The organism is Robertmurraya sp., from assembly GCF_036676585.1.
Taxonomy (GTDB): Bacteria; Bacillota; Bacilli; order Bacillales; family Cytobacillaceae; genus Robertmurraya_A.
Map to the genome: position 1 here is coordinate 1 of NZ_JAKFCQ010000071.1, position 56,221 is coordinate 56,221.

Below are 56,221 nucleotides of genomic sequence, written 5' to 3' on the forward strand. Positions count from 1 at the left end.
GAGATTTCCCATAGCGCAAGCTAGTAAGATCCCTGAAAGATGATCAGGTTGATAGGTCAGAGGTGGAAGCGCGGCGACGTGTGGAGCTGACTGATACTAATCGATCGAGGACTTAACCAAATTGAGATGAAACGTATTTCTTCTTCTTCATTCATTATCTAGTTTTGAAGGAATGATTTTCTTCAATCATATAATCTAGTGGCGATAGCGAAAAGGTCACACCCGTTCCCATACCGAACACGGAAGTTAAGCTTTTCAGCGCCGATGGTAGTTGAGGGTTTCCCTCTGTGAGAGTAGGACGTCGCTAGGTTTAAAAATGGCCCCTTGGTCAAGCGGTTAAGACACCGCCCTTTCACGGCGGTAACACGGGTTCGAATCCCGTAGGGGTCACCAAAGTTTTTTCAAAAAGTGAGAATAACTTTCCATTTTGGAGGATTAGCTCAGCTGGGAGAGCACCTGCCTTACAAGCAGGGGGTCGGCGGTTCGATCCCGTCATCCTCCATCAAGACTATTTTTCACTTACGTGAAAAATAGTCTTACTTAATAAATTCAAGTAAGAGAAAATAAGATTTTAATAAGCCGGCGTAGCTCAATTGGTAGAGCAACTGACTTGTAATCAGTAGGTTGGGGGTTCAAGTCCTCTCACCGGCACCATTTGTACGAGCCATTAGCTCAGTCGGTAGAGCATCTGACTTTTAATCAGAGGGTCGAAGGTTCGAGTCCTTCATGGCTCACCAAAGTTTTTTGCTTCAGCAAAATACTTTCCATTATGCGGGTGTGGCGGAATTGGCAGACGCACTAGACTTAGGATCTAGCGCCGCAAGGCGTGGGGGTTCGACTCCCTTCACCCGCACCAATGCTTCTTTTTGTATCCTAATAACTTTCCATATGCGGAAGTAGTTCAGTGGTAGAATACAACCTTGCCAAGGTTGGGGTCGCGGGTTCGAATCCCGTCTTCCGCTCCAGAACTTACTTTTGCCGGGGTGGCGGAACTGGCAGACGCACAGGACTTAAAATCCTGCGGTAGGTGACTACCGTACCGGTTCGATTCCGGTCCTCGGCACCAAGGATTTTTACGAATGTAAAATATCCATCCATTAGTGCAAAGCAAAATAGCTGTCCTTAACACACTAATATAAGTGACATTACAAAAATATGCGCCCGTAGCTCAATTGGATAGAGCGTCTGACTACGGATCAGAAGGTTATGGGTTCGACTCCTTTCGGGCGCGCCATTTCTATTAATATTTGTTTGGGGCCTTAGCTCAGCTGGGAGAGCGCCTGCCTTGCACGCAGGAGGTCAGCGGTTCGATCCCGCTAGGCTCCACCAAGATTTTTTCACGGAACGTAGTGTAGTGAAAATAGTCTTCAATAATTCATAAAACGTAGTGTAGTAAAACATCTACTTTAAATTAACTTTGGCGGTGTAGCTCAGCTGGCTAGAGCGTACGGTTCATACCCGTGAGGTCGGGGGTTCGATCCCCTCCGCCGCTACCATAATAGTTTTATTTCTTTGGAGGTATACCCAAGTCTGGCTGAAGGGATCGGTCTTGAAAACCGACAGGCGGGTCAAACCGCGCGGGGGTTCGAATCCCTCTACCTCCTCCATCTTAAGTAAACACTTTAAAAAAACTCTGGTCCCGTGGTGTAGCGGTTAACATGCCTGCCTGTCACGCAGGAGATCGCCGGTTCGATCCCGGTCGGGACCGCCATCTATACATAATTGAATAGCAATACAATGGCTCAGTAGCTCAGTCGGTAGAGCAAAGGACTGAAAATCCTTGTGTCGGCGGTTCGATTCCGTCCTGAGCCATCTTTCTTTTTTGAAGGGGTATAGTTTAAAGGTAGAACAAAGGTCTCCAAAACCTTCGGTGTGGGTTCGATTCCTACTACCCCTGTCAAATAACATGGCGGTTGTGGCGAAGTGGTTAACGCATCGGATTGTGGTTCCGACATTCGTGGGTTCGATTCCCATCAGTCGCCCCATTATATGCAATTTCTTCATTGGGCTATAGCCAAGCGGTAAGGCAACGGACTTTGACTCCGTCATGCGTTGGTTCGAATCCAGCTAGCCCAGTATGAAAAACGAAGTAAGCTTGATGAACTTTCAGAGCTAGACAATAATACATTGTGCGGGTGTAGTTTAATGGTAAAACCTCAGCCTTCCAAGCTGATGTCGTGAGTTCGATTCTCATCACCCGCTCCATAAATACATATAACCTTGTTTCCAACACTAGAGTTGTTTCAAAAAATGAAGCAGCCCTAGTGTTTTTTATTTTTTAAGAAATTGTTTTCATAAAGAAAGGACAGGTGCATAGCACCTATCCTTTTACCAATCTTGTGTATTTTCAAGTAAATGATCGATTTCAATTGTTGTGATGAATGAAAATCCTTCATCTTCAGTAAGGTCGCGAGTGGATTCTAACAATTCATCGATATCAGCTTTTATTAATCGCATAGTTATATACTCCTCTCGTTTATGTACGTTATTAACCATACCCTATTTCCTGGTCTACTAAACTTTTCGATGCGAAGTTCTTCTTTATGGGGGTAAGAAGAAATAAATTATTAATTTCTTTCCCTTATCATGTTATGAATAAAATATGACCAAACTATTACTTAGCTATTAATAAAATAGGAAGAATCTCATTTTTAGTTGAAAAATAGTTATAAATACATTTAAATTAAGGTCGAGAGATGTAGGGGGAGATGAAATAAATGAAAGTATTAGTGATAGAAGATAATGAGAGTGTATGCTCAATGATTGATATGTTTTTTTCTAAAGAGGGAATTAAAGGGACGTATATCCACGATGGTTTAGAAGGCCTTAACACGTTTAAATCAGGTGAATGGGACTTGGTTATTATTGACTGGATGCTTCCGAGTATGGATGGTGTTATGATATGTCGAAAAATCCGAGAAGAAGGCTATTCGGTTCCCATTATTATGTTAACTGCAAAGGATACAGAGTCAGACCAAGTGCTAGGACTTGAAATGGGAGCAGATGATTATGTGACAAAACCGTTCAGTCCACTTGCTTTAATGGCAAGAATCAAGGCGATTAGTCGTCGTATGCAAAGTAATGATCTAGTAAAAGTTGATAAAGGGATGCTACAAACAAAACATTTTAAAATCAGTAAAGATACAAGAGAAGTATTTTTAGATGATCAGCCGGTGTTAAATTTAACACCGAAGGAATTTGAACTTCTTTACTACTTCGCGCAGCATCCAAAGCAGGTCTTTACAAGGGAACAGCTACTTGAGCGAGTATGGGGCTACCAATTTTATGGCGATGAGCGAACAGTAGATGTTCATATTAAAAGATTAAGAAAGAAGATAGGAACCGATTCTCAGCCATTCTTCCATACAGTCTGGGGTGTAGGCTACAAGTTTGATGAAGTGGTGCAAGGAAATGAAAATTAAATATTTGTATCAGCAGCTTATAAGTCACATAAGTGTGCTAGTAGTTGCTTTTTTAATATTAAGCTTAGTGTTCTCTCATTATGTAGAAGGGCTTGTGTATAAAAATAAGGTGGATGAACTTGAATCATACGGTGAAAATATCTTGCGTGACATTACAGAGGGGAATCTTTCCTCCGACCGAATTGTAAATGAGTATATGACCGTATTAGGTGGACGGAATATTAGCTTTTCTATCTTTGATGAGAAAGGAGCAGTTATATTTCCTGCCGATAAGCACGGGGGAGATTTAAGGTTAGTGGATGAAGTACTTGAACAAATTTCGAGCGGAGAGACTCTAATTGTTAAAAATAGGACGAAACGCTCGGATCAGGAAGTAACACTTGTTGCTATTCCTTATATAGTAAATGGACAATTAGCAGGAGGAATCTTTCTTACTGCCCCAATTAGCGGTTCAAGAGAAATGATCAGTCAAATTAATCAATATTTATTTTATACAGTTCTCATCGCTTTAGTGGTTGCTGTTTTACTAAGCTTGATTTTATCAAGAATACATGTTCATCGAATTAAACGAATTCAAGCGGCAACATCATCCGTTGCTGCTGGGAATTACACAGTAAAGCTACCTTCTTCAACATTTGATGAAATAGGGGAACTTGCCGAGGACTTTAATTCAATGGTGATGCGATTAAATGCCTCCAAGGAAGAAATCGAAAGCTTGGAAAATCGCCGTCGTAATTTTATGTCAGATGTATCGCATGAACTTCGAACACCGCTTACAACGATCAGCGGAGTAATTGAAGGACTTAAAAATAATATGATTGCAGAAGAAGAAAAAGAGAAAGGAATTCAACTAGTAAGTAAAGAGACAAAGCGTCTGATTCGCCTGGTAAATGAAAATCTAGATTATGATAAAATCCGCTCAAATCAGATCAAGCTTACTAAAGAAGAGATTCCATTGGATGAGTTATTTGAAATCATCCAAGAGCAATTATCTCTTCAAGCAGAGGAAAAAGGGAACTCTATTCACATAGAGGTAGAGGAAGGTATGTCCATTTATGCGGATTATGACCGTCTTGTGCAAATTCTCATTAATATAACCAAAAATAGCATTCAGTTTACTTCAAATGGAAGTATCTATTTGCGAGGGAAGAATGGAATAAGGGAAACCATTATTGAAATTGAAGATACGGGTATAGGAATCGATCCGATGGAGATTGAGAAAATATGGCATCGTTTTTATAAAGCTGAAATCTCGCGTACATCAAATCCATTTGGAGAGTTTGGGTTAGGCTTGTCGATTGTCAAACAGCTCGTACAGCTTCATAGTGGAAAGATCGAAGTAACGAGTGATAAAGGAAAAGGAACCATATTTACGATTCGTTTTCCCTCAGAATGATTGTAGCAAAATTATAAGCCGCATTTGCGGCTTATTTTTTTTTGCAGAATAAACATAATCTTTCCCTATTATTTCTAACTCTATTAAAGGTTTGTTAATTATTTGTTCATAAATGGGGTCTATGATGTAACTATGAAGCAAGACATAAAGGAGGAGCTTAGGATGAGCGATTTTAATCAATTCCCATCACAATTAGAAACTTCACAAGAATATCATACAGAACCTGTTAAGAAGAAAAAGAAAGGAAGGAAGGTGCAAAGCTTTTTATCAATGGTGACTGCTGGGGTTGTAGGATCTATGCTTACCATCGTAGCTATTCCTAATATAGACACACTTCAAAACCTCTCTGAGAAGATAAGTGGAGTTACTGGAGAGCAAAACTCTGCTGTGTCTAGTTCAAATGAAAATAATGAGGCAGCAGCTGTAGTGACAACTGCTACATCTACAACTCAAAATTCTGATGATATTGCAGTTGCAGATATGGTTGAAGCATCCTCAAAAGCGATTGTAGGGATTGTCAACTTACAAGAACAAACTAGTCGTTATTCTACTGACACATCAGCTGTTGAGGCCGGGTCAGGGTCAGGTGTCATTTTTAAAGTAACAGGTAATGAGGCTTATATTGTTACAAACAATCACGTGATCGAAGGGGCAAGTGAAATTGAGGTTTCGCTTTATAACGGAGAGAAAGCAAGTGCACAACTAATTGGGGCAGATGCTCTAACTGATTTAGCTGTATTAAAAATTGATTCCAAAGATGTTGAAGGCACACTTGAATTCGGAGATTCTTCCACATTACGTGCTGGAGAAGAGGTACTTGCCATAGGAAATCCACTTGGCCTTGAATTTTCACGTACGGTAACTCAAGGGATTGTAAGTGCAACGGATCGGACGATAGCGGTTACGACTTCTGCAGGAGAATGGGAGCTGAATGTAATCCAGACGGATGCAGCCATTAATCCTGGAAATAGTGGTGGAGCTTTACTCAATTCAAGTGGGCAGGTAATAGGAATTAACTCACTTAAGATCTCAGAGGATGGAGTTGAGGGATTAGGATTCGCGATTCCAAGTAATGACGTAGTACCAATCGTAAACCAACTTATTGAATCTGGCCAAATTACACGTCCTTATATGGGAGTAAGCTTAGCAGGTCTAGAGGAACTTCCCCAAATGTATCTGCAGGAAGTACCAGAAACAGTAACAGAAGGTGCAATGGTGATGCAAATCGATTCTAGCTCAGCTGCCGCGAAAGCAGGTTTAGCAGTAGGTGATGTAATCGTTAGTATCGATGACGTGAAGGTAACCAATTCAAATGATTTACGTAAGTATTTATACAATGATCTATCTGTGGGTGATGAAATAACCTTAAAGGTCTATAGCAAAGGACAAGAAAAAACGGTCACGATGACTTTAACAGATCAGCAAGCGACAAGTTAATCAAATCTTCGGAGGGATTAGAAATGGACGTTAATAACAAGATTTTAAATAAACAGGGCATCCAGTTTTATTTGAAGGGAGGTGAATTCATTTGAACAAGGCGGTAAAGTGGACGATAATCGTAGCACCGATCGTCGTTCTAGCGATTGTCATTGTTAGTATGTTTAGTATACCAACCATGACCGTTCAAGCTCAGGGGTTTCATGGAATGAAAGGTGGAGGCGTTCATGGTTTTCATGAAAGAGGTATGATGGTGAACCACTCCTTCTTCTTATTACCATTCTTACTAGGTGTATTAGCAAAGGTTGGCCTAGTGATAGCTGGTTGGATGCTTTGGGTTAGAGGAAAGAGCAATGGAATGAAACTTACTGGTGGAATCTTACTAGCACTAGGAATACTTGCTCTATTACCTACTATTCTAGCCATTCCACTTCTTATTTTATTAGGTTACTTACTTTATAAGGGTGCAGTAAAGAAAGACACAAATGTTCAAGAATTAATGACGGGAGAAGATTTAGTTGTACCGTCCTATACAAATAGAGATTTCCTTGATGAGTGGGAAAACAAAGTACGTAGGGAGGAAAAGTAAAAATGGGGATTTTCAAACGAATAAAAGATATCGCAACAGCAGATTTTAATGACGCTTTGGATCGATTAGAGGATCCAATTAGTATGCTCAAACAATATTTAAGAGAACTTGAGGGAGAGATTGGAAAAGCACAAAAGGCTCTCGCTCAGCAGCTGTATATTGAAAAGAAGTTTGAAGCAGTCATTGAATCAACGATTGACAGAGTCCAAAAAAGAGCAAGGCAAGCTGAGTTAGCAGTCGAAAGAGGAGAAGATCAGATTGCTAGACTAGCGATAGAGGACAAGCTTCAACAAGAGAAAAAATTAAGATTGTATGAAGGACAGTACCACACAATTAAAAATCAAACGAATTTATTGTACGACGAACTCGATAAACTTAAAGAAAAATACGACGAATTACAGGATCGTAAACTGTTGCTCGTTTCTAGAATGACAGCGGCAAAGGTATCAAACGATATCTCACAAGTTCTTTCTTCGATTAATCCGGACCGAGCGGTAAAGGGGTTCATAAGAGTAGAGGAAGAGATACTTAAACTTGAAGCAAAGTCACAAGCAAATCAATATTTCATAAAAGCGAATGCGGGAAGAATTGAGAATGTTCTTGGAACATATTCACATGAAGATGTAGAAAAGGAATTGGAGAAGCTAAAATCTTCAAGACTAGAAACTGTATAATTTGGGAGAGGGAGACGAGCTAATCGTCTCTTTTCTTTTTCATAACTCTTTCATTGCTTGTTAATAGTTTTGTCACATTTACAGGTTAGTATTAGGAAGAGAAAACAAAAGAGAGGACAATTACAAAATGAAGGAAAAATTACTTAGGAAGAAGTTAGTAATAACAATAGTAACAGCATTAGTCGGACTAGCTATTATCGCTGGTATTCTCTTATCAACAAAAGATAGTGTAGTAGCAACGGTAGGAGATGCGTCCATCTCAGAAGATGAACTCCAACAGACTTTGTTAGATCAGTATGGAGCAGATGCACTTGATGTGTTAATTACAAACAAATTAATTGAGCTTGAAGCGGATAAACAAAAGATTACGGTATCAGATGAAGAAGTTGAAGAGGAACTTGCCACATTGGCTGAATCATATGGCGGTGAAACTGCTCTTGAAGAGGCAGTTGTAGCGACTGGAATGACAATGGACGATGTTCGAGACGATATTATTAATTATATTAAAACCGAGAAATTGATTGAGCCAAGAATTGAAATTACAGATGAAGAGTTACAAACATATTTTGATGAAAATAAGGATACTTTTGCTACAGCTGAACAAGTACAAGCAAGCCATATTTTAGTTGCTGATGAAGCAACTGCTAACGAAGTCAAAAGTAAACTAGATGCAGGGGAAGACTTTAGCGAATTAGCTAAAGAATATTCAACAGATACAACAACAGCAGAATCTGGTGGGGACTTAGGATACTTTAGCAGTGGTGATATGGTAGCAGAGTTTGAAGAGGTTGCATTTGCACTCGGTGTGGATGAGATTAGTGCTCCTGTAAAAACGGAGTATGGTTACCATATAATTAAAGTTGTCGATCATCAGGAAGCGAAGGAAGCTAATTTCGAAGATAGTAAGGAAGAGATTACAGATACCTTAATGAATGATAAGATGTCTACAGAATATACAGTATGGTTAGAAGAGCTTAAAGAAGAGTATGAAATTACTAACAATCTAGAAGCATAAAAAGAACCCTCGATTGATTGTTCAATCGAGGGTTCCTCATATTAGAAACTAACTGACTGTTTAGAAATCATTTCTTCGGATGAGTTTGGGACAGCTGGAAGTGGGGTATCAATTAAAGAATGCTTTGTTACATTTTTTGAAACTTCTACATATTTCATATGATGTTCTTCCATCTCAATAATTTTGAAGGTGTAGTTTTCAAGTGTAATTTCGTCGCCTTCTCTTGCCTCATAATTCTCAGTTAAGATCCAACCACCAATCGTATCCACATCTTCATCATCAATATTTAATCCTAATAGATCATTTACTTCGCTAACAAGCATTTTTGCATCAATAATATAGTGATCTTCCTGAAGCTTTCGTATCATTGGAATTTCATCCATATCAAACTCATCACGAATTTCACCAACTATTTCTTCTATGATGTCTTCCACTGTAACTAGACCAGAAGTACCGCCATATTCATCCATAAGAATGGCCATATGGATTCGTTCCTTTTGCATTTTAACTAATAAGTCATGGATAGGAACCGTATCTATAACGCGGATAATAGGTCTTGTATAAATTTCAAGTGTCTTCGTTAAGAGTGTTCGGTTTTGTATGAGCTCAGTCATGATTTCTTTTATATTTACCATTCCTATAATATGGTCCTTGTCACCGTCTATAATAGGGTAACGAGTAAACTTTTCTTCGTTAACAACTTGAAGAAATTCCTCTAACGTATTGTCCTTTGATAGGGTAACGATTTCGCGTCTAGGAACCATAATTTCCTTGGCAATTCGGTTATCGAATTCAAATATTTTGTTTACATATTTAAACTCTGATTGGTTTATCTCACCACTTTTATAGCTCTCAGAAAGTATTAATCGCAGCTCTTCTTCAGAATGTGCTAAGTCATTTATGGAAGCCGGTTTTAGCCCAAATATTTTTGTTAATATTTTCGTTGTTCCATTTAGTACAAAAATGAAAGGGAACATTAGTCGGTAAAACCAGATGAGTGGACGCGCAGTAAAGAGCGTCATTTTCTCTGCTTTTTGCAGTGCCATCGTTTTTGGAGCTATTTTTCCAAATAACACATGAAGGAATGTAATAGCCAAGAAACCTATTCCGAAAGAAAGGAAGGATACTATTGTCTCTGTTCCGTTCATTTGCTGGAAAATAGGACGCAATACGATTTCAATGGGTTCAATTGCTAACCACCCTAGTCCTAGAGTTGTCATAGTAATACCAAGTTGGCAAGCAGACAAGTAATTGTCTAGGTTAGCATTAACCCTTTTTGCAGAAATAGCACTTTTTTTGCCTTCCTCAATGAGCTGGTCGAGCCGTGCGACTCGCACCTTTACAATAGCATATTCCGAAACCACAAAAAATGCCGTCAAAGCAATTAAAATGGCTATTAAAACCAAGTTTAATATGTCCAATAAGTTTCCTTATCTCGCTTAATAAACGAGTAAGGAGTCACCTCCCAGTTAATTCGAAAATTTTACTAACCTATGAAACTCGGGTAAAAACTTCATCAGCCATTCGCTCTCCATTGTTAACTCTTCAGAGAGAACTTTCGTTTGCTGACCATCTAGATTTTCAATTAATGGGATGAGTACAGAAATATCGTGCTGTAGCTGCTTCATTTGTTGACCAATGGAGTGAATATGCTTTTCCATTTCTCCCTGTTTCACGTCTTTTTGCTTTTTCATTTCTAGTTTTCTCTTAATCTCTTCTAAAGGGATATGCATTTCTTTACATTCCTCAATGAAATGTAGAGCTTCTAAGGCTTCATCATTGTAAAGTCTGTAATTTCCCTTTGAACGATCGGCATGCAGTAACCCTAAATTTGTGTAGTAGTCAATCGTTCTTCTTGAAACTTTTGCGATTGAAGCTAGCTCCCCAATTCGGTAAAATACCCCATTGTACCACCTCTGCTTATGAATTGTTTAATATAAATAATTATAATTATACGAAAGGAAAAACTGTACAGTCAAACGTTACGGTTAGATAAAAAATGGTATTATCCATATTTTATGATGAATTTAATATATTATGAAGGTTCTTGGGGGAATTGTTAGAAAAATGAAAAAAGCCTCTTTACTCAGAGGCTTCTGTAAGAGAAGGAATGGGCATCGTCATTCTAAAAATGGTTTTTTCCGTACTTGATTCACATATAAGACGACCTTTATGTTTTTCAATGATTTCTCTACATACGAAAAGTCCAAGGCCAGTTCCGAGTGTTTTAGTAGTGACAAATGGCTCGAAAATTGATTTTAACATCTGGTCTGGAATCATTGGTCCGTTATTTGATATTTCGATAACAACATGCTTATTGTGTGAAAGAGAACAAATGATCTCTATTATTGGGTCTTCACGGTATTGTGTTAATACATCAATTGCATTAAATATAATGTTGATTAGCACCTGTCTAATTTCATCCACGTATCCGAATAAATTAACATGGTCAAAAGTTTCTCTTATAACCTTTACTTTTGAGTCGAGTATGCTTGGATATAAGAATATGAGTACTTCATCAATAAGTTCATTTAATGAAAATGAACTTTTTTCTTTACCAATTAGCTCTTTCTTCGAGAGAAGTAAGAATTGAGAAATACGGAAGTTTAGCTGCTCTAATTCACTTGAAATAATATCTAAGTATTTAATTGATGGATCTTCGGCTTTTAATAATTGAATAAAACCTTGAACCGAAGTTAAGGGGTTTCGAAATTCATGAATAAAACTTGAGGTCATCTGTCCAAGTAGTGTTAGCCTATCTTTGTGTGTAGAATCGATAAATTGCGTCTTTTCTTCAATAATTTTATTTTTCTCCTCTGTAAAGTAAGAAACGGAGTAAAGTAGAAACTTATCGAAGAATGAATCGATGCTCTTTATGGATTCTTGGATTTCTTCTTTTGTAAATTCAGTTTCAAGTAAATGGTGATAGATAATCGAACGGCCGATATTGACATTATAAACAAATGTCCCAATGTTGATAGAATCATTTACTCGTTGTTCAGCAATTACTAACGAAAATTCTTCAATGAACTTTTCAAAGTCTAGACCTTCTATATCAAGACCATCTAGAATCATTTGAAATAATGAAAAATCATTCGTATTAATTTCAAATTTATATGGATCTTCTGTTGATATCAGGATTTCTTTTTCCCATAAAGAGACTAATAAATTCTTTGATTTTGAGAGATAATCAATTAATTTCTCCCTGGTTGCTTGTAGCATGGATTGTCACTCACCCTTATATTCTTTCTCTCTCTTTATTAGTTAATAAGGATATATTCGAGGATTTTAGGTGGAATCCTCTTTCGAAAAATGAGAAAGATAGAAATCATACGTAAGTCTTATTAATTGTAAAAAAAATCCATTTTTAAAACACCTATGAGCATGAGTAAGTTATTGTGACATTTCACACAGCGACCCAAAAGGAAACGTGCTATAAATAAAGATAATCATTCTCAATTAGATTCATTGTAAGAAAAACAATAAGTATACGGGTGATAACTATGTTAGTAGCATTAAAAGCGGGGGAAAAAGCCGTTATTAAGGATATATCTGGCGCCAATGCTTTAGTCAGGCGCAGATTATTAGATTTAGGTATAACTGAGGGCTCGATTGTCTGTATAAAATGCATTATGCCGTTTGGTGGACCTGTCATGCTCGAATCATGCGGACAGTGCGTAGGAATTAGGAGAAACGAGGCAAGTTGCATTGAGGTGGAAAAAGGATAATGGAAATTGCTCTATTTGGAAATCCGAATACTGGAAAGACGTCACTTTTCAACAGCTTAACAGGTTCGTATGAGTATATAGGGAACTGGAGTGGAGTGACAGTTGAGAAAAAGATTGGTGCCTTTAAGCAAAAAGCAGCAAGGTTAATTGATTTACCAGGAATCTACTCCTTAAACCCTCTATCTAAGGATGAAGGTGTTGTTACCCAATTTGTTCTTCATGAATCATACGATAAAATCCTAAATATTATTGATGCTTCACAAATTGAAAGGAACTTACATCTTACTCTCCAATTATTAGAGCTAGGTAAGCCTATTGTTATTGGGGTGAATATGGTTGATGTAGCTAGCAAACGAGGAATTGAAGTACATACCGAGAAGCTTGAAAAGATATTAGGTATCCCCGTAACTTCTGTAATCGCACGAAGTGGCAAAGGTTGTGATGTGCTTGCAGAGATGGTAACGGATTCCTCCAATGTAGGTTCGAATAAAAGCCTCATAAACTATGGGAAGGAAATTGAAGAAACGATACTACATATCTCACAATTAATTGAAGAGAAAACAAAGATATCCGCACGTTGGCTTACACTTCAGCTGTTAGAAGGAAATGAGTATGTAAAGAAGTATATGAATGATCTTGTTGGAGAAGAAAAAATTAATCTGATCATTGAAAAAGTTGAACAAAATATTTTTCAAGTATCTGCTAAAACGGTAGAGACATTTATATACCAAACTAGAAGAGAAGTCATCACATCTATAGCCGAAAAGGTTACCGTGAAAAGAAAAGACATACACCCACCATTTTCAGAGAAAATGGATGCTTTGGTTACTAATAAGTGGTTAGGAATTCCTATTTTCCTTAGCCTGATGTATGTGATGTTTATGCTTACGTTTGACTGGCTTGGCTTTCCACTATCTGATTTACTTGATGGGTTTATTACTGGTCCTCTAACAAATTTAATTGAAGGCTTACTTGGATTAGTTGGGGCATCTGAATTTATACATGCTATTGTTCTTGACGGTATTGTTGCAGGAGTGGGTGGGGTTCTTGTTTTTGTACCACAAATTTTCATCCTGTTTTTCTTTATTTCCTTACTGGAGGATTCAGGCTATATGGCTAGAGTAGCATTAGTCATGGATCGGATGATGGAGTTGGTTGGTTTAAATGGAAAGGCATTTATTCCAATGATGATTGGATTTGGTTGTAATGTTCCAGGAGTCATGGCAGCCCGTACGATTGAAACTCTGAAAGAAAGATTGCTTACCATATTGTTAACTCCTCTTATGTCATGTTCGGCTCGACTTCCTGTATATGCCTTGTTTGTAGGAGCTTTCTTTGTAGAGCATAAAGCTTTTATTGTCCTTTCTCTATATGTTATCGGGATTATTGTTGCTCTGGTTGTCGCAAAGGTTTTTTCTAAAACACTATTAAATGGAGAGACCTCACTATTCGTCATTGAGCTTCCTCCTTATCGACTCCCTCAATTCCAGACACTATGGAGAAGTACATGGGATAAAGGCAAAGGTTTTATCCGTAAGGCTGGTACTTTTATATTTGCAGGTTCTGTCCTTATTTGGCTTTTATCATATGCTGGTCCAGCAGGAGTAAATGTAAATATGGATGATAGTTTTTTAGCAATGATCGGAGGGGTATTTGCACCCCTATTTACTCCAATTGGCTTTGGTTCTTGGCAAGCGGGAGCCTCCTTGTTAACGGGCTTTTTAGCAAAGGAAGCAATTATATCAACGATGAATATCATTTACTTCGTTCCTGATGAATCTAGTCTACAAGGTTTACTAGCAACATCTTATTCTCCTTTAGCTGCCTATAGTTTTATGTTGTTTATTTTATTGTATATCCCTTGCTTGGCAACTGTAGCAACAATAAGAAAAGAAACTGCTTCAAGAAAATGGACAATTATTTCAATTGTTTATGCCTTTGTCGTAGCCTATGTTTTATGTTTACTTGTCTACCAAGTTGGGAAACTATTAGGATTTTCATGAAAATGAGGTGGGATCATGTTGGCGAATATTCTATTAGGTAGCATTATTTTTGGTTATGCAGGCTTTTCTTTTTATAAGCATATTCAAAAATCAAGACAAGGGAAATGTGCCGCGTGTGCGGTCAAGAATGCTTGTAAAAGTGAAGCCGTATGTATTAGTCAAGTTACTGATAATAAATAAATGTATAAACTGCTGTTCATCAGGACAGCAGTTTTTTATTGGAATATTTTCCATTGTTGCTTTATAATAAGTGGAGGATGTGTAAAATTACACCAATTCATTTTAAAGGACTGAATGGATTTGACTAGAGACGAGATAATATCGAAGGTATCGGAGAAAATGAGGTTAATCCGGACGGAAGCAGGATACACACAGGATAAAATGGGTGAAGTCATCGGTCTTTCGAAAAAGACGCTCGTACAAATTGAAAAAGGTAGGATGGATGCAAACTGGCAGACGGTTGTTACCATTTGTGCTCTATTTCGTGAAACAGAAACCATTCAATATTTATTTGGTAGTGACCCATTAGAAGTGCTTGAGACTGTGGCGAGAGATGGGATTGATTACCGAAAAGAAAAAACATTGGGTGGAAAGCTATGGTGGCGTGAAATTGACAGAAAAAAGGGGATTATTCTACAGCAGAATGTCTTAAGTCAACACTATCGTATTCTTGATGATGAGTACTTCCGCATTTTCAGCAGCTTCGAAGAACATGCGTCCAGAGAGCGTTTTGAAGAGCTTGTGAATGAAATAAAGGAGTAAGAACAAAAAGCTACCGGGTTTCCAATAAGGGATACTTAGTAGCTTTTTTTCATGAGATATTTGGAATAAAGTTAGTTGTCACTTTCATCATTTGAGTTGTAGCGGGTGTTGAAAAGAAATTGATTTGGAGACATGATTGAGCGTCTGGTCGTTCTCAAAAATAGATTTGATCTTATTTAGAAATAAATGATTCCTTTGTCCATCAACAACTACTAGCAACTTACTCCCCCTTTTTATTGTTAAAAAGAATGTCACTAGCTTTGTTATGTGTAAGCCTGAAACTGAATGATGATTATGATAAAAAGTGACCATGCCATTGAATTTCTTTGCTAATGTATAAAGTTCCATTATCTCTTTCATCATTATTCGGTGGGTATAACAAATCGTTATAGACGATGTTTCATTCATGGATAGCACTCCTTTACCCGAGTTATTTTTATCAATTATTACCCCTTCTTCCCCATAATGAAACATGTTTGTTAGGAAATATACTGAGAATTCAATCTCTTCCGTCTAGAGGCGGAGGAAAATCCCATCAAAGGTCTGTTTTGAGTAAAAGCAATGCAAAGTAAACTAAAGGTATCAAAGGGAGTTAGGGGTAGAATAAATGAAAAAATTTATTGTTGTTTTTCAAAACAAAAATTTCACCAAGCTTTTTTTAGCGAACTTCACCTCACAAATGGGTAGTACGATTGGACTTACTGCTTTTATGTTTTTTTTATTGGATCGTTTTTCCGACCAGCCTATGTACGCATCTATAACAGAGTTAATGTATTCACTCCCAACACTAGCTGTTTTTTTTCTAGTCGGCGTATTTGCAGATCGAATGGATAGACAAAAGATTGCTTTCAGCTGTGACTGGATAAGTGCTGTACTTTCCATAATATTTTTAGGGACATTAATAATTGGTTCGATGCCACTGATCTTCTTTGTTCTCTTTTTAAGAAGTGCCGTTCAAAAATTCTTTTTTCCCGCCGAGCATTCGATGGTTCAAGGAATTCTTAAGCAGGATGATTACACAACTGCTGCTGGTTTAAATCAATTGGTCATGAGTTTGTTTATGCTATTTGGTAATGGGTTAGGGGTATTAGCCTATTGGACGGTAGGGATTTACGGGGCAATCCTTATCGATACCATTACGTTCATGATAAGTGCTCTTCTTATCCGTTCTTGCCAGATTCAAGAGAGTGTAAGAATGCCAAATGGAAAGCATCGATTAAAAGATTTAAATATTTCTACTGTATTTGTTGATTTCAAGGATTCAATGAAATATATACTACAGCACGGCCTCCTAAGAACACTGTTGATTGGATTTATTGTGTTTGGTGTTGTAAACGGTGGTTTTAGTGTAATGCCTGTTTTTATCTTAAAATATAAGCTTGCACCGGAAAACTACGAACAATTTTCAATTATTATCGGAATCATGTTTGGAACAGGAGCTTTACTAGGAAGTGTCGTTGCATCGGTTATAAGTGAAAAACTAAAACTTCATCAGCTTATTATTATGGGGCTTATTATTACGGGTAGTTTTGTCATCCTTTCATCACTAGTTACGTCCCTTGTCTTATTCTTTGTTTTAGTGTTTATTGCGGCTCTAGGCTTGCCACTTGTTAATATTGGAATCGGAGGATGGATGCCAAGTATTGTAGACCCTAAAATGATGGGGAGAGTTCAAGGGTGGATTTCACCATTAATGATGCTTTCTCAATCGCTAACTTTGGGATTTATCGCTTATAGTTTTCCAGCATTATTAAAAGTGGAGATGCTTTATTGGATCGTCGGAGGATGCTTGATGTTAGTGGGAGTATTTTATGCCATTGCTCTTCCAAAATACAGTCGGAATCTCCAACCAAAATCCAAGCCATTGACGGTTTCTTAGTAATGGTGAAAGCATACCAATATTGAGAAAATTCAATTGACTTTATTGTATTTTGATGATAATGTAACAAATATGGAAAATAATGAAAGGATAGGAGGTTACGATCATGAGAGTAAGAGATTTACACATTCACTTAACTGAATATGAGAGCGTAACCATTTATAATCCTTGTCCTTAAATGAGCACAGTTAACTATTTTATCAATGGCACAGGTTACGTATGAGTAGCTTGTGCTTTTTTGTCGCCTTTTGACATATCGCATAGGATGCGGTATGTCTTTTTTGTCTTGTACAAGAGGTAGCATTGGGAATATCCCATTACTATAAAAAATTCTAGGAGGAAGTAACAATGCAAACATTACGTGTAGAAAGATTATTGGTATCACCCGTGGAGCTTGAGAGTGGTTAGTTATACATGACGGAAAGAAAAGAGAGGAGACTCCAAGATGTTCTCTATTTTAGGAAAATTGAGTTGGTTCTTTAAAGAAAATTGGAAACGCTATACTGTTGCGATAACACTTCTTATTTTTATTGGATTTGTTGATGTTATTCCACCAAAGCTTGTCGGAATGGTTATTGATGATATTCATATGGGAGTAATAAGTAAGGAAAAAATTGTTCAGTACTTATTAGCTTTTTTTGTTCTGACAGTTGTATCCTATGGAGTCACATATATTTGGATGTACCAGCTGTTTGGTGGGGCTTTTCTTATTGAAAGAAAACTGCGCTCACAATTTATGAGGCATCTTTTTAAAATGACACCAACGTTCTTTGAAAAAAATCGAACGGGAGATTTAATGGCCCGTGCAACAAATGATCTAAAGGCTATTTCTACAACTGCTGGATTTGGTATTTTAACACTGGTAGATTCCACAGCCTTTATGCTTACAATTGTTGCGATGATGACGGTCTTTATTAGTTGGGAACTTACTCTTGCAGCAGTCCTACCGTTGCCAATCATGGCTGTTCTCATCAATTATTACGGCAATACCATTCATAAAAAGTTTATGTCAGCACAGGATGCATTTGGTGAACTTAATGATCGTGTTCTCGAGTCGGTTTCAGGAGTAAGAGTGATTCGCGCCTATGTTCAAGAACGTGAAGATCAAGAACGATTTCACAATATGACTGAGGATGTTTATAAAAAGAATGTGGCTGTTGCAAAAATAGATTCTTTGTTTAATCCAACGATCAAGGTTTTGGTTGGACTAAGTTATGTTATTGGATTAGGTTTTGGTTCATACTTAGTGTTCCATAATCGACTCACGTTAGGGGAACTTGTTTCGTTTAATGTATATTTAGGTATGCTTGTTTGGCCAATGTTTGCGATTGGAGAGCTTATCAATATTATGCAAAGAGGAAATGCTTCACTAGACCGCGTACAAGAAACATTATCCTACCAGCCTGATGTATCGGATCCATTGAATCCAAAATCGGATAATAATCCGGAGCAGATTACGTTCAAGGAATTTTCATTTCGATACCCATCCTCTAACGTAGATAACCTAAGTAAAATCAACGTAGATTTGAAGCGAGGGGAGACATTGGGGATTGTTGGAAAAACAGGAAGTGGAAAAACAACCTTTATTAAACAGCTATTAAGAGAATATCCGTTAGGGGTAGGAGCATTAACTATTTCTAATGTAGAGTTAAATGAGCATACGTTAGAGACAACTAGAGGATGGATTGGGTACGTTCCACAAGATCACGTCCTGTTTTCAAAGACGGTAAAAGAAAATATTCTTTTTGGACGACTGGACGCTACTGATGCTGATTTGGTTAAAGCTATCGAGTTAGCGGATTTCCAGAAGGATATTGAGATGCTTCCCGAAGGTCTAGAAACACTTGTTGGGGAAAAAGGTGTAGCTTTATCTGGGGGACAAAAACAAAGAATTTCGATAGCGAGAGCATTAATTAAGAATCCTGAAATTCTTATTTTAGACGATTCTCTTTCAGCCGTTGATGCAAAAACAGAAAAGAAAATCATCGAAAATATACGAAGTGAACGAAGTGGAAAGACAACAATTATAACGACCCATCGAATGTCTGCAGTCCAGCACGCGGACCGTATTCTCGTGTTAGATGAAGGGATCATTGTTGAGGAAGGAACCCATGAAGAACTTATGGAACGGAACGGCTGGTATCGAGAGCAATATGATAGACAGCAGGTTCAAACCTCATCTGAAGTGGAGGTGAGTGTATGACGACTGGTAAACGCCTCGTACAATACGCTTTGCATTATAAAAAAATCATAATCGCAGCACTTATGATGCTTTCTGTTGCGGTTACCGCTGACCTTGCGGGACCATTCATAGCCAAGCGAATGATTGATCAACACATATTAGGGATTGAGTCGACTTGGTATCAAACGAATGGAACGAAGGACTCAGTCGAATACAAAGGGAATTATTATAAACGTGAGACATATATTGAGGATGATGAGGTGAAGGTAGAAGAAGCGACTATCCTACAAGTCAATCGTTCCTTTGTCTTTGTTGAGGAGGCTACTCCCTTTGACGGGGAAAGAAGCTTTAATAATGGCGTCCTAACTATTACAAAGGGAGAAGAGATTGAAACCTTCGAAGGAACAAAGCTTTCAACCGAGGAGCTGGTAGCATTTTATCAGCCGGAAACCTCAAGAATTATTGGTTTATTATCACTGTATTTCGGACTGATCGTTATTGCAGCTATTTTTGAATACGGACAGCGTTTTTATTTGCAGATGTCTGCAAACCGGGTCATCCAAAAAATGCGTGAGGATGTATTTGGACAGATTCAAAAGCTTCCTATTCGATACTTTGATAATTTGCCAGCCGGTAAGGTTGTTGCGAGAATAACAAATGATACTGAAGCAATTCGAGAATTATATGTTACTGTACTATCAACCTTTTTTACCAGTGCGATTTACATTACGGGAATCTATATTGCTTTATTCATTCTCAATGTAAAGCTAGCGTTCATTTGTTTATTACTATTGCCAATTCTCTTTGTGTGGACACTTGTATATCGAAAATACGCATCAAAGTATAATCATAAAATACGTTCGAGAAATAGTGATATTAACGCAATTGTTAATGAATCCATTCAAGGGATGAATGTAATTCAAGCATTTAATCGAGAAAAGCAAACTCAGAAAGAATTTGAAAAACTAAATGAAGATCACTTTAAATTCCAAAACAAACTTTTAAGTCTCAATTCATTAACTTCACATAATTTAGTAAACGTACTAAGGAATGTGATATTTGTAGCTTTTATTTGGTATTTTGGGGGAGAGGCACTAAAGCCAAGTGCAGTAGTCTCGCTAGGAATGCTGTATGCGTTTGTTGATTATATTAATCGCCTTTTTAACCCTATTCAAGGGATTGTGAATCAGCTAGCCAATCTAGAACAAGCGCTCGTTGCGGCAGACCGTGTGTTTGAGTTATTAACGGAAGAGGGAATCAATGTTAATGATCATCGGATGGAACGCTATAAGGGGAATGTAACTTTTGAGCATGTTTCCTTTGGATATAAAGAAAATGAATTTGTTTTAAAGGATATTCATTTTACTGCGGAGCACGGGGAAACTGTGGCGCTTGTAGGACATACCGGTTCAGGGAAAAGCTCAATTATCAATTTGCTTTTTAGATTTTACGATTGTCAAAAAGGAAGTATTTTAGTTGATGGAACCGATATAAAAAATATTCCCCATCAAACACTACGACAGCATATGGGAATCGTGTTACAGGATCCTTTTCTATTCACTGGTACGATTGCTTCAAACGTTAGTCTCGATAATCCAGCTATTACTCGAGAAAAGGTTGAACAGGCACTTCGTGATGTAGGAGCTGATAGAGTATTTAAACATTTGGAAAAAGGCTTTGATGAACCGGTTATTGAAAAGGGCAGCACGTTATCAAGTGGACAGAGACAGCTTATATCTTTTGCAAGAGCATTGGCATTCGATCCGGCCATTCTTATCTTGGATGAAGCAACATCTAGTATTGATACAGAGACAGAAATGATCATTCAAGAGGCAATGGATGTATTGAAAAAGGGAAGAACCACATTCATTATAGCTCACAGATTATCCACTATTCGAAATGCTGATCAAATACTTGTATTAGATAAAGGGTGTATCGTCGAAAAAGGGACGCATGATGAATTAATGGAACAAGAAGGAAAGTATTATCAAATGTATCAGCTTCAACAAGGAAGCAGCTTAGCGGGTTGATGTTCAAAGAACTTTCGAAATTTAGACATACAATTTTCTAATATTACGTCCAGTTGGTCCCCGAATTCGTGATAATGTTAAAGCAAACATAGGCATGAAGGGGGACTAGAATATGGAAGAGCTTTCAGTGACATTAGTTATTGCAAGTATTATGGTTTTAGGTTACTTTATTGGATTTACAATCATAAAAGAATCATAAAAACGGCCTTTTATTACGAAAGGCTGTTTTTTATTTGGGCATAATATGAAAGCCCTCTTCCGGAATGGAAGAGGGCTAAGCCATACCTTATTCAATTGTTGTACTATCTTAAGTTAAATTAGCGTTGGAAAGAACCGCTCATAGATTGTTGAGCCATAGATACTAAACGCTTAGTGATTTCTCCACCTACAGATCCGTTAGCACGTGAAGTAGTTTCGCCACCAAGGTTTACACCAAATTCGCTAGCGATCTCGTACTTCATTTGCTCTAATGCTTGCTCTGCTCCTGGTACTAATAGTTGGTTTGAAGAATTGTTGTTTGCCATGTTGAACACTCTCCTTCAGTTTTTTTGGTGGACTATTTTGGATTGAACCAAATTGATTTTAGTAAATCAAGCTTTCAGCATAGCCCGTTATAAAAGTTTTTGTTGTTGGCGACTTGTTGTCGCTGTGTTTACTCAATATTATGGATGATTTTTTTGATCCTATTCGAAATAAACTACAGGTAATGTTTTCCTGTTCATAATTTCTTTTTGCCTTACATGAACAGGTGATATGCTTCTCAAACTAATAAAAAAACAAAGTAGGGAAGAGAAATGGGAATATGTCCAGTTTGTAACGGGCTTGAAGAAAAATACTTTACTTGCAGTACATGCGGAAGTGAATTAGAGGAAGCAGGAAGGTTAATGGATTTTTTTGATGACTATAGTGCCTATATGCCAATTGACTTAATGAAGCTTGAAGATGGATATCCCGAGGATTATGCTAAGGGACTCTGTCCGCATCTATATAAGTGTCCCTCTTGTTATAACGATGTGGTCCAATTCATACAAGAATAGAAAAAAGGATGCAGCGCGCTCGTGCTGCATCCTAGGTGATTAACGTATTCTTGATTCTGTAGTTACATCGAAGAAATGAGCTTTGTTCAAATCAAATGCTAAATCGATTGATTGACCAGGTTTAATATCTGAACGAGAGTCTACTCTCGCTACAAAATCCTGACCCTCAATGCTTGAATAAAGCATTGTTTCAGCACCAGTTAATTCTGATACATCAATTTTCACATGAATTTTTGTACCTTGAGAAGCTTCGATGAAAACAGGCTCATCATGAATATCTTCCGGACGGATACCGAGAATAATTTCTTTACCAACATACCCTTGTTCACGAAGTACTTTCATTTTTCCTTCTGGGATAGCGATAGAAGTTTTGCCTGCTACAAATTTACCTTCTTCGATTTTTCCTCTTAGGAAGTTCATTGCTGGTGATCCAATAAATCCACCAACGAATACATTTTCAGGCTTTTCGTATACTTCTTTTGGTGCTCCAACTTGCTGAATAACTCCGTCCTTCATAACAACAAGACGAGTAGCCATTGTCATAGCTTCTGTTTGGTCATGCGTTACGTAGATAGTTGTTGTTTGTAAGCGTTGATGAAGCTTCGCAATTTCAGCACGCATTTGAACACGAAGTTTAGCATCAAGATTCGATAATGGCTCATCCATTAAGAATACTTTTGCATCACGGACAATTGCACGACCTAATGCTACACGCTGACGTTGACCACCAGAAAGTGCTTTTGGCTTACGATCAAGGTAAGGTTCTAGACCAAGGATTTTTGCAGCTTCTTGAACACGACGATCAATTTCATCCTTAGGAAACTTACGAAGCTTTAATCCGAAAGCCATATTGTCATATACACTCATATGTGGGTAAAGAGCATAGTTTTGGAATACCATGGCGATATCACGATCTTTTGGTGCAACATCATTTACACGTTTACCATCAATAGAAAAATCACCTTTAGAGATTTCTTCAAGACCAGCAATCATACGTAAAGTTGTTGATTTTCCGCAACCAGATGGTCCAACGAATACGATAAACTCTTTATCTTGAATATGAAGGTTAAAGTCTTCAACAGCAGTTACTTTATTGTCGTAAATTTTGAAAATATGATCTAAAACTAACTCAGCCATAATTAATTCCTCCCAATGATCTGTAATCGTTTTCTTATGTATAGATTACATGATTGGGAGTTCTTGTACTATGTGAATAGTGCACAAAAATAAGGAGAAGGAAATTGGGCAATGTGCTATCTTTGCTTTTGTAATTGGAGTAAGCAAGCGATATAAAGGGTAATGGCACTAGGATAATCTTTTAGATTGACGCCAGCTTTTTCTGTAAACTTGTCTACCCGGTATTGTAAGGTGTTTCGGTGAATGTATAACTTTTTTGCAGTGACACTCGCGTTTAAATTATTTTCTAAATATACTTGAATGGTTGCGAGCGTTTCTGGATCGTCCATTAAAGGCTGAAGAAGTTGTAATTCTATAGCTTTTAAAAGCTCCGCTGGGAGACTGTGCGAAAGCAAAGTTGGGAAAATGTTCTCAAATGTAAAAACTCTTTCCTTCCGCTTCCATTCTAAAGATTGTTTGAAAAATAGACGGTCTTGATGGAATAATTCCTTTAATTCCTCAGTGGCAGAGTGAAACTTTCCAATGAAGAAACTGACACGTAAGTAAAGATCATTTTCAAATGTCTCAGAGATTTCCAAGAAATTTTCTGCCATTAAAAAGCTGTGAGATTCGTGTTCAATAAGTACAGCATGATTTGGACTTTCCCAAAAAATAATAATTTCTTCAGATAAAAAGCCTTTTAATGCAAGTTCTAAATCTTTTTGCTCCCAGTCCTCACCTGAACAATGAAGGTGAATGATTCGAACCCGTCGCTCTTGTTTTTGTAAAGGGACCCCTCCATCTGAAAATAAAAAATTGTACCATCCCTGAGATTGAAACTCTATGACTGGTGGTTCAAAAGAATGGAAAAGGGCATCCAGTAGCTGTTTTTCTTTTGGGTCTAACATGTTTTTTCTAATTCCAACCCAACCGTCTTCGTATTCTTCATAAAACCAGTCATACTCTTTTGTATCTTCAAGTGTAGGCTTTTGATTTAAATATTTACTGTCTTTGAATAAGTGTTGAATTTTTTTTAGCATATGATTGCTCCCAAATCTTTGTATATCTTATTATAACAGGTAAAGCCTGGTATCAATAATTTGGCTTATAATTTCTATTTAAGAAAAGAATACGATATAATCTATTCAATAGGGGATACCGTATCGATAGTTGAGAGGTGAATATATTGGAATACTCACAAGAAATGAAAAACCGGTTAAAACGTCTTGAGGGGCAGGTTCGTGGTGTAATACGTATGATGGAAGAGGAAAAACATTGCAAAGATGTGGTAACTCAGCTATCAGCTGTGCGCTCGGCTGTTGACCGTGCGATGGGATATATTGTAGCAAAAAACTTAGAGGCATGTATTCGTGAAGCAAATGACGAAGGGAAAAACGCCGAGGATGCAATCCAAGAGGCTGTAAATATGATAGTAAAAAGTCGATAGACAAGTAAAAAGACACGCTATGTGATAAATAGTGTGTCTTTTTACTTCTTTTCTATTGTGGAACGGAAAAGCTCGCAAAGCATCTTTACCCGTTTTTCCTCGATCGTTTTTTCATCGAAGCTCATTGGCTTTGAATTAATTTCATAAATAACAAATCTTCCATCTGAAGTTAACCCCAGATCGATGGAGAACTCAGCAAAGAACCCGTATTTCCTATTTAATTCTTTCCCGCAAAGCTCTACTATTTTTTTGATCAAGAGGTCTTGGTCCTGGGTTTGAAATTGTGAATAAGGAAGTAGCTTTCCTCCATTAGGAATATGTGTAGTTACTTGTTGATGGCCTGATTGTCTAACACCTACACCTACAGGGACATGCTTCTCACCTTGGAAAACAGCTAATATTCTAAAATCATACCGTTTCCCTTGATAAAGTTGAGGACTTGCTGCTTGCTGCGCAATATATAATATATTGAGAAATTTATTAGACCATTTTCCCCAGTAATTATGAAAATCAGGGTAAATAGTTTGCTGCCTATTGTTTATGAGCAAAACTTTACCATCTCTTTGTAACTTAATAATATGAATGCCTCTTCCCATTGAAGAATTTGCTTGTTTTATATAAAGAGAGCGATGAGCTAATAGAAATTCCTCTAGTTCTGTTTTGTCTTCGATTTTTATTGTCGGTAAGAAATACTGTTTTAGATCTATATGCTCCTTGAACTGTAAGTAACAATCGTATTTGTTTAAAAAACCTGGATTAAAAAAGGGTATTGATTGTTTTTTAAAGAGAGTTACAGCTTCTTTAAAGGTGGCGGTGTCTTCGTGTTTTCGAAACGGAACCCGGTTGTATACTAGGTTTGGGAAGGGCGCCACTACAGTCTCCCATGTATTATTACTAGGATCATATTTTGCTGCTTTTATTCCATTTCTTAAGATATCATCAGGAGAGAATACAATAGATGTTCCTCCTGTCTTCAATAACTCCTGTTGAATGGATCGGAACAACGGAATATTTCCAACTAGATTCTTATCACCTTTTTTACTGGTTAGAATACCGATAAAAGGATTCATATTCCTAAGAATAAGAGAAGTCATTTAAAGACCTCTCCTGGCTGCTTAATCGCTTGTTCTGATAAAAAGACACCAAATGCTAGTGAAAGTTTACGAGTTAATAGGTCAAACTCCTTCATATCGGGGTGATTAAAGATCGAACGACCTGGTTTTGAATTTGCCTCAAAAAGCCAAACTTTTCCTTCTCGGTCGACTCCTAAATCAAACCCAATTTCTCCAACAATGCCTTCCATATGATTTTCTAATACATGGCTTAGTAGAAGACTAGCTTCGGATAATTTTTGCAGTAGCTTCTTTTGCTCTTCTTTATCCTCAATCACTTCTTCAATTGTTTTTATACAACCACCACTTTTTACATGTGTAGTCACACTTCCAGGTCCAGCTACTTTTGCTGCAACGGCGGTAACCTTCCAACGGCCATTTTCATCTTTATTGGTGTGAACTCGGAAATCGACTGGACAGCGCTCATGGCGTAGTAAGTGTATCCCCTGTTGAACAATAAGATGATTTAGCTTGTTATTCGGAAACGTATGCTTCATTAAAGATTCTAATGTTTCAAACTTTCTAAGACGATTGATTCCATCGGTATCTCGGAACCGACAATAATAATGATTTTGTTCTCGATCATAAAGGACTTGATAAATTCCAAGGCCCAAGCTTCCGTTCATCGGTTTTACATATACATGACCATATAAAGAAAGCATTCTTTCAATCATTGAAAAGGAAGTAAAAGGATGTGTTTCTGGTAATAGAGAAGACACGGCGTCAACCGATTCTAGCCTCTCAAATACTTCTAATTTATTAAAAAAGCCTGGATTATACCAAGGAATTAAATACTCGGATTGCAATCGATCTTTTACTTTCCGTAATGCCGCCTTTTTCTCGCTCCGTCGGTTTGGAAGTCGATCATAGATGACATTTGGGAACGGCAAAATAATGGATTCCCAACCATTCTTGTGATAGATAAGTCCCTCAATCGTTCCTTCCTCCCAATTGATATGCTGTTCACCAAAAACAAAGGGGAGGGCTCCAACAAACTTTTTAACAGATAATAACTTGGAAAAGAACATGGACCTTTCTCCAATCGGCCGCATGGCAAATGGAGTAAAACCAGAGGTGAAAATTCCAATAAGAGGACCAACATGAATGGTCTTTTCTGCAATAAATAGATGGAAGGGAATGTCTAAAGATGGGAATTTAATAGCTTCTGCAATGTCAGGACTAAGAACAAGAGTATTTTTCCCATCTGGGTGTGGATAGCATGTTGCTTGAATCGCAAATGTTCCGAAAGAGATACGAGTTGGAGCATGATGATTAGAAAGCTCAGCCGGAAAGTATACCGTACCTCTTTCAAGATGGTCGCTAATGTCAATTCGATATTGTTTTTTCATGATTCATCAAACTCCTTTTTTGCTCCATCAGGTGTTTTGCATAAAGGATGGGAGCTAACTCTAACACAGCTTTTACTTCTGGTGTGGTGGAAACAACTACTTTTCTTCCCGGCTTTGAATTTACGTCAAGTATCCATAGTGATCCATCCTTCGCGATTCCGATGTCTACACCGATTTCAAATAAAGGACGGAAGGTACCTTCTAAAACATTTGGAAGGAGGGACAAGATATATTGAACTTCTTTTAGAAGAAAAGAAGATGGAGAATTTTCTTTTGACCAGTCCTCGAAGGTATGAATTTTTCCCCCAGCACTAACATTTGAGACGATAGATCCAACAGAACCTTCACGAATACCTTTGCCACGAACAATCCACTTTCCATGTTGATTCTTTTGCAGCAATATCCGAAGGTCAAAAGGATGCCCATCCTTATTGGTTAAATGTTTATAAGGTTGAATGAGAAATGTTTTCTTCTTTAAAAGAGATTGAAGCCAAGTTGAAAATAGTTCTTTTGATTCAAAAGCTCGGCTCACATGTTTCCCTTTTTTATCAGTTTCAACAATATATTGATCTTTTTCTTTTTTTATAAAGTAAATGCCCTTCCCTTGAGAACCATTGATGGGCTTAATAATGGCTGGATTGATATGTGAAAGCGAGTGTATCACTTGATCAGCATGAGCAACTAATGCTGAGTGAAGGAGATAAGGATGGAGCTTTGAATGATTCAAGACATCATAAAGTTCCATTTTGTTTGGAAGACCATAACCTAAAAAGGTTACATCTGTTCGTGTTTTTAACCAGCGTACAATGGAAAGGCAACTTTTGGAATGTGTATCATCACCATAAAAACATCGGTCGTACAGAATATCAGGAAGAGGAAATTCCGCTTCTATCCAACGGGATTCGCTCGGATTGTATTTCTCGCCAACGATAAGTTCTGAGGTTGGCATAATATTCGATGGGACAAATCTAAAGCAGCTGATTCCATAGTTGCTGGCAGCCTGTGCAATTCCACTGAAATAAGAATTTTCATTCCTCAGGTTTAATGTCATGAATCCAAAGGTCAGCATGAGTGTTCTCCTCCAATTCCTTGCTTTTGTACTCGAAAGCGAGTGTTGTACATAATTCCATAATTGCTCTAGTGGAAGGACGGATTTTAACTTCCTGCTCTTCGAAGTTTTTCGAGGGCTTTGAGTTGACCTCAATCAGCCAAAGCTTTCCATCCTGATCAATGCCTATATCTAAACCCAGTTCACCGGTTATGCCATCTGTATTATTACTAATAACAGCTGCAATTTCTCTGGATAACTCTTTCATATGCTCGAGTTGCTGGATCGCCACATTTCTTTCAAAGAGCTCAGTTAACGCTTTAATGGGTTTATATGTTTCGCCACCTCTAGCGATATTGGCTACAAATTGTTTTTCACCTGATATCCTGGCTACTACAGAGGTGACTTTCCATGCATTATAACGATTTTTGTGACATAATACTCTAAAATCAATGTGGCGATTTTTATATAAAAGCAAGGGGATGCCCTGCTGAATAATATAAGTTGAATTTTTTCGGAAGCGTGAAAACCATTTAAAAAATTGCTCAACTTTAGAAAAGGACATGAAATCATCACTTTGTGTTCCAGTTGATACCTTTACGATAAATGAATGACTTTCTTTATATAAATGTAAGATTTTTCGCCCTTGACTGCCGTGAATGGGTTTAATAAACAGGCTCGAATGTTTATTTAATAATTCAAGAAAATTGATTTCCGTATATAGTAATGTTTCTGGGAGATGTGGTTGCAAATGCTCTTCTTGAATTAACAGTTCATGAACATCCCATTTAGATAAGAATCGGTCATTAAAGAATGGAATATTCAATCTTGTCATTTCATTTTTAATGTTATTAAAATAGTCACTTCTTTCCTTTTTTCTTGAATGAATACGGTTATAAACTACATCAGGTGGTGGGAATGTATGTTTTTTCCATCCATCATTATAGTAATAGCCACTGATTTCATCTATTGAAAAATCATCACTTTTAAATACGTAAAAAAGTCCACCTGTTTGCTGTGTATGGTAATGAAGTTCCTCGCAAAATGTATGAACAGACCGAAAATTCGGCTCATGATTCGTTTCCGTACTGTCTGTCATAAGGGCTACAATAGGACCCACTATTAAGGTGTTAGACTCTTCAATAAATATGGTTAAATACTTTGTTGCCTTATTAGGTATTTTAAATTGTGAGACTAGGAATGAAGGTAGGTGTACTTCGTTCTTAGGTAAATCCCTTATTTCGACATAAACTTCGATACACACCTTACCAATCTTTAGAAATATGGTAGGACGTGCTAAAATGTGAAAATAACTTGCTAATGCTCGGCTTATCTGAATACAATTTTCTTTTGTTTGAAACGTTTCGGTAGGAATCACCGTAATAGGTAAGTAAGAAGTAGCCATCACGATACCTCTTTCTATTGACCATGTATATGGGCAAAAGCTGATACGGTATCGTATGAAAAAGCGAAAACATTTGTGAAAATTTTTATGGAAGGTAGATGTTGTATGAATGTAGCAATAACCATAATCTTTATGGTTGTCATTGGAGCAGTGATTGGAGGATTTACTAACTCACTTGCCATTAAAATGCTGTTCCGCCCGTATCGAGCACTTTATATAGGAAAATGGAGAGTGCCGTTTACTCCTGGATTAATTCCTAAGCGAAGAGATGAATTAGCAAAACAAATGGGAAAAATGGTGGTTGACCACCTGCTAACTCCTGAAAGTATCCAAAAGAAATTTTTAAATGAGCAATTCCAAAAGGATATGATTACCGTTGCTCAAACGGAGCTTACTCAACTGTTAAGAAGCGAGCTTACTTTGGCACAAGTCTTTGAGCGGCTAGGCTTTAAGCATATAGAAACAAGTGCATCTGAAAAAATGACCTTATTTATTCATAACAAATACGAAGAAGTGATGCCTCGCTTTAGGGAGAAACCAATAAAGGATGTGCTTCCGAAGGAGCTTCAAGAAAAATTAAGTGAAAAGATCCCTGTTATTAGCGAATATATTCTATTAAAGGGTAAGGATTACTTTAATAGTGCCGAAGGTCAGCTTAGAGTGGAAAAAATGATTAATGATTTTGTCCGTGAACGAAGTGGAATGTTAGGGAATATGCTACAGATGTTCCTTGGGAATGTAAACCTCACAGAAAAAATTCGTCCAGAAATTTTAAAGTTCCTTGAAAATGAGGGAACAAAGGATCTGATAACGACACTCCTTTCAAAAGAATGGGAAAAGCTATTAAATAAGAAAACGGAAGAATTTGAGGAGCAATTAGGAAAAGAGCAATTATTGCAACTGATCAATCAAACCGTAAAAAAACTTGTGAAGATGGATCAACTTATACAAAAACCTATTTCAGAACTGCTTGAAAATAATCGTGAGGACATCATTAATGATTTTGTTCCAGCTGGCTTACGCTTAGTCTTCGACTGGACTACTGGCCGCATGGAGATAATCCTTGAACGATTACATTTAGCAGAAATTGTGAAAGAGCAAGTCGAAACGTTTTCAGTAGAACGGCTGGAGGAAATGGTATTGTCCATTTCTAGAAGTGAATTAACAATGATTACGTACTTAGGAGCATTGTTAGGAGGAGTTATCGGCCTTTTCCAGGGGATTGTTGTTCTATTCATTGGATAGGGATTATTCGCTTTTTATTGAATTGTTTGGTATAGTTGGAAGGATTTCTTGAAAAGGAGTGTATAAATATGGCGGTTAATTTACATGATGCAGCTTATGAATTAGAAAAGGCGATTCGCTCAAGTAATGAATATGCGAGCTTAAAAAGAATCTATGATGAAGTAAACGCTGATCCATCTGCAAAACAAATGTTTGAGAATTTTCGTAACTTACAGCTTGAATTACAGCAAAAGCAAATGATGGGCCAAGAAATTACTCAAGAGGAAGTTGAGCAAGCACAAAAAACAGTAGCACTTGTTCAACAACATGAAAAAATTGCTCAGCTAATGGAAGCTGAACAAAGAATGAGCATGATTATTGGTGAATTAAATCAAATTATTATGAAGCCACTAGAAGAACTCTATGGAGCTATGGGACAATAGCAACTAAAACACTTTATCTATTTGGATAAAGTGTTTTTTCTTTTCGAACAACAAACTCTGCCTTCTGATTGTTCTAATTGCCTCGCTGTTTTCATACATGTGATATAAAGGGAAATGATGAAGGTGGGGGGCACTAACTATGATTTATCGTCTGCTTGCTATAAATATAGACGGAACGCTTCTTCAATCAAACGGTCGAATTCAAAGGTCAACCAAGGAAGCCGTAGAATATGTCCAGGGAAAGGGAATTTATGTTACGTTAGTGACATCTAGAAGCTTTGCATCAGCAAAGAAAGTGGCAAAGGCATTAAAGCTCGATTCCTATTTAGTCACACACAGAGGGGCTTATATCGCAAGCTCGATGGATCAACCGGTATTAGTAAGAAGAATTTCGGAGGATGTCACCTTTGAGCTGGTTCGATTATTAGAAGCCTTTCATTGTCAAATTCGTTTAGTAGATGATCGGTATTCATTGGCCAATCGCTCAAAAGTTAGCAATAATTTACTAGCAAAAACAGTGTTTTCTTCAGGGGATCCTGTCTTTTACTCACAACAATATGTTGATTCATTAAGCGATGCAATTTCAGACGAACCATGTAGTCCACCAAAAATTGAAATTTATTTTGAGAGAAAGGAAGACCTTCAGGACGCAAAGAAAGCTATCTACACGATGTATGATGAAGTGGATACATTGAAGCTTGATGATCTTCGATTAGAAATTGTACCAAAGGGTGTATCAAAGTTAACGGGTCTTTTATACTTAGGAGAAAGACTAGGTGTGAAGCGTTCAGAAATGGTTGTTATTGCCGATGCGATAGATGATATAGATATGATTGAAAAGGTGGGATTAGGTGTTGCCATGGGGAATGCACCCGTTGAAGTAAAAAAGGCAGCAGATTGGGTCACTCGATCAAATAATGAAAATGGAGTCGGATATGTAGTAAAGGAACACTTTCGTAAGCAACAGCCAATTGAGTTCTTAAAGAAAATGAATATTATCAAGTAATTGGAAGGTATGGATCAACGATTGAAAGTTGACCCATACCTTTCATTTTTGTACACTTTTAAGGCAATGAAATAAATTTAACTAAAAGGTGATTGTTTTGCAGATTAATATACATGGATTAATGGAAGAGAAATTCCACCGCCCACTTACTAATATAGCTAACCTATTTTTTGAAGAAACGAAAGTATTCATGGAAAACCATTCGGACCAAGCAGAGTTAACAGTTAATTTTGATTTGCGAGTATCGGATTGGCTTCATGTTCAAGCTGAAATACCAGGTTCCGAACCACTACATGCAAATTATGAAAAAGCCCTCTCAGATGATCTTTCTCAAAAAGAAAAAGAGAGAATGATTAAACATGCGATTTCTTATGTATATTTATCTGTTCTACAAACTTATACAGGAATGACACAGAAATGGGGGATTTTAACAGGGATAAGACCAACGAAACTTCTCCACAAGATGCTGCATGAAGGGATGCCGAAAGAGAAAGCGCACAAAAAGCTTCAAACGGAGTATATGATTTCTGATGAAAAGATTCAATTAATGCAGAACATCATTGATCGTCAATTATCCGTTGTTCCGGACTTGTATCAACTGCAAAATGAAGTGAGCATTTATATTGGTATTCCGTTTTGCCCAACGAAATGTGCCTATTGCACGTTCCCTGCCTATGCTATTAATGGTAGACAAGGATCTGTGAATTCATTTTTAGGTGGCCTGCATTTTGAAATGAAAAAGATCGGACAGTGGTTGAAAGAAAATAACGTGAAAATCACCACTGTATATTATGGTGGTGGAACTCCTACAAGTATTACTGCTGAAGAAATGGACATGCTCTATGAAGAAATGTACGAGTCTTTTCCTGATGTGGCAAATATTCGTGAAGTAACGGTAGAAGCAGGTCGGCCTGATACCATCACACCTGAAAAGCTAGAAGTATTAAAAAAGTGGAATATTGATCGAATAAGTATTAATCCACAATCATATATTCAAGAAACATTAAAAGCGATAGGTCGTCATCACACGGTAGAGGAAACGATTGAGAAATTTAAGCTTGCACGAAAAATGGAAATGAATAATATTAATATGGACTTAATTATTGGTCTGCCTGGAGAAGGTGTGGAGGAGTTTTCTTATACTCTTCAAGAGACTGAGAAGCTTATGCCAGAATCGTTAACTGTTCATACCCTTTCCTTTAAACGTGCTTCCGAGATGACGAAAAATAAAGACAAATACAAGGTTGCGGAACGTAGTGAAATTGAAGAAATGATGGGGCTTGCCGAAAACTGGACGAAAGAACATAATTATGCCCCTTATTATTTGTATAGACAAAAGAATATTCTAGGAAATCTGGAGAATGTAGGATACGCGCTTCCTAATCAAGAGAGCATTTATAATATTATGATTATGGAAGAACAGCAGACAATCATTGGTTTAGGCTGTGGTGCTGCAAGTAAATTTATTGAGCCTTCAACGGGAAAGATTACGCAATTTTCAAATCCTAAGGACCCAAAGACATACAACGACTCATATGAGAAATATACAAATGATAAACTAGAAATACTCACTAGCTTATTCTCAACCCCAAGCTCTTCTATAAAGTAAGGATGCTGGTAAATGTTGTAGCCACGGAAAATTAGTTATCCGTGGCTTTTTTGTATGCTTTGTATATTTGTTCGATATTTAATGGTCGCAGCATTCGGTTTTCCGGTTGATCGATTGGGCGAAATCCGAATTTTTCATACAGGCTGTGTGCATCCCTGGTGGTTAAATGAAAGGCAGCGCCCTTTAGTTTTGGCTCACTAACAATCGTTTCGATTAACCATTTGCTTAATCCCTGACCACGATACTCTTTTATCACAAAAACATCTGCTAAATAAGCAAATCTAACAAAATCAGTTATTACCCGAGCAAAGCCAATTTGCTTGGCTGAAGAGTTTTCTTGAGGATTACCATCAAACAGTCCAAAACATACATTAGAGTTCTCTATGGATTTTTCTACTAAATCGCGAGTCATTCCCTTTCCCCAATAGGATTCGTGACAGATAAATTGTTCAATTACATCAAGATTTAAAAGATCTTTGTTCGTTGTAATAAAAAATTGATTATACGAGTAGGTTGATTTCAAGAAGAACACTCCTTTCCTTCTTAACTATACCGATTTTTGGAATAATTTAAAATAATTAGTTTTTTATCCAATGGAATACCGATATAATAATAGAAGAGAAGTCAGTGGGAGGGGAGAAGGATGAAAACGAATACTGAGTCCAATATAGTGTTAGTAAATGTGAATGGCCGAGTGGCAACGATACAATTGAATCGACCTGAGAGCTTAAATTCACTAAATCTGGAGCTAATCAAGGGATTGACGACAAAATTAAAGGAAATAAGTATTACAGATGATATTGATGTTGTGGTTTTAACTGGAAACGAACGTGCCTTTTCTTCAGGTGGCGATATAAAAATGATGCTACAGGAAACAAATGAAAGCGATTTCTTTAATGTGATGGACAGCATTAGCGAATTGGTAATGACTCTTTATTCGTTACCAAAGCTAACTATTAGTGCTGTATCAGGTTCTGCTGCTGGTCTAGGTCTAAGTATAGCTTTAGCGACAGACTATATTCTAGCTGATGAAAAAAGCAAGCTTGCCATGAATTTTATTGGAATTGGTCTCGTACCTGATGGTGGAGCTCACTTCTTCCTTGAGAAAAAGTTGGGTGAGGATCAAGCAAAACAGCTAATTTGGGAAGGAAAAGTAATGACTGCAAATGAGGCATTACAAAAAGGCCTAATTCATCAGGTAGCTCCTAATTATTTGGATGCATTAAATCATAAGCTGGAGGAGTATTTAAAGAAACCAGTTCAAGCTATGATTAAAACAAAGAAAATATTGGTTGAAAAGAACCGTCCACAATTATTAAAAATTCTTGAGCTTGAGAAATATGCACAGCATAAAATGAGACAAACGGAAGACCACAAAGAAGGAATCCGTGCCTTTGTAGAAAAACGAAAACCTCAGTTTAAAGGGAAGTGAAAAGAAACTCAGCCAATAGTTACTGGCTGAGTTTTATTTTTACATAGGTGAATAGGTTCTTGCAAAATAGAAGTATAAAAAAATGCAACTTTTTCCATTCTCGCACGTAATACCTTATGAAAGAGGAGGGAAGGACATGGTGTTAAAAATTGAAAATATAACGAAGCGTTTTGGAACGTTTACGGCAGTGAACGATCTTTCTTTAACCATACCAGAGAGAGAGATGTTTGGTTTTCTTGGGGCAAATGGAGCAGGGAAGACAACGACTTTTCGGATGATTTTAGGCTTAATGGATAGTAGTGACGGACAAATCACATGGAACGGAAAACCCATTAATTATTCAACGAGCAGATATATTGGGTACTTACCTGAAGAACGTGGACTGTATCCTAAATTAAAAGTAAAGGAACAAATTGTGTACTTGGCAAGGTTAAGAGGAATGGAGAAGGGAGAGGCACAGAAGGAATTAGAAAATTGGCTCGAACGATTTAAAGTTCCTGAATATGCAAACAAAAAGGTTGAAGAGCTTTCTAAGGGAAATCAGCAAAAAATTCAGTTTATCGCAGCCGTTCTACACAAACCAGAATTGCTTATACTAGATGAACCTTTTAGTGGACTTGACCCTGTAAATGTCGAGTTGTTAAAAGAGGCCGTACTGGACTTAAAGAAAAACGGATCAACGATTGTCTTTTCAAGTCACCGAATGGAGCATGTAGAAGAGATGTGTGAACATTTATGTATCATGCATAAAGGAAGCCCTGTTGTACATGGCTCTCTTAGGGATATAAAGAAAAGCTTTGGTAAGAAAAATGTAGTAATTCATGCTGATTTTTCACTCGACTTTTTAAAAGAGTTTCCTGGAGTGATAAAGCACAAAATGACCGCGGAAGGAATTCATCTTCAAATAACGGGGGAAGAAATAGCAGAGAAACTACTTAAGGAAATTGTACCTTACGGGTTTATACGAAAGTTTGCTCTTGAGGAGCCGAGTTTAAATGATATTTTTATCGAGAAGGTAGGTGCCTCGTATGAATAAGTTTTGGATTATCCTGGCTCATACTTACATGAGTAAAGTGAAATCGAAATCATTTATTATTACAACAGCTGTTACTTTAATACTTATTTTAGGTCTTACGAATCTCTCGAACGTGATGGAGTATTTTAATAAAGGAGAATCAGGAGAGGAAATTGCAGTTGTTGATGAGAGTGGAGCACTTTTCTCTCCATTAAAGCAGCAAGTTGAAGCAGTCAATGAAGATATTAAACTAACCAAATTTACCGGGGACGAGGAAGCAGCAAAGGAAGCGATTAGAGAAGGTAAATATGATGGACTACTTCTTGTACGTTTAAACAACGTAAACTTACCTGAAGCAACCTATCATGCAATGACCATTGCTGATACAACCATTGCAAATGAGGTGAAAAATAGCCTTCAGCAATTGAAAACACAGTTAGCCGCCACACAAATGGAACTCTCATCAGAGGAGCTAGCAAAACTGTATGAGCCTGTTGACTTCGAGCAACTAGCATTAGAAAAAAACGCAAAAACAGAGGAAGAACTAAACCAAGCAAGAGGCCTTGTTTATGTACTTTTATTTGTCATCTATTTCTCTGTGATTCTATATGCAAACATGATTGCAATGGAAGTTGCGACGGAAAAATCTTCTCGTGTTATGGAGATACTTATTTCAAGTGTATCCCCAATTAAGCAGATGTTTGCTAAGATTCTTGGTATCGGTTTGTTAAGTATTACACAAATGGCTGTTTTACTTGGTGTAGGTTATGCTTCCATTAAGCAAAATCTTGATACGATGCAAGGGGGATTTTTTAGCTTCTTTGGTTTTGGAGATATACCGTTAGCTACCATTGTATATGCCGTTGTATTCTTTATTTTGGGATACTTCCTATATTCAACTCTTGCTGCCTTTCTTGGGTCACTTGTTAGTAGAATAGAAGATATTCAGCAGATGATTACACCAATGACGATGTTGATTGTTGCTGGTTTTATGATCGCTATGTTTGGATTAGGTCAACCAGAAACACCTTTCATCACAATCTCCTCATATATACCGTTCTTTGCTCCAATGCTAATGTTTATGAGGGTTGGTATGTTATCGTTACCAATATGGGAGCCAATACTAGCAATTGCAATTCTTATCGTCACTATTATTCTTCTAGCAATCTTTGGTGCAAGAGTATATAGAGGTGGCGTATTAATGTATGGACGATCAACTTCTTTTAAAGACATTAAAAAAGCCCTCCAGCTTACAAAGAATGAATAAGCAAGCTTCGATTTTGAAGCTTGTTTTTTTTCATTTAGTAAAGGTATTGAACTTTGAAAATTGTCCAGCTCCAGCGCCCAGCAACTAGTGTACTTCGAGCTTCTCCCTACGATAAGTCAACATCGAATCTCTTACGTTCTTCGTGTTTCCTTTATCTCAGTCGAAGCTCTCCAGTCCATACGTTGCTAAACGGCCGCCTCCGCTTTTCGCTAGAACGTGCATTCGTATTTTTAAGATGCTAAAATATAGAAAAATAGAAATCCAAATGAGGAACGATTATGAAGCGAGTAAAATTTATTCATGCTGCTGATTTGCATTTAGATAGTCCGATGGTGGGGCTGAAGTCTTTGCCTCCAACCATTTTCTCACGCCTAAAGGAAAGTACATTTGTCGCACTTGAAAGAATCGTGAATAAGGCGATTGAGGAAAAAGTCGATTTTGTTATTTTAGCTGGCGACCTATTTGATAGTGAGGATAGAAGTATTAAAGCCCAAACAAGACTTCGTAATGAAATGAAGCGGCTTCAAACTCATGGAATACCTGTATTTGCTATTCATGGAAACCATGATCACCTAGAAGGAAGTTGGGCTCATCTTGATATGCCTGAGAACGTACATATCTTTTCTACAGATGTTGAAAGAAAGGTATATAAAACAGCAAGTGGACTCCATATCCATTTATACGGTTTTAGTTATCCTAGCCGGCATGTTTTTGAAAGAAAAATAGTTGATTATCGGAAAGAGGAAGATGCAGATTTTCATATTGGAATTTTACATGGAAACATCGAAGGAAATCATGATCATGGAAATTATGCCCCTTTTTCATTAAAGGAATTACTTGACAAGGATTTTGATTATTGGGCTCTTGGACATATTCATAAGCGCATGATCCTCTCACAAGATCCTCCAGTCATTTATCCGGGAAATACGCAAGGGCGAAATAGAAAGGAAACAGGGATTAAAGGAGGCTATCTGATTGTGTTAGAGGAAGGGAAGAAGAGTTTTGAGTTCTTTCCTACCTCAGATTGTGTATGGATAGAAAAGGAAATCAATGTAAGTGAAGTAAATGGGTTTGAACAACTTTACTTAACTTGTAAAAGCGTGATTGATGCTGAGAGAGAAAATAAGACAGGAATTCTGCTTAAACTCCATCTAACCAAGCTTTTAAAGGAAATTAATCCAAGTGAAAGAGACATTTTAAATGATTTATTGGAAGCTCTTCAAGAAGATGAAAGAGAAGAGGCTTCCTTTGTTTGGCCATATGCTGTAACTGCTGAAGAACAGTGCATCTGGGATAAGGAGACATTGGCAAATCAAACTGATTTTTATGGGGAGTTATTTCGCCTTTCAGAGGAACCAGTGGAACTTGAAAGAGGTCTAGACTTATTATATCAGCATCCTCAAGCAAGGAAATTTTTGAACCCACTAACCGATGAGGAAAAAAAAGAAATGATACGATATGCGGAGAGTTTTCTAGTGGAACAATTGTTAAAAGAGTAGGAGGTGAAAGACATGATAATTAAAGAAATACAAATTTATGGTTATGGTAAATTAGAAAATGTTACGATTTCTAATCTAAATTCCTTTTCCGTTTTTTATGGAGAAAACGAAGCAGGCAAATCAACGATCATGTCCTTTATACATAGTATGTTGTTTGGGTTTCCAACAAAAGTCCAGGCAGAGCAGAGGTATGAGCCGAAATCAGGAATTAGGTACGGTGGGAAGCTTCTCCTTGAAACAAGCGATAAAGGTCGCATCGTTATTGAACGAACGAAAGGCAAAGCCACAGGTGATGTTACCGTTACTTTAGAGGATGGAACAAGGGGAGGAGAGGATCTCCTTAAAGAGCTTTTATCAAATATGGATAAATCTCTTTACCAATCTATCTTTTCATTTAATCTGCAGGGGCTACAAAATATCCATCAACTGAAAAAAGAGGATTTGGGCAGGTTTTTATTTTCTACGGGTGCTGTCGGTACAGATCGTTTGGTGTCGATAAACTCGACCCTTCAGAAAGAGTTGGATGAAAGGTTTAAACCAAGTGGAAAAAAACCTGTTATTAATGAAAAATTAAAAGAGCTAAAAGAAGTTTATAGTCAGTTAAAGAGTTCAGAAAATAAAAATGAAGGCTATTGGGAGTTGGTACGGCAACGCGATGAGCTAGTGGAGGAAATCTACCAACTAGCTCGAATAGAAGAAGACTTACTGCAAGAGCTACAGCAGCTACAAGAATGGAAAAAGCTTGAACCAGTTGTAAAAGAGTTTGAATATGTAAAAGAGAAAATAAAGGAAAAACCTCCTATTAAGTTTCCTGTAGATGGCATAAAAAGACTAGATCAAATCATTCAATGGATGAAGCCGTTGGAAGCTCAAAAAGAAAGGCTAGATAGGAAAATTCTAGAGCTTAATGAGGAGATAAGTAATTCTCAACCAAATCTCGAACTTTTAGGAAAGGAAGTAGACATTCAAGAAGCGTTGGACAGACTTCCTTTACTTGAAACGCTCAGTGAGGAAGAAAAAAGTTTGCGCATTCAGCTTGAACATCTTCAGAGACAGAAAAGAGAGATGCTGGACAAATTACATATTCCTCTAAACGATGATACACTCTTGAATATTGATACAAGTATGTTTATGAAGGAACGTGTGAACGTAGCGCATAAAAAACAATGGAAGCTCAATGAAAAGAAAGAAGAACTTGATGCGTTATTTGAGCAAGAAAAGTTGGATTTAGAGTTACTTGAGAAAAGAATAGCATCTTGTAAGAGTGAGTTACTTTCGGAGAAGGAATTTCGTGAGCTTGAGGAAAAGGTAAAGCACTCAAGTCCATCTAGCTTAAAAAGTGAGCTATTACAAGTGAAACAAACAATCAATATGTTAATGGGATATGAAGAGGAGGCAAATAAGGAATCGAAGAATCGTTTCTTTCAATTACTGACATTTACATTCGTATGTATATTCCTTGGTGTGTTTGGTCTTCTGAAATCAGAATCTTTATTAATTCTTATTAGTATCAGTCTTTTTCTTATTGTGTTGTTTTCTTCACTTTTCACGAAAACGAAGAAAACAAAGAAAAATGTTCGAACGCAATTAGAAGAATTAATAAAAAAGGAAAAAGAACTAGATGTACAAATGCAAGCATTAAATACTGAGAAATTTCACGAGTATAGCGGTCGATTGGAAAAGGAGAAACAAAAAGCGGAAGAGTTTAAAATCCTTAACGTTAAATGGGAACAACAAAATAACCATTATGAACGAATTATTTCAGAGTTTGAAAAATGGGAAACTGAGTCCGCAGAAATGGAATCTGAACTGAAATCAATTGCGCAAAAACTATGTTTATCAGAAGAAGTCACAAAGTCATATTTAGTAGACGCATTTGACCTCTTAGAACGTATCAAACGCATAATTCATGAGCAAAACGCCCTTCAATTACAAATAGATAAAAAGATGGACGCCATTCAAAGGATTTCAAATCGTATCGAAGAACTCGGAAGGATATTTATAAAAAAACATATACCATTGTCACAACTTGCAATGGAACTAAGAAATCGATTAAGAGAAGAACAGCAAAAGTATATAATATTCAGTGGAAAAAACGAAAAACTCGAAGAAAGTACAGATGAGCTTGAGAGGGTCCAAACTGAGCTGAAACAGTTTGTTACTGAAATGAAAGAGTTATTTGTTTTAGCTGAAGTAAACAGTGAAGAGGAGTACCGTAGTGCAGGTCTTGAAATGGACAAACAAACGGAGGAAAGAAATAAAGTAGAAGAACTTCAAAAGCAAATCGCTTTTTCATCTTTAACAAAGGAAGTAATCGAAAAATTGATCAAGATTACTGATATTGAACAAGCGATAAAAGAAAAGAGTGCTGAAATTGAGAATAATCATAAAGGACGTGAGGAAGCTCTAAAGACTCTTTCTGAAACAAAACACCAAATTTCAATTCTAGAAGAAGGAGGAAAATATTCAGAACTCCTTCATAAGTATACGCAATTGAAAGCGGAGCTAGAGGATGAAGCAAAAGACTGGGCACGCATTGCTCTAGCAAAAGAGCTATTGAACAAAACCATGAGGGTATTTAATGAAGAAAAGCTGCCGGCCGTTTTAGGAAAAGCCGAGGAATACTTATCATTTTTAACAGATGGCAACTATCAACGCATTGTTCCAAAAGAGAATGAAAGTGGGTTTCATATTCATCGCAAAGATTATTCTGTATTCGAAGCAAATGAACTAAGTCAAGCGACAATGGAGCAGGTGTATGTTGCGATAAGACTTGCCCTTGTGACGACCATTTATAAAAAGAGACCCTTCCCTATTATGATTGATGATAGCTTTGTAAACTTTGATCACGTTCGAACGAGTCGTGTTCTTCAATTATTAAAGAAAATAACGAATAACCAAGTTTTATTTTTCACTTGCCACCGTCATTTATTGAAGGATTTACAAAATAGCCATATCATCCGTCTCGATGAAAATCCTGTTCCTCAGTTGAAGTGAGGACGGGATTACTTTTACAGCCGAAAGAATTACCATCATCTCCGTCTATGAATATTGACTTCTATGATGATTAATTATGCTATACTAGAATCATAGAAAGGGGCGTATTTAATGTCAAAAGGTATCCTTGATTATGAAGTAGGAGAAGCTATTGAACAGTTTCTACTAATAAAAAATTCTGTAAAAGGGATCGCTAGTAATGGTAAGCCCTTTTTAACGATTATTTTCCAAGATCAAAGTGGTGAAATAGAAGCGAAACTTTGGGATGCATCTGATGAAGATGAGAAAATATATGCAGCACAAAAAATAGTGAGAATCGTTGGGGAAATACAGAACTACCGTGGACGTAATCAATTAAAGCTAAGACAAATCCGACCTGCAGCTCCCACAGATTCTGTGAAGTTAGCTGACTTCCTCGAAACAGCACCTGTTAGTAAGGATGAAATGTCTAGTAAAATTACACAATATATTTTTGAAATGAAAAACCCTAATATCCAAAGAATTACAAGGCATTTATTAAAGAAACATTTGAATGAGTTTTTAGAGTATCCAGCTGCAACAAAAAACCACCATGAGTTTGTTTCAGGACTAGCTTACCATGTAGTTAGTATGCTTGACTTAGCTAAGGCAATAGCTGAGCTATACCCTAGCTTGGATAAAGATTTATTATACGCTGGAATCATTCTTCATGACTTAGGGAAAGTAACGGAACTATCTGGACCGATTTCGACTTCATATACCGTCGAAGGCAATCTTTTAGGTCATATCTCTATTATGGTGAACGAAATTGGTAAAGCGGCAGATGAGCTTCATATTGCTGGTGAAGAAGTCGTTATCCTCCAGCATCTTGTATTGAGCCATCATGGGAAGGCTGAGTGGGGGAGTCCAAAACCACCATTAATTAAAGAAGCAGAAATACTTCATTATATTGATAATTTAGATGCAAAAATGAATATGCTAGACCGTGCATTAGAGAGAGTGAAACCTGGTGAGTTTACCGAAAGAATTTTCCCTCTAGAGCAAAGGTCATTTTATAAGCCAACGTTTCATAAATAATACCTTGCGAAAAATGCTCTTAATGGGCATTTTTTTGTTTTTTATCTCATATGGTTTATAAAGACTTGGACAACCATTAAAGAAAAAGGAGGACGTTCTATGATACCGATTTGGGTTTACTTTGTAGTTGCTGGTATTTTTATAAGTGCAATGATGGCACTTCGTACTGGGAGGAAAGAAAGAGAGGAAGAAATGCAAAGTATCGAACGAGAAGGAGAAATTTATATGAAGAGGGTTGAGAGAGCCAGAGAAGGCCGCTCTGCTCAATAAAAAAGGTTCCAGATATTCTGGAACCCTTTTTACTTAGAAGGCTACTATTAGCCTTGTGTTGTTGTTTCTTCACTGTCCAATGCTTTTTCTAAATCTTTATCTTTGATTTCTACTTTTGCATCCTTAAGTTCACGTTCCATTGCTTCAGTAATCGATGCTTCGTCTAGCTTGGACACTTTTACTTGATGTTCAATTTCAGCTTTCATATCTTCATATGATTGCTTTTCTTTCTTCTCAGTTACCTGGATAATATGGTAGCCATGTTCTGTTTTTACAGGATCACTGATTTTGTTGACTTCAAGTGCATAGGCAGCCTCTTCAAACTCAGCAACCATTTGTCCAGCTCCGAACCAGCCAAGGTCTCCACCGTTTGCTGCAGAAGCTGTATCTGTTGAGAATTCTTTTGCAACATCTTCAAATTTTTCTCCAGCATCAAGCTTGCTTTTAACTTCTTTTGCTTTTGCCTCATCTTCAACTAAAATATGACGAGCTTTGATTTGTGGCTTATAGTTTTCGTAGTATTTCTTCATTTCTTCTTCTGTAGCCTCAATATCCTTCACAGCAGCTTTTTCTTGTAGCATACCAATTCTAAACGTTTCACGAAGGTCTTCTTCGCTATCGTATCCATATTGAGATAAAGCAACTTCAAAATTGTCTCCTAGTTGTTCTTTTAATTCAGCAATTTTTTCATCTAACTCTTCATCGCTTACTTCATAGTTGTCAGAAAGAACTCTTTCATAAACAAGCTCACGTAAAGTAGCTTCTCCGTATTTTTCTTTCATTGCCTCGTAAAGCTCGTCCTTCGTAATATCCCCTGCAGACGTTTCTACAACCGATGCAGAATCATTGGCATTGTTACAGGCAGTTAACGTAACGATACCAGCAATGACTGATAGGGATAACATCCATTTTTTCATCTTGAACACTCCTACAAAATTATTTCGTATCATTCGGTCACAAACATTACTATACCATACCTTATGGGAAGAGCAAAAAAAAATATCTGTTCCACAATGGTAAATCTTCAAAAATAAGTAAATAGCCCATCCCATTATGGAATGGGTTACATAATATAAAGGGAACTAGCAATTAGTTCAACAAAAAAATCGGGCATCCTTCAAGTTTATTGGAATGCCACCATTAAAATTAGAGAGAAAGGGAGGTTTTAATGATGGGACACAATGGCTTTGCGCTACTTGTTGTATTATTCATCTTATTGATTATTGTGGGGGCAGCTTATTGTTAAGCTCCATATGAAATAACACGAATCCTTTTAACGGATGCAGCTGTACTTGAATAGGATATATTAACTTTCCTTGAGAGGAGGTGTTAGAATGGGTCACTCATATGGTGGAGGCTTTGCGCTAATTGTAGTATTGTTCATCCTTTTAATCATCGTTGGTGCTGCTTGGCTATAAGCGAATAAATGATTAAAGAAAAAAGAGCGGTGGATGAATGTCCACCGCTCTTTATTGTTCTATGTAAATAGGATCTCTACATAGGAAGATATCAGAAGGATCGTTATTAATATATTAATTGTCCTAAAAATTTGTGGCTGTCGTTCTTCAGGAATCTCTTTCTGTAAGCAGAGAGAGTTTGTAAGTTTGTTAATTTGGAATAAAATAAAAACGGCAAGTACTATAAAAAGAAAAATCATCGTTAAATCCCTCCTATGGGAAGGTGTTTTCTTGTATTGTATCATAATCAATTTTTAAGTTAAAAGAAAAATTGATTTTAGTAACTATTAGAGAAAGAGGACATCAGTAAGATGTCCCTTCCTTATTGATAATTAAAATTTCATAACCATCTTCGTTTTCTTCAATAAATGCATTCTTAGGAGCGCTAATTACATCTTTTCCGCAAATAAGATCAGAAACAGACATTCCAATATGGTAAGCTATTAAAATCGTAAAATAGTGTGCGTAATGCGGAAATACGAAGCAAGCTGCCAACAATACTGAATTAATAATGACAAATGGCGATAGTAAAGCGATTAAAAACTGATACTTTTTAATAGGTTCTGTAATTTGAATTTTGATTGTTGGAATAAAACCAAATTTTATATCTACAATTTTTCTAACCTTCTCATTCAAATGAGCAATTGGTAAAAAATGTAGAAGTTTATGAGCCGGATACAGTAAAATTAATGCTAAAATAAAATAAATAAAATGATTGTCATAAAAGGTTGTTGCAACAAATAAGTATGTTGCCGGAATATAAAGTAGAATAAAAGTAAATAACATAGTTAAGGCAGACAGTATAAAAAGTCGCTGCGATCCATATTGTCTCGTAAAGTTTATTGTTTTCCAGCAATTCAAGCGAATCAGCCTCCAAATGGAGATATAAGTATTTTGTAAGCTTCATAGGTTCCACTTACTTTAGATACTTTACGATGAACAGATGAAAAAATCAATAGGAAAACTGCAAACAATTTTCGATAAATTTTTTGTCATATCATTTTACATTTTATACAATAGAATTTAGGAAGAATAGAAAAGAGGTAGAAGGATGTTTGACAAGGAATTATTAGAGAGAATAAAGCGCTTAGAGTACCATCAATCCTTGCTTTTAAAGATGATTGGTAGCAATAAAGCAAAATTTGATATGTTAGTTATTGAAAGAGGCTTATCTGAAAGTGATGTACAGGTATTTTGTACGAATTGTGAACGAATGAGCATAGAGTTGGAAGAACAGAAAGCGGAAGGGTTTGTCTATTTTCATCCGCTTTTTAAAAAGTTTCAAGAAGAATTACACCCACGCCTACAAGTAGAAGAAGTAATTCATGCGTGTATCCTTCAAAGACTGTTTCTACCACTAATGGATGAGCTTAAAAGGTACTTATGATTATACATACTCAGATGATGATTTTTTCTTTGTAAGCTTTCCTTCTTTTTCTTCAAAATCCTGATCAATGTTTCTAAATGATGTTTCGAAAATCTCCATAAAGTCGTCCCCATAAATATTTCGGACAATGGCCATTACCTCAATGATATCTGGAAACTTGCCGTATAATTCCTTTAATGGCAAAGCACCTGAGAAAGCTGCATTTCCTGATGGCTCATAGTGTTCCATTAAGTCCAGAAGTATGCTTTCTCCTTTTTCCGTAATTTGCACATACGTGTTTCGCTTATCATTTTCCTTTTTAGAGAATTGTAAAAGTCCTCGCTCCTCTAGCTTCTTTGAAAAGTTAAAAGCTGTTGAAACATGCATGACCCCAAATTTAGCGACATCAGAGATGGATGCACCATTTAGATGGTAAGCAATCCATAAAATATGATGTTCATTAATATTAAGATCATGTGGCTTAATCCACTGCTGCCAATCTTTTTCAATGGCTTTCCAGAGAGCTTTGCTTAATTGTGCAATTCTCTGACTAAATAGCATTGCTTCTTTCATAGTATAATCTTTTCCCGCCATCCCTATTAGTCACCCACTTTTTTTTTGTCTATTATTTTCATTATGCCAATAAAACAAAAATTAATAAAGATGTAATTTACAAAATTTTTAGAAATTAGATAAAATTTTATTTCCAATCAAGATTTATATCGATAGATTTATAAGATTTATGGATATAATCGTAAATAATAACTTGAGATTTTCTTTACAAAAGAAAAAAATCCTTCTTTTCTTTTGAAAAAAAGGACAGATAAAAGCTTTTATTTCTATAATGACTATTTTTTTTGTAAATCATTTTCAAGTTTTCGTAACGCTTCTTGAATCGAATCAAGCTCCATTTTAATCGCATATTGGTTGGTGGCCGTAGACTCCTTCCAGGCTTGTACACTAATTTTTATATCTTTAATCAAGCTTGTAAGGACAACTTTCCCTTCTTTAGTAACTGAAGCGACCTCATTGCTCACATCTCGTATAGAAGTGCTTAGAGTGGCCAGATTTTGTCTCCATTCTTCTTCAGAACGTACTAAATTTTTCCGAAGTGCTTCGCCAGATCGAGGAGTTGTTAGTAATGTAGCAACGCCACTAGCAATTCCTCCAACTACCATTCCAAGAAGGACTTTCTTTACATTCATAAACTCACCCCTAAATAAACGTTTATAGGACTTATATTAACATGATTCATCATGGGTAAACATGTAGAATTACATAGATTCTATAAACCAAGCATATATATAAATATTTCACGAACAAGAAGGTGGTATGGATGGTTAGCTTATTATTTCTAATAAGCATTATTTGTTTAGTAGCCGCAGTTTTTTATATTTTATCGCTAATGAAACCGGGTTTTTATCCTCCAAAAAAGCTGTTGAAAAAAAGGGCAGGCGCACTATTGGGGACTGGGATCCTCCTAATGTTGGCTGCCATTCTTCTATCCAGCATAAAATAGAAAAGAACCCTTGAAGGGTTCTTTTCTATTAACCAGAAATAACTTGCTGGTTAAGTTTTGTTCTTTTAACAATTACATAGGCAATTGGGTAAAGCACAATCATAGCAATTGTGTTAACCACAGTAGCTGGTAAGACCACACCAGCAAATAATGCTGCAAATGGGCCTGGTAACCCAGCAATTACACTAGCTGAACCTAAGAATACAAGTCCGGACACAACTGTACCAACAGCAGTTAATACACCAACACTGACCATATTGTTTCTAAATTTCTTAAGAGCTAGAAATAGGCCAAAGAAAACAAAGGCAGTAATTGGCTTATCGATAATATTCGGGAATAGTCCTCCAGGAAAGCTCGTAGTTAAGCCAGAAATAATGCCTGTAACTAATGAAACAAGGAGCACATTTTTCTTTTCTGGGAATAGCATAATTCCTAAAAACATCATCGTTAACATCATGTCAGGCTTCATTCCAAAAAGAATTGGTGGAACAACTGCATGTAATACCGCACCCATACCCACTAGTAATGATAGTGCAACAAGATTTTTCGTATTCATTTCTCATCTCTCCTCGTCTGTTCTACTTTCATTTTCGTTCCTCCTATAGTGCACTCTTTGCCTATAGCGAAAAACTTGCTCTAATTATATCACACTACTAATTATTAAAAAAGTTAACTATTCTGTTGATTACTTTTGCGAAAATTTCTTCATGAACTCGGCTAGCTTTTCAACATGCTCAAGTGGAATAGCATTATAAATGGATGCACGGCAACCACCGACTGAACGGTGACCATTTAATCCAACAAAGCCCTCTTCTTTTGCCTGTTGAAGGAAAGCTTTTGTTGCTTCTTCACTTTGTAAAGTGAAAGTCACATTCATCTTCGAACGGCTATTAGGCGTGGCATGCCCGTTATAAAAACCTTCACTCTCATCAATCGCATCGTATAGAAGTTTAGCTTTTTGATCATTTATTTTCTCAATTGCTGTAACACCGCCTTGATTTTCAACCCAATCAAGTACAAGCTTCAATAAATAAATAGCGATTGTAGGCGGCGTGTTATATAAGGAATTGTTCTCAGCATAAGTTTTGTAATTAAGCATGGTTGGCAACGCATCTGTAGAGCGTTCTAACAAGCTTTTCTTCATAATTACGACAGTAACTCCTGAAGGCCCTAGATTTTTCTGTGCTCCAGCATAAATCAAATCAAATTTTTCAACTTGTAAATTTTTGCTTAAAATATCACTCGACATATCTGCAATTAAAGGAACAGGTGAATCTGGGAAGTTTTGCCATTGCGTACCGAAAATCGTGTTGTTACTAGTAATATGAAGGTAGGCAGTTTCAGGTGAAAGATCTGAGAGCGTAAACTCTGGAATAGAGTTATAATTGCTATCTTTACTTGAAGCGAGAATGCTCGTTTGTCCAACTTTTTTTGCTTCCTTTAACGCTTTTTCAGACCAAGCACCAGAAAGGATATAGGAAGCTGTTTTACCTTCCTGGAGTAAGTTCATCGGAACCATAGAAAACTGAGTGCTAGCACCACCTTGTAAGAAAAGGACTTCATAATCATCAGGAATGTTCATCAGCTTTCTAAGCTTCGAGATGGCACCATCGTGAACCTCCTCATAGGGCTTACTTCTATGGCTTAACTCCATTACCGACATGCCGGTACCGTTAAAATTAAGCAAATGCTTTTGAGCTTCAATTAGAACCTCCGCTGGAAGAGCAGCTGGTCCTGCATTAAAATTTAGTGCACGATTCATACAATACATACCTCCAATTAGATATTTACGGTTTAAAGCAGCAAAGAAAAAAAGATATATTTATCCTAACAGAAAATCGTACTATGTAAAGATGAGAATTTGAACATTATGAAAATTTTAAAAAGGAATAGAAAAAAGACTGTCCTAAAAGAACAGTCTTACAATTCACTGCTGATAGAATCCGCGATTTTTCGAAGATCGTCTGGAGTGTAGTTGCTTTGATTTGACTTCCAAACTGCTCCAAATCCATCTCCTTCACCGTATCGAGGAATTAAATGCATATGGAAGTGGAACACTGATTGTCCAGCTTTTTCACCATTATTATTAACAAGGTTTAGACCGACTGGGTGATACGCATCTTTAATGGCATTGGCAATCTTCGGAGCCACTTTGAATAATTCGCTAGAAATCTCGGGAGTCAATTCGTAAAGATTTTCCTTATGTACCTTTGGAATGATCAATGTATGTCCCTTTGTTACTTGGCTAATATCTAAAAACGCTACCACGTGGTCATTTTCAAATACTTTCGCTGCGGGAATATCTCCATTCACAATTTTGCAAAAAATACAATCGCTCATTATTTGTCCCTCCTATTCATATATATGTATATTTTACCATATTATTTAAACAAATAAGAGGGCAGGATTCGCAAGGAATCCCGCCCGTTCTTGAAGGGGAAAGCTTTTTAATCGTTCTATAGCAATAAATTCTCTTTGATAAACACCTCATTTAAAAATGATTTGTCTATAGAGATTTCGATCCTTTGTTCAAGCGAACCATCCCCTTATCTTTATATGTTTTACAACTTATAAAGCATAGCAGATTGGTCTTTTGCGAACACCTCATTTATAAAAATGTGGTTAGATCAAAGCATATAGGAACGTTAAACGTATCGTGATTGATTATTATCGCCCACTGACACCTCATTTCGATGATTGAACATCTACTGTTGTTCCCCTTCGAATATTATCATGCCCGCATTGAGAGGTTCTATACAAAAAGAAATGATTTTTTTTTAAAATGCCTATTTCTATTTTTTAGGATGACATTTTGTTAAAATGGTGCTAACAACTAATGGAGGAAGATAAATGACACTTTTGCAGCTTTCAAATATAACCGGTGGATATACTAGAAACCCTGTTTTAAAAGACATTTCTTTTGATGTGAAAGCAAATGAAATTGTTGGTCTAATCGGACTAAACGGGGCAGGCAAAAGCACAACCATTAAACATATTATTGGCTTGATGGAGCCACAATCGGGTGAAATTACGATTAATGGAAAAGCCATACATACAAACAAAGAGGAATATAGAAGAGAATTTACGTTTGTACCAGAAACACCCATTCTATATGATGAGTTAACATTAGATGAGCATTTACGTTTAACAGCTATGGCATATGGATTAGACGAAAAGACCTTTCAAGAGAGAAAAGAAACCCTGTTGAAGGAATTTCGAATGAGTAAGAGGCTAAAATGGTTTCCTGCCCATTTCTCAAAAGGAATGAAACAAAAGGTTATGATTATGTGTGCTTTTTTGGTTCAGCCCTCTCTTTACATTGTGGATGAGCCCTTTGTAGGACTGGATCCACTTGGAATTCAATCTCTGTTAGATCTTATGAAGAAGATGAAGGAAAGCGGTGCAGGGATATTAATGTCTACCCACATACTTGCAACAGCGGAAAGATATTGTGATCGGTTTGTTATTCTGCATGAAGGTAAGGTTCGTGCGAAGGGCACGTTAGCAGAATTAAGGGAGCAATTTTCAATGCCGGATGCTACACTTGATGATCTTTATATTCAACTCACAAAGGAAGAAGACTATGTTTGATGCACATAAGCTGTGGAGGGAGCGACTCGGAACAGCAAGTAAAGAAATTGGTCGGTATTCTCGATATATTTTTAACGGTCATATCGTCATTGTCCTTGTTTTTTTATTAGGAACTGCTGCTTTCTACTATCAAGAATGGGTAAAGACATTATCAGGTGATTTTCCCGTTGCCCTGTTAATGGCAATCATTTTATCGTTAGTGGTTACAATTAGCCCCATTTTTACTTTTGTAGTTGATCCTGATAAAGTGTTTCTTCTTGCCCTTGAAGAAAGACTCCAATCATATTTTAATCGCAGTATTCTTTTGAGTTTTTTTATTGGCTTGTATTTGTTAGTACTTTTCCTCGGTGTCCTAATGCCGATTTACGCTCAAGTAACAGGAAGTGGTTTTCATCATTTCCTTCCGTTTCTTGTCGTACTAGCTGGGTTAAAACTGTTAAATCTGTATATAAGATGGAGAGTACAATATTATGTGGAGGAGTCCACTCAAAGACTAGATACGGTTATTCGATTTGTGGTGAACGGAGTATTTTTATACCTTTTGTTTAATCAAGCAGCGATTTGGTTAATTGGGGTTGTCGCTTTTTTATTACTTCTTCTTTTCTTTACATACTATAATCAAACAAAGAAAAAGGGATTAAAATGGGAGCGTCTTATTCAACTGGAAGAAAGAAGAATGATGTCATTTTATCGCTTAGCCAATTTGTTTACAGATGTTCCGAAATTAAAGGATGAGGTAAAGAGACGCAGGTGGCTGGATTGGATACCCTCAAGTTTGCCATATCAACAGGATGCTACATTTTTACATTTATTTCTTCAAACTTTTATCCGAGGTGGAGATTATCTAGGCTTGTGGATACGTCTAACCGTTATTGGAGGACTTGTCCTATATTTTGTCACTTTTGGATATGGACAAATCCTTTTCGTTGTCTTGTTTATTTACTTAACAGGCTTTCAATTGCTTCCATTATGGAATCACCATCAAAATAAGCTATGGATACAATTATATCCAGTAAAAGAAATAACGAAAAAAATATCTTTTCAGAAGCTTCTTTTTGTCGTATTAAGTATTCAATCCTTATTACTATTCATTCCCATCCTCTTAAAGGGTGACTTGGTTATCAGTGCTTTTGCATTGTTTGCAGGGATTGCATTCAGTTATTTGTTTGTATATCAGTATAGTCATAAAAAGCTGACGTAATTTTTACAAAGCTGGTTACACTATGACTACCCAGAAAAGAAAGGGGAGTCATGATGGAAAATACAAGTCAATTTGTTGATAAGCTGGCAGAAGATAAAAAAAAGGAACTAAAAAATAAGAAGAGTGGTAATAATCACCCAGAGAAAAGGCTTCCGAATAAGCAGCATTAAGTTGAAGAAGGCGACAGCCTTCTTCTTTTTTTGAAACAAATGTCTTCTTCAAACGTATAAAGGAAAGGAGGGGGGAATTTTATGAATGAATACGAATTAAAGATTTATCATGAAATCGTTTTATGGAAACGGAAATTATTTAAAAAATCACCTTTCCTTCAGCGAGTATCTAAAAAAGCACAAGGGAAAATAAATGAGTTGATCCCTGCAAAGGCGCATCAAATTATTACTGATAGCATTAAGCAAATGGTTAAAGCACTACTAGTAGGGTCTTATGTCACTACAAAAAAAGAGAATAGGGCCGGTTCATCGTTAATGGAAAAAGATAAAATGGCTGCTGAAAAACTTTCCTTTTACCGTAAAACAGCTACATTAGAAGGGGCGGGTACAGGAGCGGGAGGGATTTTTCTAGGTTTAGCTGACTTTCCGCTACTATTGTCCATTAAAATGAAGTACTTAAGTGAAACAGCTACGATATACGGTTTTAATCCCGAAAAGCTTGAGGAACGAATATTTATTTTACATGTATTCTCACTAGCCTTCTCAAGTGATGAAAAAAGACTAGAAACATTTGAGGTAATTGAAAATTGGGAGGAAAGAAAACAAAATTATGAGGATATGGACTGGCAATCTTTCCAACAAGAGTACCGAGATCATATTGACTTTATAAAAATGCTTCAGCTAGTCCCTGGGATTGGAGCAGTCGTAGGGGCGTATGCGAACTATAATCTTCTAGACTCTTTAGGAGAAGTGGCAATGAACTGTTATCGACTTCGTTTACTTAAAATGGCCCCACTGCCTGAGTAGTAGGGGCCGATAAGCATTATTTATAGTTAATGGCAGCTGACCCGAGCGTTTTAGCAGCTACGAGTAAGGCTTGTTCATCAATGTCGAATTTCGGGTGATGATGCGGGTAAGCTACCTCCACGCCAACAGGCTTCGCCCCAGTAAAGAAGAAAGTTCCTTTTACATGCTGTAGATAATAAGCGAAATCCTCTCCACCCATCTGTAGCTCTGCTTCTTCCACTACTTTGATGTCATCCATATCATTTGCTTGTTGAACAAGATACTCAGTTTCTTCTTTATGATTAACAACAGCCGGATATCCTTTTACATACTCATAGGAATACGAGCAATCAGAGGCGATGCAAGTACCTTTCACAATGCGCTCGATTTCGTCAGCAATAAAGTCACGAAGGTCTTCGTTAAATGTGCGGACGGTTCCGATTAATTTTGCTTTATCCGCAATTACGTTGAAGGCATTGTCTGCGACAAAGGATCCAACGGTTACGACAGCGGACTCTACTGGGCTGACACGTCTGCTTACGATTTGTTGTAAATTGGATATGAGTTGGGCACCAACAACAATGGAATCCTTTGTTTTATGTGGCTGTGCTCCGTGTCCACCTTTGCCTTGGATGGTAATCACAAATCGATCTGCTGCTGCCATAATAGGACCAGTTCGGTATTGAATTTTCCCTGTAGGCTCGCTTGCCCATAAATGCGTACCAAAGATAACATCTACTCCTTCAAGGCAACCCGCTTCAATCATGGATGCCGCGCCTCCTGGAGCATACTCTTCTGCATGTTGATGAATCATAATATATGTACCGTGAAGTTCATCTTTTAATTCATGGAGTACTTTAGCTAGGACAAGTAGGGACGCAGTATGACCATCGTGCCCACAAGCATGCATAACACCTGGAACAGTTGATTTGTATGGAACATCCTTTTCATCCTGAATAGGAAGTGCATCAAAGTCTGCACGTAAGGCTTTTGTTTTTCCAGGATAGTTTCCTTGTATCTTTGCTACTACCCCATTGCCACCGACACCTCTTTGTACTTCCACACCGAGTTTTTCATAATAAGATGCGATAAAGTTAGCTGTGTTCACTTCCTGAAAAGAAAGCTCTGGATGCTGATGCAAGTATCTTCGAATCTCAACCATTTCAGGATAATAATTTTCTAGCTTTGTAAACAGTGTCGTAAGCAAATTAATCCCCACTCCTTTTACTAATATCAGATAATTATAACATCTTTTTCACTAAAAAATGGTTATCTTTGATATGAAAAAACGAAAGACTACCTGAAAGGTAGTCTTTCGTTCGTTAAATAGATAAAAACTTCACACAAACTGCATAAGGAACGGTAATGTCAGATTGAAGGAGACGTAACTTTCCTGACTCCTTGTCTCTAGCAAAAAGGACAAGGTTGCCTGACTCTTGATTAGATGCAACAATATACGATTCTGTAGGGTCTAGTGCAAAGTCACGTGGCCAATCACCTTCTGTAGGTGTATGTTCTAAAAATGAAAGGGAGCCATTTTCGTCTGTAACAAAGCTCGCAATACTGTTATGTCCTCGATTTCCAGCGTACACATAACGCCCATCGGAGCTAATGTGAATCGCGCTTCCTTGATTGTTTTCGGTAAAACTTGAAGGAAGTGTAGAAATGGCTTGAATTTGTTTTAAGCTACCGTTAGTTGAATCGTATTGAAGGACGAGTACTTCTCCACTAAATTCTGTCATCACATAAGCGAGTGGTTTTGTTGGATGAAACACAATATGTCTTGGGCCACTTCCAGGTTTCACAGAAAGTTCATAAACTAGGGATAATTGATCTTCTTTCAGTTCATATGTAAAGATTTTATCAATTCCAAGTTCAACTGCCACCACGTATTTTCCATCAGGAGTTAGGCCAGAGTAGTGTGTATGAGCCTTTTCCTGTCTAGGATCTGGACCGCTTCCCGTGTGGGTAACGCTCGAAGAAGTAGGTTGGATTTCACCCGTTTCTGGGTTTACCTTATGCACTTCAACCGTTCCTTTATGGTAGTTTGCGGTAAACAATGCGGTATTTCTTGGGTTTATTTCTAAGTGACAAGGAGGAGAACCAGCAGACCCTTGATCATTTATTTTTTGAAGCTTTCCCGTTCCTTCTTCAATGGAAAAAGAAGTTACTCCACCAAGATCACCGTTTTTTGAAACGGAATAAAGAAATTTGTTATCTCCTGTAATAGAAACATAGGTAGGGTTTTCTACCTTACCTGCAAGTTCAACCTCTTCAATTTTTCCAGCTTTTGTGTCTAGAACAAAGCGATAAATCCCTTCACTATCACCTTTTGTGTACGTTCCTACATATCCAATTACTTTATCAGCGCTACTCAAGGCATTCCCTCCAATAAATTAATATACAATGTTATCCTATTCTTACAGTCATTGAAAATCAAGAAGGAAGTCTTATTTTAATTATCAACTTGACAAGAAATAGAGAGAAATGTTAACTTTTCAGAAAAGTCCGTAGAACGAAACCAAACGTATTTTAGAAAGAAATAGATTCTAGGGGAGTAGGTTCGAAATGATTATTTCTCGTCTCACGATGATACTCGGAGAACTAATGGGAGCGAAGGTGCCTATTACGAGCGAGTATTTAGCTAGTGTTATTAAAGTAACATCAAGAACCATTCGTAAT

58 protein-coding genes, 17 tRNA genes and 2 rRNA genes (1 of these 77 cut by a window edge) are annotated in these 56,221 nt (G+C 37.0%); 54 read left to right on the top strand and 23 right to left on the bottom strand.

Features of this window, described 5'->3' with window-relative positions:
- The 19 genes from ACGLXV_RS09595 to ACGLXV_RS09685 all read left to right on the top strand — a co-directional run.
- A 23S ribosomal RNA gene (locus ACGLXV_RS09595) occupies positions 1–120 on the top strand; the annotation flags it as partial.
- Between the two features lie 74 nt (positions 121–194).
- A 5S ribosomal RNA gene (gene rrf / locus ACGLXV_RS09600) occupies positions 195–310 on the top strand.
- Positions 311–318: 8 nt separating this feature from the next.
- Positions 319–393, top strand: a tRNA-Glu gene (locus ACGLXV_RS09605).
- A 36-nt stretch (positions 394–429) separates the two neighbouring features.
- Positions 430–502: transfer RNA gene (locus tag ACGLXV_RS09610), tRNA-Val, on the top strand.
- A gap of 76 nt (positions 503–578) precedes the next feature.
- Positions 579–654 (top strand) — tRNA-Thr (locus tag ACGLXV_RS09615).
- A gap of 7 nt (positions 655–661) precedes the next feature.
- Positions 662–737 (top strand) — tRNA-Lys (locus ACGLXV_RS09620).
- A 34-nt stretch (positions 738–771) separates the two neighbouring features.
- Positions 772–856: transfer RNA gene (locus ACGLXV_RS09625), tRNA-Leu, on the top strand.
- 34 nt (positions 857–890) lie between these two features.
- A tRNA-Gly gene (locus tag ACGLXV_RS09630) sits at positions 891–965 on the top strand.
- 12 nt (positions 966–977) lie between these two features.
- Positions 978–1,066: transfer RNA gene (locus ACGLXV_RS09635), tRNA-Leu, on the top strand.
- 91 nt (positions 1,067–1,157) lie between these two features.
- A tRNA-Arg gene (locus tag ACGLXV_RS09640) sits at positions 1,158–1,234 on the top strand.
- Positions 1,235–1,253: 19 nt separating this feature from the next.
- A tRNA-Ala gene (locus ACGLXV_RS09645) sits at positions 1,254–1,329 on the top strand.
- 90 nt (positions 1,330–1,419) lie between these two features.
- Positions 1,420–1,496 (top strand) — tRNA-Met (locus tag ACGLXV_RS09650).
- An 18-nt stretch (positions 1,497–1,514) separates the two neighbouring features.
- A tRNA-Ser gene (locus tag ACGLXV_RS09655) sits at positions 1,515–1,607 on the top strand.
- Between the two features lie 28 nt (positions 1,608–1,635).
- Positions 1,636–1,711, top strand: a tRNA-Asp gene (locus tag ACGLXV_RS09660).
- A 28-nt stretch (positions 1,712–1,739) separates the two neighbouring features.
- Positions 1,740–1,812: transfer RNA gene (locus tag ACGLXV_RS09665), tRNA-Phe, on the top strand.
- Positions 1,813–1,826: 14 nt separating this feature from the next.
- Positions 1,827–1,897, top strand: a tRNA-Trp gene (locus tag ACGLXV_RS09670).
- Positions 1,898–1,909: 12 nt separating this feature from the next.
- Positions 1,910–1,985 (top strand) — tRNA-His (locus ACGLXV_RS09675).
- 19 nt (positions 1,986–2,004) lie between these two features.
- Positions 2,005–2,076 (top strand) — tRNA-Gln (locus ACGLXV_RS09680).
- Between the two features lie 55 nt (positions 2,077–2,131).
- Positions 2,132–2,205, top strand: a tRNA-Gly gene (locus ACGLXV_RS09685).
- Positions 2,206–2,328: 123 nt separating this feature from the next.
- On the opposite strand, the gene ACGLXV_RS09690 is transcribed toward ACGLXV_RS09685, so the two are convergent.
- Positions 2,329–2,457, bottom strand: a complete 129-nt coding sequence (locus tag ACGLXV_RS09690) for a hypothetical protein (protein ID WP_276131190.1) — start codon at positions 2,455–2,457, stop codon at positions 2,329–2,331.
- Positions 2,458–2,717: 260 nt separating this feature from the next.
- Between ACGLXV_RS09690 and ACGLXV_RS09695 the strand changes: the two genes are divergently transcribed.
- The 6 genes from ACGLXV_RS09695 (at position 2,718) to ACGLXV_RS09720 (ending at position 8,533) form a co-directional block, all read left to right on the top strand.
- Positions 2,718–3,422 carry a response regulator transcription factor gene (locus tag ACGLXV_RS09695; protein WP_119707087.1) on the top strand — a complete coding sequence of 235 codons (705 nt, stop codon included), beginning with the start codon at positions 2,718–2,720 and terminating at the stop codon, positions 3,420–3,422.
- Positions 3,412–4,818, top strand: a complete 1,407-nt coding sequence (locus tag ACGLXV_RS09700) for a sensor histidine kinase (RefSeq protein WP_391558417.1) — start codon at positions 3,412–3,414, stop codon at positions 4,816–4,818. The genes ACGLXV_RS09695 and ACGLXV_RS09700 overlap by 11 nt, the downstream gene beginning before the upstream one ends.
- A gap of 162 nt (positions 4,819–4,980) precedes the next feature.
- Entirely contained in the window at positions 4,981–6,255 is a 1,275-nt protein-coding gene (locus tag ACGLXV_RS09705) for a S1C family serine protease (protein ID WP_391558418.1), read from the top strand.
- Positions 6,256–6,346: 91 nt separating this feature from the next.
- Positions 6,347–6,844 (top strand): hypothetical protein, encoded by a 498-nt coding sequence (locus ACGLXV_RS09710; RefSeq protein ID WP_391558419.1) that lies wholly within the window; start codon positions 6,347–6,349, stop codon positions 6,842–6,844.
- A 2-nt stretch (positions 6,845–6,846) separates the two neighbouring features.
- Entirely contained in the window at positions 6,847–7,518 is a 672-nt protein-coding gene (locus ACGLXV_RS09715; RefSeq protein ID WP_391558420.1) for a PspA/IM30 family protein, read from the top strand.
- 127 nt (positions 7,519–7,645) lie between these two features.
- Positions 7,646–8,533 carry a peptidylprolyl isomerase gene (locus ACGLXV_RS09720; protein ID WP_119707092.1) on the top strand — a complete coding sequence of 296 codons (888 nt, stop codon included), beginning with the start codon at positions 7,646–7,648 and terminating at the stop codon, positions 8,531–8,533.
- Between the two features lie 41 nt (positions 8,534–8,574).
- On the opposite strand, the gene ACGLXV_RS09725 is transcribed toward ACGLXV_RS09720, so the two are convergent.
- The 3 genes from ACGLXV_RS09725 to ACGLXV_RS09735 form a co-directional block, all read right to left on the bottom strand.
- Entirely contained in the window at positions 8,575–9,954 is a 1,380-nt protein-coding gene (locus ACGLXV_RS09725) for a hemolysin family protein (RefSeq protein ID WP_119707093.1), read from the bottom strand.
- A 48-nt stretch (positions 9,955–10,002) separates the two neighbouring features.
- Positions 10,003–10,461: a MerR family transcriptional regulator gene (locus ACGLXV_RS09730; RefSeq protein ID WP_391558458.1), complete on the bottom strand. Its 459-nt coding sequence runs from the start codon at positions 10,459–10,461 to the stop codon at positions 10,003–10,005.
- A 154-nt stretch (positions 10,462–10,615) separates the two neighbouring features.
- A complete protein-coding gene (locus tag ACGLXV_RS09735; protein WP_119707095.1) occupies positions 10,616–11,755 on the bottom strand; it encodes a histidine kinase N-terminal domain-containing protein in 1,140 nt (379 codons plus the stop codon).
- Positions 11,756–12,036: 281 nt separating this feature from the next.
- Here ACGLXV_RS09735 and ACGLXV_RS09740 point away from each other — a divergent pair, with 281 nt between their 5' ends.
- From ACGLXV_RS09740 to ACGLXV_RS09755, 4 genes are all read left to right on the top strand, one after another.
- Complete coding sequence (locus tag ACGLXV_RS09740) at positions 12,037–12,261, top strand: FeoA family protein (RefSeq protein ID WP_391558421.1); 225 nt, start codon at positions 12,037–12,039, stop codon at positions 12,259–12,261.
- Entirely contained in the window at positions 12,261–14,264 is a 2,004-nt protein-coding gene (gene feoB, locus ACGLXV_RS09745; RefSeq protein ID WP_391558422.1) for a ferrous iron transport protein B, read from the top strand. The genes ACGLXV_RS09740 and feoB overlap by 1 nt, the downstream gene beginning before the upstream one ends.
- A gap of 15 nt (positions 14,265–14,279) precedes the next feature.
- Positions 14,280–14,444, top strand: coding sequence for a FeoB-associated Cys-rich membrane protein (locus ACGLXV_RS09750; protein ID WP_391558423.1), 165 nt, complete (start codon positions 14,280–14,282; stop codon positions 14,442–14,444).
- 120 nt (positions 14,445–14,564) lie between these two features.
- Positions 14,565–15,026, top strand: a complete 462-nt coding sequence (locus ACGLXV_RS09755) for a helix-turn-helix transcriptional regulator (RefSeq protein WP_119710498.1) — start codon at positions 14,565–14,567, stop codon at positions 15,024–15,026.
- Positions 15,027–15,113: 87 nt separating this feature from the next.
- Here ACGLXV_RS09755 and ACGLXV_RS09760 read toward each other — a convergent pair whose 3' ends face one another.
- Positions 15,114–15,434, bottom strand: a complete 321-nt coding sequence (locus ACGLXV_RS09760) for a hypothetical protein (protein ID WP_119707099.1) — start codon at positions 15,432–15,434, stop codon at positions 15,114–15,116.
- 199 nt (positions 15,435–15,633) lie between these two features.
- Here ACGLXV_RS09760 and ACGLXV_RS09765 point away from each other — a divergent pair, with 199 nt between their 5' ends.
- From ACGLXV_RS09765 to ACGLXV_RS09775, 3 genes are all read left to right on the top strand, one after another.
- Positions 15,634–16,905 carry an MFS transporter gene (locus ACGLXV_RS09765; protein WP_391558424.1) on the top strand — a complete coding sequence of 424 codons (1,272 nt, stop codon included), beginning with the start codon at positions 15,634–15,636 and terminating at the stop codon, positions 16,903–16,905.
- Positions 16,906–17,350: 445 nt separating this feature from the next.
- Positions 17,351–19,108 (top strand): ABC transporter ATP-binding protein, encoded by a 1,758-nt coding sequence (locus ACGLXV_RS09770; RefSeq protein ID WP_391558425.1) that lies wholly within the window; start codon positions 17,351–17,353, stop codon positions 19,106–19,108.
- Positions 19,105–21,117 carry an ABC transporter ATP-binding protein gene (locus ACGLXV_RS09775; RefSeq protein ID WP_391558426.1) on the top strand — a complete coding sequence of 671 codons (2,013 nt, stop codon included), beginning with the start codon at positions 19,105–19,107 and terminating at the stop codon, positions 21,115–21,117. Before ACGLXV_RS09770 ends, ACGLXV_RS09775 begins: the two co-directional genes overlap by 4 nt.
- A 317-nt stretch (positions 21,118–21,434) precedes the next feature.
- Here the strand turns inward: ACGLXV_RS09775 and ACGLXV_RS09780 are convergent, their stop codons facing one another.
- Complete coding sequence (locus ACGLXV_RS09780) at positions 21,435–21,641, bottom strand: alpha/beta-type small acid-soluble spore protein (RefSeq protein ID WP_066058898.1); 207 nt, start codon at positions 21,639–21,641, stop codon at positions 21,435–21,437.
- A gap of 270 nt (positions 21,642–21,911) precedes the next feature.
- On the opposite strand from ACGLXV_RS09780, the gene ACGLXV_RS09785 reads away from it, so the two are divergent.
- Complete coding sequence (locus tag ACGLXV_RS09785) at positions 21,912–22,154, top strand: hypothetical protein (RefSeq protein ID WP_391558427.1); 243 nt, start codon at positions 21,912–21,914, stop codon at positions 22,152–22,154.
- A 39-nt stretch (positions 22,155–22,193) separates the two neighbouring features.
- Here the strand turns inward: ACGLXV_RS09785 and ACGLXV_RS09790 are convergent, their stop codons facing one another.
- Positions 22,194–23,291, bottom strand: coding sequence for an ABC transporter ATP-binding protein (locus tag ACGLXV_RS09790; RefSeq protein WP_119707104.1), 1,098 nt, complete (start codon positions 23,289–23,291; stop codon positions 22,194–22,196).
- 116 nt (positions 23,292–23,407) lie between these two features.
- On the bottom strand, positions 23,408–24,310 hold the full coding sequence (locus tag ACGLXV_RS09795) for a PucR family transcriptional regulator (protein ID WP_391558428.1): 903 nt from the start codon (positions 24,308–24,310) through the stop codon (positions 23,408–23,410).
- 146 nt (positions 24,311–24,456) lie between these two features.
- Between ACGLXV_RS09795 and ACGLXV_RS09800 the strand changes: the two genes are divergently transcribed.
- Positions 24,457–24,717 (top strand): metal-sensitive transcriptional regulator, encoded by a 261-nt coding sequence (locus ACGLXV_RS09800; protein ID WP_119707106.1) that lies wholly within the window; start codon positions 24,457–24,459, stop codon positions 24,715–24,717.
- Between the two features lie 41 nt (positions 24,718–24,758).
- Here the strand turns inward: ACGLXV_RS09800 and ACGLXV_RS09805 are convergent, their stop codons facing one another.
- The 4 genes from ACGLXV_RS09805 to ACGLXV_RS09820 are packed head-to-tail and all read right to left on the bottom strand — an operon-like array spanning position 24,759 to position 29,631.
- Positions 24,759–25,811 carry a YheC/YheD family endospore coat-associated protein gene (locus tag ACGLXV_RS09805; protein WP_391558429.1) on the bottom strand — a complete coding sequence of 351 codons (1,053 nt, stop codon included), beginning with the start codon at positions 25,809–25,811 and terminating at the stop codon, positions 24,759–24,761.
- Entirely contained in the window at positions 25,808–27,178 is a 1,371-nt protein-coding gene (locus ACGLXV_RS09810; RefSeq protein ID WP_391558430.1) for a YheC/YheD family endospore coat-associated protein, read from the bottom strand. Before ACGLXV_RS09810 ends, ACGLXV_RS09805 begins: the two co-directional genes overlap by 4 nt.
- Positions 27,156–28,247 carry a YheC/YheD family endospore coat-associated protein gene (locus ACGLXV_RS09815; RefSeq protein WP_391558431.1) on the bottom strand — a complete coding sequence of 364 codons (1,092 nt, stop codon included), beginning with the start codon at positions 28,245–28,247 and terminating at the stop codon, positions 27,156–27,158. The genes ACGLXV_RS09810 and ACGLXV_RS09815 overlap by 23 nt, the downstream gene beginning before the upstream one ends.
- Positions 28,207–29,631 (bottom strand): YheC/YheD family endospore coat-associated protein, encoded by a 1,425-nt coding sequence (locus ACGLXV_RS09820; protein ID WP_391558432.1) that lies wholly within the window; start codon positions 29,629–29,631, stop codon positions 28,207–28,209. The genes ACGLXV_RS09815 and ACGLXV_RS09820 overlap by 41 nt, the downstream gene beginning before the upstream one ends.
- Positions 29,632–29,736: 105 nt before the next feature.
- Here ACGLXV_RS09820 and ACGLXV_RS09825 point away from each other — a divergent pair, with 105 nt between their 5' ends.
- From ACGLXV_RS09825 to ACGLXV_RS09840, 4 genes are all read left to right on the top strand, one after another.
- On the top strand, positions 29,737–30,876 hold the full coding sequence (locus ACGLXV_RS09825; protein ID WP_391558433.1) for a DUF445 domain-containing protein: 1,140 nt from the start codon (positions 29,737–29,739) through the stop codon (positions 30,874–30,876).
- A gap of 68 nt (positions 30,877–30,944) precedes the next feature.
- The gene (locus ACGLXV_RS09830; protein ID WP_119707111.1) at positions 30,945–31,298 is read left to right on the top strand and encodes a YlbF/YmcA family competence regulator; all 354 of its coding nucleotides are present in this window, start codon (positions 30,945–30,947) and stop codon (positions 31,296–31,298) included.
- A 139-nt stretch (positions 31,299–31,437) separates the two neighbouring features.
- Positions 31,438–32,304 carry a Cof-type HAD-IIB family hydrolase gene (locus tag ACGLXV_RS09835; protein ID WP_391558434.1) on the top strand — a complete coding sequence of 289 codons (867 nt, stop codon included), beginning with the start codon at positions 31,438–31,440 and terminating at the stop codon, positions 32,302–32,304.
- Between the two features lie 97 nt (positions 32,305–32,401).
- Positions 32,402–33,913 (top strand): coproporphyrinogen III oxidase, encoded by a 1,512-nt coding sequence (locus tag ACGLXV_RS09840; protein ID WP_391558435.1) that lies wholly within the window; start codon positions 32,402–32,404, stop codon positions 33,911–33,913.
- A gap of 31 nt (positions 33,914–33,944) precedes the next feature.
- Here the strand turns inward: ACGLXV_RS09840 and ACGLXV_RS09845 are convergent, their stop codons facing one another.
- Entirely contained in the window at positions 33,945–34,436 is a 492-nt protein-coding gene (locus ACGLXV_RS09845) for a GNAT family N-acetyltransferase (protein WP_391558436.1), read from the bottom strand.
- A 120-nt stretch (positions 34,437–34,556) separates the two neighbouring features.
- Here ACGLXV_RS09845 and ACGLXV_RS09850 point away from each other — a divergent pair, with 120 nt between their 5' ends.
- The 7 genes from ACGLXV_RS09850 (at position 34,557) to ACGLXV_RS09880 (ending at position 43,449) form a co-directional block, all read left to right on the top strand.
- Positions 34,557–35,345, top strand: a complete 789-nt coding sequence (locus tag ACGLXV_RS09850; RefSeq protein ID WP_391558437.1) for an enoyl-CoA hydratase — start codon at positions 34,557–34,559, stop codon at positions 35,343–35,345.
- A gap of 136 nt (positions 35,346–35,481) precedes the next feature.
- On the top strand, positions 35,482–36,381 hold the full coding sequence (locus ACGLXV_RS09855) for an ABC transporter ATP-binding protein (protein WP_391558438.1): 900 nt from the start codon (positions 35,482–35,484) through the stop codon (positions 36,379–36,381).
- The gene (locus ACGLXV_RS09860; RefSeq protein ID WP_391558439.1) at positions 36,374–37,627 is read left to right on the top strand and encodes an ABC transporter permease; all 1,254 of its coding nucleotides are present in this window, start codon (positions 36,374–36,376) and stop codon (positions 37,625–37,627) included. Before ACGLXV_RS09855 ends, ACGLXV_RS09860 begins: the two co-directional genes overlap by 8 nt.
- 278 nt (positions 37,628–37,905) lie before the next feature.
- On the top strand, positions 37,906–39,126 hold the full coding sequence (locus ACGLXV_RS09865) for a metallophosphoesterase family protein (RefSeq protein WP_391558440.1): 1,221 nt from the start codon (positions 37,906–37,908) through the stop codon (positions 39,124–39,126).
- Positions 39,127–39,138: 12 nt separating this feature from the next.
- Complete coding sequence (locus tag ACGLXV_RS09870; protein WP_391558441.1) at positions 39,139–42,123, top strand: ATP-binding protein; 2,985 nt, start codon at positions 39,139–39,141, stop codon at positions 42,121–42,123.
- A gap of 111 nt (positions 42,124–42,234) precedes the next feature.
- A complete protein-coding gene (gene yhaM / locus ACGLXV_RS09875) occupies positions 42,235–43,179 on the top strand; it encodes a 3'-5' exoribonuclease YhaM (RefSeq protein ID WP_119707119.1) in 945 nt (314 codons plus the stop codon).
- Positions 43,180–43,278: 99 nt separating this feature from the next.
- Positions 43,279–43,449: a sporulation YhaL family protein gene (locus ACGLXV_RS09880; protein ID WP_119707120.1), complete on the top strand. Its 171-nt coding sequence runs from the start codon at positions 43,279–43,281 to the stop codon at positions 43,447–43,449.
- A 47-nt stretch (positions 43,450–43,496) separates the two neighbouring features.
- On the opposite strand, the gene ACGLXV_RS09885 is transcribed toward ACGLXV_RS09880, so the two are convergent.
- On the bottom strand, positions 43,497–44,366 hold the full coding sequence (locus ACGLXV_RS09885) for a peptidylprolyl isomerase (RefSeq protein WP_391558442.1): 870 nt from the start codon (positions 44,364–44,366) through the stop codon (positions 43,497–43,499).
- Positions 44,367–44,617: 251 nt separating this feature from the next.
- On the opposite strand from ACGLXV_RS09885, the gene ACGLXV_RS09890 reads away from it, so the two are divergent.
- Positions 44,618–44,695 carry a YjcZ family sporulation protein gene (locus tag ACGLXV_RS09890; RefSeq protein WP_119710501.1) on the top strand — a complete coding sequence of 26 codons (78 nt, stop codon included), beginning with the start codon at positions 44,618–44,620 and terminating at the stop codon, positions 44,693–44,695.
- An 88-nt stretch (positions 44,696–44,783) separates the two neighbouring features.
- Positions 44,784–44,867 (top strand): YjcZ family sporulation protein, encoded by an 84-nt coding sequence (locus tag ACGLXV_RS09895; RefSeq protein WP_119707122.1) that lies wholly within the window; start codon positions 44,784–44,786, stop codon positions 44,865–44,867.
- A gap of 59 nt (positions 44,868–44,926) precedes the next feature.
- Here the strand turns inward: ACGLXV_RS09895 and ACGLXV_RS09900 are convergent, their stop codons facing one another.
- On the bottom strand, positions 44,927–45,106 hold the full coding sequence (locus ACGLXV_RS09900) for a hypothetical protein (RefSeq protein WP_119707123.1): 180 nt from the start codon (positions 45,104–45,106) through the stop codon (positions 44,927–44,929).
- Positions 45,107–45,209: 103 nt separating this feature from the next.
- On the bottom strand, positions 45,210–45,767 hold the full coding sequence (locus tag ACGLXV_RS09905) for a DUF3267 domain-containing protein (RefSeq protein WP_240390686.1): 558 nt from the start codon (positions 45,765–45,767) through the stop codon (positions 45,210–45,212).
- 190 nt (positions 45,768–45,957) lie between these two features.
- Between ACGLXV_RS09905 and ACGLXV_RS09910 the strand changes: the two genes are divergently transcribed.
- Positions 45,958–46,293: a DUF1878 family protein gene (locus tag ACGLXV_RS09910; RefSeq protein ID WP_391558443.1), complete on the top strand. Its 336-nt coding sequence runs from the start codon at positions 45,958–45,960 to the stop codon at positions 46,291–46,293.
- Here ACGLXV_RS09910 and ACGLXV_RS09915 read toward each other — a convergent pair whose 3' ends face one another.
- A complete protein-coding gene (locus ACGLXV_RS09915; RefSeq protein ID WP_391558444.1) occupies positions 46,294–46,866 on the bottom strand; it encodes an HTH-type transcriptional regulator Hpr in 573 nt (190 codons plus the stop codon).
- A gap of 254 nt (positions 46,867–47,120) precedes the next feature.
- Positions 47,121–47,477 (bottom strand): YtxH domain-containing protein, encoded by a 357-nt coding sequence (locus ACGLXV_RS09920; RefSeq protein WP_391558445.1) that lies wholly within the window; start codon positions 47,475–47,477, stop codon positions 47,121–47,123.
- A 131-nt stretch (positions 47,478–47,608) separates the two neighbouring features.
- On the opposite strand from ACGLXV_RS09920, the gene yhzF reads away from it, so the two are divergent.
- Positions 47,609–47,791, top strand: coding sequence for a membrane protein YhzF (gene yhzF / locus ACGLXV_RS25785; RefSeq protein WP_119707127.1), 183 nt, complete (start codon positions 47,609–47,611; stop codon positions 47,789–47,791).
- Positions 47,792–47,819: 28 nt separating this feature from the next.
- Here the strand turns inward: yhzF and ACGLXV_RS09925 are convergent, their stop codons facing one another.
- The 3 genes from ACGLXV_RS09925 to ACGLXV_RS09935 all read right to left on the bottom strand — a co-directional run bounded on the left by ACGLXV_RS09925 (position 47,820) and on the right by ACGLXV_RS09935 (position 50,131).
- Positions 47,820–48,347, bottom strand: coding sequence for a tryptophan transporter (locus ACGLXV_RS09925; protein WP_119707128.1), 528 nt, complete (start codon positions 48,345–48,347; stop codon positions 47,820–47,822).
- A gap of 129 nt (positions 48,348–48,476) precedes the next feature.
- Positions 48,477–49,553, bottom strand: coding sequence for a 3-phosphoserine/phosphohydroxythreonine transaminase (gene serC / locus ACGLXV_RS09930; protein ID WP_391558446.1), 1,077 nt, complete (start codon positions 49,551–49,553; stop codon positions 48,477–48,479).
- 158 nt (positions 49,554–49,711) lie between these two features.
- On the bottom strand, positions 49,712–50,131 hold the full coding sequence (locus ACGLXV_RS09935) for an HIT family protein (RefSeq protein ID WP_119707130.1): 420 nt from the start codon (positions 50,129–50,131) through the stop codon (positions 49,712–49,714).
- 510 nt (positions 50,132–50,641) lie between these two features.
- Between ACGLXV_RS09935 and ACGLXV_RS09940 the strand changes: the two genes are divergently transcribed.
- The 4 genes from ACGLXV_RS09940 to ACGLXV_RS09955 all read left to right on the top strand — a co-directional run bounded on the left by ACGLXV_RS09940 (position 50,642) and on the right by ACGLXV_RS09955 (position 53,560).
- Positions 50,642–51,382, top strand: a complete 741-nt coding sequence (locus ACGLXV_RS09940; protein WP_119707131.1) for an ABC transporter ATP-binding protein — start codon at positions 50,642–50,644, stop codon at positions 51,380–51,382.
- Entirely contained in the window at positions 51,375–52,583 is a 1,209-nt protein-coding gene (locus ACGLXV_RS09945) for an ABC transporter permease (RefSeq protein ID WP_391558447.1), read from the top strand. The genes ACGLXV_RS09940 and ACGLXV_RS09945 overlap by 8 nt, the downstream gene beginning before the upstream one ends.
- Positions 52,584–52,633: 50 nt before the next feature.
- Positions 52,634–52,753 carry a DUF4023 family protein gene (locus tag ACGLXV_RS09950; RefSeq protein ID WP_346426602.1) on the top strand — a complete coding sequence of 40 codons (120 nt, stop codon included), beginning with the start codon at positions 52,634–52,636 and terminating at the stop codon, positions 52,751–52,753.
- An 81-nt stretch (positions 52,754–52,834) separates the two neighbouring features.
- Positions 52,835–53,560 carry an EcsC family protein gene (locus ACGLXV_RS09955; RefSeq protein WP_391558448.1) on the top strand — a complete coding sequence of 242 codons (726 nt, stop codon included), beginning with the start codon at positions 52,835–52,837 and terminating at the stop codon, positions 53,558–53,560.
- 16 nt (positions 53,561–53,576) lie between these two features.
- Here ACGLXV_RS09955 and ACGLXV_RS09960 read toward each other — a convergent pair whose 3' ends face one another.
- Both ACGLXV_RS09960 and ACGLXV_RS09965 read right to left on the bottom strand, forming a co-directional pair.
- Positions 53,577–54,746 carry a M20 family metallopeptidase gene (locus ACGLXV_RS09960; protein WP_391558449.1) on the bottom strand — a complete coding sequence of 390 codons (1,170 nt, stop codon included), beginning with the start codon at positions 54,744–54,746 and terminating at the stop codon, positions 53,577–53,579.
- 115 nt (positions 54,747–54,861) lie between these two features.
- Positions 54,862–55,917, bottom strand: coding sequence for a lactonase family protein (locus tag ACGLXV_RS09965; RefSeq protein ID WP_391558450.1), 1,056 nt, complete (start codon positions 55,915–55,917; stop codon positions 54,862–54,864).
- A gap of 190 nt (positions 55,918–56,107) precedes the next feature.
- Between ACGLXV_RS09965 and ACGLXV_RS09970 the strand changes: the two genes are divergently transcribed.
- Positions 56,108–56,221: the 5' end (the start) of a BglG family transcription antiterminator gene (locus ACGLXV_RS09970; RefSeq protein ID WP_391558451.1), read on the top strand. 1,812 nt of this gene lie beyond the right edge of the window; 114 of the gene's 1,926 nt are visible here — the first part of the coding sequence; it begins with the start codon at positions 56,108–56,110; its stop codon lies off the right edge, out of view.

Coding starts and splice junctions, on each gene's coding strand:
- ACGLXV_RS09690 (WP_276131190.1), bottom strand. CDS start 2,457: ATGCGATTAATAAAAGCTGATATCGATGAATTGTTAGAATCCACTCGC.
- ACGLXV_RS09695 (WP_119707087.1), top strand. CDS start 2,718: ATGAAAGTATTAGTGATAGAAGATAATGAGAGTGTATGCTCAATGATT.
- ACGLXV_RS09700 (WP_391558417.1), top strand. CDS start 3,412: ATGAAAATTAAATATTTGTATCAGCAGCTTATAAGTCACATAAGTGTG.
- ACGLXV_RS09705 (WP_391558418.1), top strand. CDS start 4,981: ATGAGCGATTTTAATCAATTCCCATCACAATTAGAAACTTCACAAGAA.
- ACGLXV_RS09715 (WP_391558420.1), top strand. CDS start 6,847: ATGGGGATTTTCAAACGAATAAAAGATATCGCAACAGCAGATTTTAAT.
- ACGLXV_RS09720 (WP_119707092.1), top strand. CDS start 7,646: ATGAAGGAAAAATTACTTAGGAAGAAGTTAGTAATAACAATAGTAACA.
- ACGLXV_RS09735 (WP_119707095.1), bottom strand. CDS start 11,755: ATGCTACAAGCAACCAGGGAGAAATTAATTGATTATCTCTCAAAATCA.
- ACGLXV_RS09740 (WP_391558421.1), top strand. CDS start 12,037: ATGTTAGTAGCATTAAAAGCGGGGGAAAAAGCCGTTATTAAGGATATA.
- feoB (WP_391558422.1), top strand. CDS start 12,261: ATGGAAATTGCTCTATTTGGAAATCCGAATACTGGAAAGACGTCACTT.
- ACGLXV_RS09750 (WP_391558423.1), top strand. CDS start 14,280: ATGTTGGCGAATATTCTATTAGGTAGCATTATTTTTGGTTATGCAGGC.
- ACGLXV_RS09760 (WP_119707099.1), bottom strand. CDS start 15,434: ATGAATGAAACATCGTCTATAACGATTTGTTATACCCACCGAATAATG.
- ACGLXV_RS09765 (WP_391558424.1), top strand. CDS start 15,634: ATGAAAAAATTTATTGTTGTTTTTCAAAACAAAAATTTCACCAAGCTT.
- ACGLXV_RS09770 (WP_391558425.1), top strand. CDS start 17,351: ATGTTCTCTATTTTAGGAAAATTGAGTTGGTTCTTTAAAGAAAATTGG.
- ACGLXV_RS09775 (WP_391558426.1), top strand. CDS start 19,105: ATGACGACTGGTAAACGCCTCGTACAATACGCTTTGCATTATAAAAAA.
- ACGLXV_RS09780 (WP_066058898.1), bottom strand. CDS start 21,641: ATGGCAAACAACAATTCTTCAAACCAACTATTAGTACCAGGAGCAGAG.
- ACGLXV_RS09785 (WP_391558427.1), top strand. CDS start 21,912: ATGGGAATATGTCCAGTTTGTAACGGGCTTGAAGAAAAATACTTTACT.
- ACGLXV_RS09790 (WP_119707104.1), bottom strand. CDS start 23,291: ATGGCTGAGTTAGTTTTAGATCATATTTTCAAAATTTACGACAATAAA.
- ACGLXV_RS09795 (WP_391558428.1), bottom strand. CDS start 24,310: ATGCTAAAAAAAATTCAACACTTATTCAAAGACAGTAAATATTTAAAT.
- ACGLXV_RS09805 (WP_391558429.1), bottom strand. CDS start 25,811: ATGACTTCTCTTATTCTTAGGAATATGAATCCTTTTATCGGTATTCTA.
- ACGLXV_RS09810 (WP_391558430.1), bottom strand. CDS start 27,178: ATGAAAAAACAATATCGAATTGACATTAGCGACCATCTTGAAAGAGGT.
- ACGLXV_RS09815 (WP_391558431.1), bottom strand. CDS start 28,247: ATGCTGACCTTTGGATTCATGACATTAAACCTGAGGAATGAAAATTCT.
- ACGLXV_RS09820 (WP_391558432.1), bottom strand. CDS start 29,631: ATGGCTACTTCTTACTTACCTATTACGGTGATTCCTACCGAAACGTTT.
- ACGLXV_RS09825 (WP_391558433.1), top strand. CDS start 29,737: ATGAATGTAGCAATAACCATAATCTTTATGGTTGTCATTGGAGCAGTG.
- ACGLXV_RS09830 (WP_119707111.1), top strand. CDS start 30,945: ATGGCGGTTAATTTACATGATGCAGCTTATGAATTAGAAAAGGCGATT.
- ACGLXV_RS09835 (WP_391558434.1), top strand. CDS start 31,438: ATGATTTATCGTCTGCTTGCTATAAATATAGACGGAACGCTTCTTCAA.
- ACGLXV_RS09850 (WP_391558437.1), top strand. CDS start 34,557: ATGAAAACGAATACTGAGTCCAATATAGTGTTAGTAAATGTGAATGGC.
- ACGLXV_RS09855 (WP_391558438.1), top strand. CDS start 35,482: ATGGTGTTAAAAATTGAAAATATAACGAAGCGTTTTGGAACGTTTACG.
- ACGLXV_RS09860 (WP_391558439.1), top strand. CDS start 36,374: ATGAATAAGTTTTGGATTATCCTGGCTCATACTTACATGAGTAAAGTG.
- ACGLXV_RS09865 (WP_391558440.1), top strand. CDS start 37,906: ATGAAGCGAGTAAAATTTATTCATGCTGCTGATTTGCATTTAGATAGT.
- ACGLXV_RS09870 (WP_391558441.1), top strand. CDS start 39,139: ATGATAATTAAAGAAATACAAATTTATGGTTATGGTAAATTAGAAAAT.
- yhaM (WP_119707119.1), top strand. CDS start 42,235: ATGTCAAAAGGTATCCTTGATTATGAAGTAGGAGAAGCTATTGAACAG.
- ACGLXV_RS09880 (WP_119707120.1), top strand. CDS start 43,279: ATGATACCGATTTGGGTTTACTTTGTAGTTGCTGGTATTTTTATAAGT.
- ACGLXV_RS09885 (WP_391558442.1), bottom strand. CDS start 44,366: ATGAAAAAATGGATGTTATCCCTATCAGTCATTGCTGGTATCGTTACG.
- ACGLXV_RS09890 (WP_119710501.1), top strand. CDS start 44,618: ATGATGGGACACAATGGCTTTGCGCTACTTGTTGTATTATTCATCTTA.
- ACGLXV_RS09895 (WP_119707122.1), top strand. CDS start 44,784: ATGGGTCACTCATATGGTGGAGGCTTTGCGCTAATTGTAGTATTGTTC.
- ACGLXV_RS09900 (WP_119707123.1), bottom strand. CDS start 45,106: ATGATTTTTCTTTTTATAGTACTTGCCGTTTTTATTTTATTCCAAATT.
- ACGLXV_RS09910 (WP_391558443.1), top strand. CDS start 45,958: ATGTTTGACAAGGAATTATTAGAGAGAATAAAGCGCTTAGAGTACCAT.
- ACGLXV_RS09915 (WP_391558444.1), bottom strand. CDS start 46,866: ATGGCGGGAAAAGATTATACTATGAAAGAAGCAATGCTATTTAGTCAG.
- ACGLXV_RS09920 (WP_391558445.1), bottom strand. CDS start 47,477: ATGAATGTAAAGAAAGTCCTTCTTGGAATGGTAGTTGGAGGAATTGCT.
- yhzF (WP_119707127.1), top strand. CDS start 47,609: ATGGTTAGCTTATTATTTCTAATAAGCATTATTTGTTTAGTAGCCGCA.
- ACGLXV_RS09925 (WP_119707128.1), bottom strand. CDS start 48,347: ATGAATACGAAAAATCTTGTTGCACTATCATTACTAGTGGGTATGGGT.
- serC (WP_391558446.1), bottom strand. CDS start 49,553: ATGAATCGTGCACTAAATTTTAATGCAGGACCAGCTGCTCTTCCAGCG.
- ACGLXV_RS09935 (WP_119707130.1), bottom strand. CDS start 50,131: ATGAGCGATTGTATTTTTTGCAAAATTGTGAATGGAGATATTCCCGCA.
- ACGLXV_RS09940 (WP_119707131.1), top strand. CDS start 50,642: ATGACACTTTTGCAGCTTTCAAATATAACCGGTGGATATACTAGAAAC.
- ACGLXV_RS09945 (WP_391558447.1), top strand. CDS start 51,375: ATGTTTGATGCACATAAGCTGTGGAGGGAGCGACTCGGAACAGCAAGT.
- ACGLXV_RS09950 (WP_346426602.1), top strand. CDS start 52,634: ATGATGGAAAATACAAGTCAATTTGTTGATAAGCTGGCAGAAGATAAA.
- ACGLXV_RS09955 (WP_391558448.1), top strand. CDS start 52,835: ATGAATGAATACGAATTAAAGATTTATCATGAAATCGTTTTATGGAAA.